The following is a 56506-nucleotide window of genomic DNA, read 5'->3' as shown; positions in this document are numbered from 1 at the left end:
TCGGTCTGCAGGACGGACGCGCCGGCGGTGTCGGAGACGGACTCCACCACGGCCATCGGCAGCACCAGCACGATCAGCACCGCCAGCGACGGCGACAACCCCGCCACCGCCTGAAGCAGCGCCCCCGTGGCCGCCAGCGCGCCCACGAGCCGGACGGACGGCCGGCGCAGCCGGGCGCCGAGCACCGCGCCGAGGATCCCGCCGACGGCGAGCACCGTCGACACCGTGCCGAAGGAAGCGGCGCCTCCCGCGAGCGGCCCGGTGACGAGCACGGCCAGGGTGAGCCCGTAGTTGCGGCCGAACACGGAGCTGATTCCGGTCACACCCGCCAGCGCGACGAGGCGCGGGCGCCGCATGAAGTAGGCCAGCCCCTCGCGCACGGTCAGGTCCGGACCGGTGTCCTTCGGGGCCGTGGCGTCCTGACGCACCGCTCCGGCCGCCGGGCGCAGGAACGGGATGACCGCGGCCACGAACAGGAACGACAGCCCGTTGCCGAAGTAGGCGGCCGACGTGCCGAGGAATCCGACCGCCACACCGGCCAGAGCCGCTCCCACCAGCCGGCCCGCCTGGTGCACCAGCGCCCCGACCCCGATGGCCGAGGGCACGTCCTCCGCGGGCACGAGGTCGTTGCCCAGCAGGGCGCACGCCGGGTTGTCGACGGTCGCGACGACGCCCGTGACGGCGGCCAGCACCATCAGCGAGGTCATGTCGATCCGGTCCAGCGCCACGAGTACGGCCGTGGTGAAGGCGATCGCGCCGAGCACCGCCTGGCTCACGGCGGCCGTGAGCTTGCGCGGCCACCGGTCGACGGCGGCCCCGCCCAGCACGCTGATCAGCAGCGCCGGAGCGGCCTGCACGGACATGGACAGTCCCGTCGCGGCGGCGGACCCGGTGATCTGCAGGACCAGCAGGTTCTGCACCGTGAGCTGCATCCACGTACCGGCGTTCGACACGAAGTTCGCGACGGACCACCAGCGCATGCTGCGGTACCGCAGCGACCGCCACGGCGAGCGGGAGGCGGGCAGGGCAGGGGAGGGGAAGGAGGAGGCAGGCACAGTGCGGTACTCGGAGACGAGTCGGAGGACTCAGCAGAAGGAGGACGGGGGAGCGATGGGCACCGGCGGCGCTGCGCGGTGGACTCCCTCGACGGGTACGGCGCGGACCATCGTGGCAGAGAGGACCGCGGAAGCGGTGCCACCGCACCTTGATCCGCCGTCCCGCGCCTCCCAAACGCCCTGCCCGGCAAAGGCCTTGAGGTCACAGTGGGGTTGATCACACGCGCACGGAAAGCGGGGCCCGTCGCCTCGGCGACGGGCCCCGCTTTCCGTGGTGAGTGCCTACTCGGACTTGCCGCGGCCGCTCAGCGCGTCGCGCAGCCGGTCCACCATGCCGGTGCCCGGAGCCAGCAGCTTGTTCGCCGGAGGCTTGTCGGGTGCGGCCGGGTGCGGCCGGGTCGGGGCGGTCTTCTTCGCCTTGCGCACCTTGTCGCCCAGCTCGTTGAGCGCGTCCATCGGACAGGCCTGCCGCAGCCGCGGGAAGAGGTTGCCCTCCTCGTCGGCGATGTGCGAGCGGATCTCGCTCATCAGCATGCCCATCAGCCGGTCGAAGTCGGCGTCGCCCGCGTCACAGCCTTCCAGATCCTTCATGATCTGCTCGGCCGTGGCGTGGTCCTCGAGTTCCCGGTCGGCGAGGGCGTCCCCGCCGGCCACATGCTCGCGTACGGCCGGGTAGAGGTAGGCCTCCTCGGCCACCGAGTGCCGTACGAGCTCCATCGTGACCTGGTCGGCGTACATCTTGCGGTCCTGGTGGCCGGACGGCAGCGCCTCGATCCTGCCGAACATTTCCTCGACCTCGCGGTGATCGGTCACCAGCTCGTCGATGACGTTTCCTCCGTGTCCCATGTCCTTCACCTCCAGAGCTCGGGTCCCCCGGCCTCAGGGGGATAACGCGTGGTCCCGCCGCGGCCGTGCCGGCGGCTCAGGCGGGCAGCTTGCCCCGGACGCGTCCGGCCGCCGCGGCCGGGCGGGCGGTGGCGCGCACGGAGCGGCGCACCAGACCCGCGTCGCGCCGCAGACCGCGGGCGGCGTGGGTGCCGCGCCACACCACGGAGGGGCGGGCGCCGGTGTCATCGGCGGCGATCAGCAGTCCGCCCAGCATGGACAGGTTCTTGAGGAAGTGGATGCGCTGCTGTGCCCGCTCCTCGGGGTCATCCGCCTCCCAGAAACGGTGCCCGGCCAGCGTGGTGGGCACCAGGGTGGCCGCGATGGCCAGGGCGGCCGGACGCGGCATGCGCCCGGTGGCCAGCATCAGCCCCGCGGCGACCTGCACGGCGCCGCTCAGCCGCACGACCTGCTCGGTGCGGTCCGGCAGCTGGGGGATGCGCTCGGTGACCGGTTGGACGACAGGCTCGGCGGCGTCGGCGACCTGTTTCGGGTCGCGGACGGAGTTCATGCCGCCCGCGAGGAACATCGAGGCCAGCATGGGGCGGCCGAGCACACGCAACAGACTCATGGCCCTCTCCAGGGAGTAGGTGGGTACAGCGCTCACCGGGTTCCCCAGCCGGAGCAGAACCACTCACCCGCCCGATGCCGCGCCGACGCGATCCTTCGTGCCTGAGATGTTGAAGATGTTATTTAAGTGATTTCTGAGGAAGTTGGCACGCTTTGTCCGATTCCGGTGATCCGGAAGGTGAAGGTACTTCGCTTCAGCTCAGGGAGATGGTGCTATGCCTTCCAAGGAAAAGGTCATCGAAGAACTGAGCGGTGTGCCGAGCGTCGACATCGAGGCGGCACTCGACCCGGCGGAACTCGACGGCGTCTACCGCGACAGCCGTGAGTGCGCGGCACTGGCTCTGTCCTCCGGGGCGACCAAGCTGCTGCTGTCGCCGCCGACCCCGCGCCCGAAGAAGGGCTAGTGATCGACGGGAGTAGTCAATGGAGCAGTCTGGCACTTCGACCCTCTTGCAGGGCGCGGTGCAGGACCTCGCCTCCAGCGTGGTCTCCGCCCTTCGGGGCGGAGACCACGCGCGAGCGTCCGCCACCGGGCCGGTCGACGCGGAGGAGGGAAGTCTCGCACTCGCGGCCGTCCGCGCGCTGGGAGCCGACGCGCTGCTGCCGGCCGTTCTGCTGGGCACCCCGCCCGACCCGGACGAACTCCCCGTGTTCCCCAAGTCCGTGGAGACCTATCCGCCGCGCGCCGACTCCGCCCCCACCGTGCTGTGGAGCCACTGGGCCATGGCACGCATCCTGCGCCGGCTCGACCCGCCGTCCGCAGCCGGGACCGCCGACGCCACCGAACCCGGTACGTGGTGGGTCAGAACCTGCCAGCTCGCGTCGGCGAGCCACTCGGTACCACGCTTCCGCGCCCACGACCCGTTCGTCGCCACCGCGTACGCGCTGCTGGCGGGGGAGTAGCCGGGCCCGCCCGGCGCCGACGGCACGTGCCGCGCCGGCGCCGGACAGCCCTGACCCTTCGTCACACCCGCTGCCAGAGGGCAGGGGTGCCGGTGGGCGCCCAGGGGCCCTGGGCCTGGTGCGTCTGCAGACACTGGTAGCGCACACCGGCGTGCGTCACCGTGACCCCGGCCTCGTAGACGCGACCCGCGGCCCACGTCTGCGCGGCATCGCCCTGGGGTGCCGGGGACTCCGCCTCGGCGGTGGCGAGGGTGAGGCCGAAGTCGCTGAGCAGCGCGTTGATCGGCTGGTAGAACGTGGTGCCGCCGGTCGCGCAGTCACCGGAGCCGCCGGACGTCACGCCCTGTGCCTGGACGCCCGAGACGTACGGCCCGCCGGAGTCGCCCGGCTCGGCGCACACCGTCGTCTGCGTCAGGCCGTCCACCTTGCCCTCGGCGTAGCTGACACTCGTGTCGTGCTGCTCGACCGTGCCGCAGTGCCACCCCGTGGTGGAGCCCGAGCGGCAGACCGCCGCCCCGACCAGCGCCTGGACCGAGCCGGTGATCTGCACCGCCTGCCCGCCCTCGCCCTTCACGTTCGGCGTGACCTTCCACGCGTCGTTGACGGCCACCCACGACATGTCCTTGCCGGGAAAGGTGGAGGCCTGGAACGTGCCCTGCTCCGCATTGTTGTGCCCGGTCGTCTTGGCACCCGGCTTGCCGCAGTGGCCCGCCGAGGCGAAGCCCTCCTGCTCGCCCTTGGTGACGGAGAAACCGATGGAGCAGCGGGCCGTGCCGTCGATGTGGTAGGCGGCGGCGCCGACGATGTCCTCCAAGAGCCGCGGCCGGTTCGCCGTGACCTTCACGCCCACGCTGCTGGCGTCGAGACCGGCGGCCTTGACGAACGCGGCCGCCGCGGCCTTGGTCCCGGCCTCCACCACGACCCGGTTGGCCGGGATGTCGACGTACCACAGGGGCGTCTGGCGGGTGCTGACCCGGGCGGACGCCGCGTCGAGCTTCTGCTTGACGGCCCGCAGGTCGCGCAGCGGCTTCTTCACGACGGTCGCCTTCGCGCCCTGCGCCTTGATGGCGGCCACGTCCGCGGCGTCCGTCGTGGCCACCACGAGCTCCTGCGACGTCGTACCGCGCAGCCAGGCCCCCGCGAAGCGCTCACCCAGGGCGATGCGCAGCCGCCCCGCCCGCGCGCCCGCCTCCGCCTCGTTGACCAAACGCCGGGACGCCTGGGCCGGCGTCAGTCCGAGGTCGCGCTCCATGGCGCGCAGCACCGGGGTGGAGGGCCGGTCGGCGCCGAGGGTCTGGGCGGCCGAGGGCAGGGGGCCGGCCGCGGGCGTCGGCTCGGCCGCCACGGCGGTGGGGAGCCCGGTCGCGACGAGCGCGCCGAGCGCGGTCAGCGCCACCCGGCGACCGGTCACGGCATGTCTGTGGACCATGCGATGCGTCTCCTTCGATCACAGCATCGGTGCCTGGTGCGGTCGGTGTGGCGGTGTGGTGTTCGATGCGCTTTCCGGTGCAGGCCTTGCCGGAACGGCCCGGTCTGATGTCCCGGGCCGCCCCGTTTCGCGCTTGGGTGCGGGGAACGGCGCCATGTGCAGTACGGCGGACGCCTCACGCGGACTTCAGGCCGGGCGAACCCGCCTCCGTGACGAAGGACGCGGTCGTCGAGATGCCGCCCCCGGGCGTCGTGATGGCCGGGACGGTCCGGAAGTCGACCTGCGAGAGCTCGCGGTCCATGTCGACGCGGATGTATCCGCGCCGGCCGTCGAAGTACTTCATGTGGGGATTGGCCTTCATGTAGGTGTCCCACTCGGCGGGCTTGGCGACGCCGTTCCCGCCGCTGGCGACGGAGGTGCAGGTGAACTCCGTGCCGACCGTCCTGGAGGCCGGGTCGTCGAAGTCCTCCTTGATGTCGAAGGCGTACGCCACGTGGACGTCGCCGGTGAGGACCATGAGGTTGGAGACGCCCGCGGCCTTCGCGCCCGCCATGACGCGGTCGCGGGAGGCCCGGTAACCGTCCCAGGCGTCCATGGAGACCCGGGCCGGTGCGGTCAGGTCGAACTTGCGCTGGGAGAAGCACACCTGCTGGGGCATCACGTGCCACAGCGCGTCGGAGTCCCGCCAGCCGTTCAGCAGCCACTGCTCCTGAGCGGCACCCGTGAGGGTACGGGCCGGATCGTCCGACTCCGGCCCCGGCGCGTGCGGTCGGTCGCCGTAGGCCTGGTCGGAGCGGTACTGGCGGGTGTCGAGGATGTCGAACTGGGCGAGCGAACCCCAGGCCAGCCGGCGGTACAACCGGGTGTCGGGCCCGTTCGGCAGCTGCTCGGCGCGCAGCGGCTGGTTCTCCCAGTACGCCCGGTAGGCGGCGGCCCGACGGACCAGGAACTCCTCCGGGGGGCCGCCCTTCTCGTCGTAGGCGCCCGCGTAGTTGTTCTCCGTCTCGTGGTCGTCCCAGGTGACGACGAACGGGTGCTGGGCGTGCGCGGCCTGCAGGTCCGGGTCGCTCTTGTAGAGCGAGTAGCGCAGCCGGTAGTCCGCGAGCGTCATCGTCTCGCGGTTGAACACGTCGGGCAGCTTGCGGTCGGTGTAGCGGCGGGCCCCACCGGCGGAGTCCACGGCGTACTCGTACAGGTAGTCGCCGAGGAAGAAGACGACGTCGACGTCCTCCTGCGCCAGATGCCGGTGGACGGTGTAGTACCCGTCCTGGTAGGCCTGGCAGGCGACGGCGGCGAGCCGCAGGCGGTCGGCGTCACTGCCCTGGGCCGGGGCGGTGCGGGTGCGGCCCACGGGACTGATCCACGAGCCCACCCGGAACCGGTAGTAGTACTCGCTGTCCGACCTCAGGCCCTTGACGTCGACGTGCACGCTGTGGGCGTACTCGGGGTGGGCCGTGGCCGTACCCTCCTGCTCGACGATGACGAACCACTCGTCCATGGCCATTTCCCAGGAGACGGCGACCCGCTCCTGACCGAGGCCGCCGTCCTCCGCGAACGGCTGGGGCGCGAGCCGTGTCCAGAGCAGCACCGAGTCCGGCAGCGGGTCCCCGGAGGCCACGCCGAGGGTGAACGGGTCGTCGGTGATCCGTGCCGCGTCGAGCTCGCGAGCGGCGGTGGCGCCGCGCGCCGGCCGGTTGGTGCCGAAGGCGAGCATCACGGCGGCCGCGGTGACGGTCAGGAAGCGACGGCGGGCGATGTGCGGCGCCGCACCGCGCAGTACGGCGTCGTGCGGGGAGAAGGCATGCTCGAGGGGTGGTTTTTGACGGCCCGTCAGCGCCATCTGATGTCCTCTCGTACGGGGCACGTGCGCCCCGGGCGGACGCGTGGGGACATCGCCGATGTGCGGAGCGCGGAGCTCGCATGCTAAGCAGACAAAATGCCTGAAACGGGCACTACGTGCGGGGGGTTCACACCACAGGCGGTATACGAGCGGCTCGGCGCGCCCGGGGGAGGACAACGCGAAGCGCCGCCGGCGTTCGCCGGCGGCGCGAGGGGAAAGGGGTGGCTCAGCGGGCCTGTTGTGCGGCGACTCCGGTCGTGGCGCGCTCGCGGACCGGAAGGTGGTAGACGTGGAAGGCCCGTCCGATGACCGGCTGGGCGACGTTGCGCACCCGCACGCCGCCGCTCGTCATGCCGTGTTCCGTGCCGGCGTGCGCGTGCCCGTGCACCGCGAGGTCGGCACCGGCGGTGTCGATCGCCTCGGCCAGCAGATAGCTGCCCAGGAACGGGTGGATCTCCAGCGGCTCGCCCGCCAGCGTGTCCGCGACGGGGGAGTAGTGGGTCAGGGCGATCCGGGCGTCGCAGTCCTCTTCGCCCAGTTGCTCCAGGGCGGTCCGCAGCCCGTCGGCGCACCGGCGCGAGTGCCGCACGAACTCCTTCATGGCCGGTTCGCCGAACTCGCCCGCGCAGCGGCCCACGAAGCCACCGCCGAACCCCTTGGTCCCGGCGACGCCGATCCGCGCCCCGCCGCTCTCGACGACCGTGCCCTGTCCTTCCAGGACGTGGACACCCGCATCCCGGAGGATGGCCGTGACCTCGTCCGGGCGGTCGTCGTGGTGGTCGTGGTTGCCCAGGACGGCGACGACCGGAACGGCCAGGCCCTCGACCTCCCGGGCCACCGCCCGCATCTCCTCGGGCGTGCCGTGCCGGGTGAGGTCCCCGGCCAGGAGCAGCAGGTCGGCGCAGTCGGGCAGGGTCTCGAAGGCGGGGCGGAGGACGCCCTGGCTGTCGGGGCCCATGTGGATGTCTCCGACGGCCGCGATGCGGATCATGAGAGTTCCTCCGCGTGGTCGGGGGAGGACGCCTCGGTGACCACGAGGTCGCTGTGCACGGGGAATCCGGCGAGCTCCTCGTGGACGGTGCGCACGATGTCGTCGCGGCAGGGCGTCGAGGGCACGGTGCCGGTCAGCAGGACCGTCCGGCCGCGGGCCTCGATGCGGACGCCCAGTTCACCGAGTTCACCGGAGGCGAGGCGGTCCTGGAGATGGGCGATGCGGTAGTCCAGGTTCTCGGCCGGCGGCCCGCCGCCCGTGTCCTGTGAACCGTGGGTGCTCATGGGTGCTCCTTTTAAATGACGTTCAGACGCTCCAGGAGGAAGAAGAAGGCCGCGGGCATGGGCTCGTCCCCGCACTCACGCCGTACCTTCTCCCAGTCGACCTTCTCCCGCAGGGCGCGCGCGATGGGCAGGGCCGCCCCGAAGTCGCAGTGGTGCTCGGAGAACGCGGCGGTCAGGCTCCACAGCAGATCGGTCGGGGCCAGCACGGGCATGCGCACCGAGTCGACCGACAGCTCCTGCGCCCGCTCCAGCATGTCCGCGCCGACCGGCCGGTGCGCCAGCTCGAAGATGATGTCCACCGGCTGGCCGAAGCACGTCGCCTTGATCAGCCAGTCCTCCGGCGGGGTGTACACCGTCAGCCCGGCTTCGTGGAGCGTGGCCGCCACCGCTTCCGCGTCCTCGGGGCGGATCGCGAAGTCGACGTCGTGCTGGAGGTTCTTCTCACCGCCGTGGGCGTACGCGGCCACACTGCCCGCCAGCGCGAACAGGTGCCCCTTGCGCTTCAGCAGGGCGCCGACCTGCTTGGCCGCCTCCAGCAGCGCCTGGTTGCGGTCCTGCGGGAGTTCCTGCAGCGGCTGGTCCGCCTGCGGGTCCTGTGGTGGCGCGGGCTCGTCCCCGTCCGGTGCCGTGCGGAGATCCGGGATCCCCGGTCGCCGGACGAGCGTCGCGTCATCACCGTTCTGCGTCATGACCACTCCTTCGCCGAACCGGACACGTCGCTCCCGTGCGGTGTCCGGACCCGAGACGGCTGTTTGCCTGCACTGAGTACCCGGCGCTCCCGCCCCGACACGGACGGCTTCCGAAGAGCGGCACGCCTGCCCCTCACCGGCCCGGGCGGCGCGCCCACCACGGGAGTTCCCCCGGAGACGTCCCGCAGGGCGTTCGTCGCACAGCGCACCTCACCGCCCGCCGCGCCGCCCTCTCGTTCCCGGCGAGGCGCTGCGTGGGCGGGGTCCACGACGGCGAAACCGTCATCTGACCTCACCGCCCCACCGGACCCGGCCGAACAAGACAAGCGCATACCCCAACAAAAGCGGAATATGAGTCGAAGAGGTGGGAAACCGGATGAAGCCGCCGGACCATGCGCTTGTGGAGGTCGACATGAACCAGGAGACATCACGTTCGTCGGATCTTCCGCAGCCGTTGCGGGCCGTGGCCTCTGGCCTCAGGCACCTCCCGGGTGCGGAGCAGGTCGGCAAGGTGGCCACCGACGCGCTCGACAGGATCGGCGCGGTCTCGCCGCGCGGTCGCCGCATGGCCGTCTACGCCGGTGCCGGCGTGCTCGGCGTGGCCGGAGTCGTGGAATGGCCGGTGGCCGTGACCGGCGCGGCGGTCGCCTGGCTGACCCAGCCGCGCCCGGGCACACGGCCCGACGGCGCGTCACCGAACGGCGCAACACCCACCGGCACGACCGGTGATCTCGACTCCGCCCAGGAGGAGCCGGACGATCAGGACACCTCCTCCTACGGCCCCGGCGCCAGACTCGCCGCGTCCCACTACCGTCGCGAGCGGCCGGACGAGCACGTCCACGAACAACCCGCGAAGGTCGGCGACACCGCCACGGCCTCCGCCCTGAAGCAGGTCGCGGAGGCCACCGCTCACCACCCGCACGGCGAGGAGCCGGACCAGGCCCCCCGACCCGGACACGACAGCCGCTCCACCGGCTGAGTCGGGACGGCAGCAGATGCTCACACGCTTCGACGCCGCCCCGCTCGTCGGGGCCGTGGCCGGCGCGGCCGCAGGCGCCGCCCGCAGCACCGCCCAGTCGGTGACGTCCGTCTACGACACCACGCGCCGCGTCCGCAACGTCGCGCGCAACGCCCTGACCGGCGGCCGGCACTGGCAGGCCGGGCAGCGCCTCCATCTCGCCCTGCGGCACCCCGACGGCGATACCCCGGCGCTCGCCCGCAAAGTCGCCGGGGAACTGGTCGAGCACCCGGACGTGCTCACGGCGTACTGGGACGGGGGACTGGCCCGCCTGGTCGTCACCGTGGCCGAGGGCGCCGCCACCGACCGGATCACCGAACACGCCACCGCGCTCGCCGCCCGCTTCGGCCTCGAGGAGGGCGTCGACCCCAACCTCCGGGACACCTCCCACCCGGGCGACCCCGCAGAGGTGCGCGTCAGCGCGGCGGCGATCCTGCTGGACGCCGCCGGCGCGGCCGGTGCCCTGGCCGGCCGGTCCCTGCGGCTGCCGCCCGGCTCACGCATCGTCACCGCCGCCGTCACGCTGCTGCGCGAGAACCCCCGCTTCCGGGCCGTGCTCCGGCAGCGGTTCGGCCCGTCCGGCATGGAACTCGTCCTCGCCGGAGTGAACGCCGCCGCCCACGGCATCGGCCAGACCCCGCTGGCCCTCGTGCTCGACGGCATCCTGCGCGGCAACCAGCTCACCGAAGCCGTGGCCAGGGCCGCGGCCTTCGAGGCGCTCCACGACGACATCTGCCACCACCGGCGCACCAGCCTGGCCTGCCCCACGGACACCCGGCCGCCGCTCAAGGTGACCCCCGCGGCGGAGTACGCCGCCCATGCCAGCACCGGCAGCCTCGCCGGCGCCGCCGCCACCCTCCTCGTCACGCACAACGCGACGGACGCGGCCGAAGCGCTCCTCGCCGGATCCCCCAAGGCGGCCCGCTACGGACCGGCCGCCTTCGGCGCGACCCTCGGCACCCATCTCGCCCACGCCGGAATCCTCCTGCGCAACGGCGAACGCCTGCGGCAGCTGGAGATCGCCGACGCCCTCGTCCTGCACGCCGACGCGCTGCGCGGCCTGCGGCAGGACGACACCGGCGACGGCCTGCCCGACGACCCGGTCCACCCCTTCGCCGAGGCCGTCCTGGACGCCGCCCGCCGAGCGGGACTGCACGTCGTGATCGCGGGCGGCTCCGACCTGAAGGACATCACCCGGCTCGCCGACGAGGTCGCCCCCAGCGCCAAGCCGTTCGGAGACGTCGTACGGGCCTTGCAGGACGAGGGGCGCGTGGTGGTCACCGTCGCCCGCCCGGACGAGTCCGGCGACGGGCACGTCGCGGCCGGACTGCCCGCCGGTGACGTGGCCATCGCCCTCATCGACGGGCGGGCGGCCGTCTCCTGGGGAGTCGACGTGCTGGCCCCGGGCGGGCTCACCGACGTCTGGCGACTGCTGACCGCCATCCCGGCGGCCCGGCGCGTCGGACGCCGCTCCCAGACCCTGGCCCGCGCGGGCGCGGCCCTCTCCGGACTCCTCGTCGCCCGGGGCGGGCAGCCCCCCGGCCGGCAGCTCCTGTGGCCCCTCTCCCGGCACGCCCCCGTCAACATCGCCGCGGCCAACGCCCTGATCACCGGCTGGCTCGAAGCCACGCGTGTCGCCCGGGCCACCCCGCCGCCGCCCCGGCTGCACATCCCCTGGCACGCACTCGAACCGCACGAGGCCCGCGACCGGCTCAGGCGTGCCGACGGCGACGGCGAGCCCAGCGGACTCGCCCTGCTCGTGGACCGCTCACGGCAGCGGACCGCGCGCCTGACCCGCCACCCCGCCGCGGCACCCGCCCGCTGGACGTGGCAGGCGGCCGGAGCCGTCCGCCGCGAACTCGACGACCCGCTCACACCCGTCCTCGCCACCGGGGCCGTCGCCTCCGCGCTGCTCGGCTCGGTCGTCGACGCGCTGCTCGTCGTCGGCGCCATGGACCTCAACGCCGTGACCGGAGGACTCCAGCGGCTGCGGGCCGAGCAGGCCCTGGCCCGGCTCGCCGCCCGGCAGCAGCCGAAGGCCCGCAAGCAGGACAGCCGCCGGCGCACGGTCACCGTCGACGCCGCCCGGCTGCGGCCCGGCGACGAGATCAGCCTCGGCGCCGGAGATGTCGTACCCGCCGACGCACGGCTCTTGGAGGTCGACGGACTGGAGGTCGACGAGTCGGCGCTCACCGGCGAATCCCTGCCGGTGACCAAGTCCGTCGACGCCACGCCCGGCCTGCCGGTGGCCCAGCGCACCTGCATGGTCTTCGAGGGCACCACCGTCGTGGCCGGAGGGGCCACCGCCCTCGTCGTGGACACCGGCGACCAGACCGAGGCCGGCCGGGCCGTCACCCTCGCCGCCCGTACCCCGCCGCCCGCCGGAGTGCAGGCCCGGCTCCAGGAGCTCACCCGTAAGGCCCTGCCGGTCACCTTCACCGGCGGCGCGGCCGTGACCGGGCTGTCCCTGCTGCGCGGCAGCCCCGTCCGGCGCGCCGTCAGCGGCGGTGTCGCGGTCGCCGTCGCCGCCGTCCCCGAAGGCCTTCCGCTCGTCGCCACCGTCGCGCAGATGGCGGCGGCACGCCGGCTGTCCCGCCGGGGCGTCCTGGTCCGCACCCCGCGCACCCTGGAGGCGCTCGGCCGCGTCGACACCGTCTGCTTCGACAAGACCGGCACCCTCACCGAGAACAAGCTGCGGCTGGTCCGGGTCGCCACCGCCGACGGCACCGTCCTCGCCACCGACACCGACGAGGCCGCCCCCATCGTGCGGCTGGCCGCCCGCGCCTGCCCCCAGGAGGAGACGGGCCAGGGCCGCCGCATCGCGCACGCCACCGACGAGGCCGTCCTCGACGTCGCCCCGCCCGACCAGGACTGGGCGCCGACCGGGGAACTGCCCTTCGAGACCCGCCGCGGCTACGCCGCGGCGGTCGGCCGCGACGGCGACCCGGACATGGGGGAGCTGCTCGTCGTCAAGGGCGCGCCCGAGACGATCCTGCCCGCCTGCCGGGACCTGCCCGGCCACGCCTGGGACACCGCCCACGAACTGGCCGGACAGGGACTGCGTGTTCTCGCCGTCGCCCGCCGCTCGTGCAGGGCCGACAACGCCGAACACGAACTCGACACCGCGCTCGGCGATTTGGAGTTCAGCGGTTTCATCGCGCTCGCCGACGTCCCGCGCGACACCTCGCACGCCCTGCTCGCGGAACTGCGCCGCTCCGGCATCCTGCCCGTCATGCTCACCGGAGACCACCCGGAGACCGCCCGCGCCATCGCCCTGCAACTGGGCTGGCCGGAGGAGACCGAGGCGGTGACCGGTGACGAACTCGTCGCCATGGAGCGCCGCGAGCGCGTCCGGGTCCTGCGCGGCGCGGGCGTCATCGCCCGGGTCGCACCCGAGCAGAAACTGCACGTCGTCGAGGCCCTGCAACAGGCCGGGCGGGTCGTCGCGATGGCCGGCGACGGCGCCAACGACGCCGCCGCCATCCGCGCCGCCGACGTCGGAGTGGGCGTCGAGTCCCGCGGCTCCGCGGCCGCCCGCAACGCCGCCGACCTCGTGCTCACCACCGGCGACCTGTCCGTCCTGGTGGACGCGGTCGCCGAGGGCCGCGCCCTGTGGCGCAGCGTCGCCGACGCGGTGAGCATCCTCATCGGAGGCAACGCCGGCGAGGTCGGCTTCAGCGTCCTCGGCACCCTGCTCGCCGGTGCCTCGCCCCTGTCGACCCGTCAGCTGCTGCTGGTCAACCTGCTCACCGACATGTTCCCTGCCATGGCCGTCGCGGTCACCCCCAGCGGCGACCCCTCGACCGCGCAACACGCCGAGACCGGCCCGATGGGCCTCGACGTCCTGGGCGCGCCCCTGCTGCGCTCCATCCGCCGCCGCGGCATCACCACCTGCCTCGGCGCGGTCACGGCCTACCTCATCGGCCGCCTCACCCCCGGCACCGAACGCCGGTCCACCACCATGGCCCTGTGCGGGGTCGTCGGCGCCCAGCTCGTGCAGACCCTCTCCGGGCGCCGTCACAGCACCCTCGTGTGGGTCACCGCCCTCGGTTCGGCCGCCGTCCTCGCCGCCCTCGTCCAGACCCCCGGGGTCAGTCACTTCTTCGGCTGCACCCCGCTCGGCCCCGTCGCCTGGGCCGGCGTCGCCCTGGCCATCGCCCTGTCGGCCCTGGCCCCCCGCCTGGAACGCCTCCGGGCCGTGCACGCCCTCTACGACGCGGCGGCCCGACTCGCCCTGCGCCTGGGCGACCTGAGCCGGCAGGCCGGGCAGTTCCTGCAGAGCGGCATCGCCGGACCGGTGGCGGCATGACGGGCGGGCACAGCAGAAGGCCGCCACCACGTGCGGTGGTGGCGGCCTTCTCGTGCCGGGTCAGACCTGGCCGCGCCAGGCGCCCGTCTCCGCTCCACGGGCCTCCATGAACTCCTTGAACCGCTTGAGATCCCCGGAGACCTGCCGCTGCACGAACCCGAGCTTGTCGCCCACCGTCTCGGCCACACCACTGGGGTCGAAGTCCATCTGCAGCATGACCTTGGTCGTGTCGTCCTGGATGCGGTGGAAGGTCACCACACCGGCCTGCCGCGCCTCGCCGTCCACGGTGGTCCACGCGACGCGCTCGTCGGGGACCTGCTCGGTGATCTCCGCGTCGAACTCCCGCTCCTGTCCGCCGACCTTCGTCACCCAGTGCGTGAGGGTGTCGGTGCGCTGCTCGATGCGCTCGACACCGTCCATGAACTCGGGGAAGGACTCGAACTGCGTCCACTGGTTGTACGCGGTGTGCACCGGCACGCGGACCTCGATGGATTCCTCTACCTGCGACAAGGCGATACCTCCCTCTCTCGTACGTGAGCGACCGACGGGTACCGGATTTCGCGCCGCTCACTCATCGTCAGCAAAACTCGTCCGACCAGGTGTTCTTTCCGCCCTCGCTGGTACCCGTCCGTCAACTACGGACCGGGAGGTGATCGCCATGACGGACACGCACCGCACGGCCCCCGCCGCTCCCCGCACGGGAAGCGCGCAGACGGCCGGGGAAGAACCGGTGGGCGAGCTGGTGCAACGGGCCACCGAGCAGCTGACCGAGCTCGTGCGCGGCGAAATGCGCCTCGCGCAGGCGGAGATGACGGAGAAGGGCAAACGCTACGGCAAGGGTGGCGGCCTGTTCGGCGGAGCCGGCGTACTCGGTTTCGTCACCCTGCAGGCCCTGGTCGCCACGGTGATCGCCGCCTTGGCCGTACCGCTGCCGGTGTGGGCCGCGGCGCTGATCGTCACGGGCGTCCTGGCCCTCGCCACGGGCCTGACGGCGCTGGCCGGACGCAAGCAGGTGCGCAGCGCCGCCCCGCCCACCCCGCAGCGGACCATCGACAGCGTGAAGGCCGATGTGGCCGAGATCAAGGAGAGTGCACAGCGATGACCCAGCCCCCGCACGACGAGCCGACCGCCCGCAGCCAGGAGGAGTTGCGCGAGCAGGTCGAGCACACCCGGCACGAACTCGGCGACACCGTCCAGGCACTCGCCGACCGTGCCGACGTCAAGACCCGCGCCCGCGAGAAGGCCGTCGCGGTCAAGGAGCAGGCCGGGGCCAAGGCGCAGGAATGGAGCGGGCAGGCCAGGGCCAAGGCCGCACACGTCGCCCACACCGTGGAGGAGAAGCTGCCCGAGCCGGTGAAGCAGAAGGGCGCAGCCGCCGCTCAGGGCGCCAAGGAGAAGGCCGCGCAGGCCGAGCAGGTCTGGCAGGACAAGGCCCCGCGGCAGATGCGCGACCACCGGGCCGCCCTGCTGGCGGGCGCCGGTGCCGTCCTGGTGGCGGCTCTGCTGATCCGCCGTCGCGGCAACCGCTGAGCCACGGCACACCGGCATCCGGCCCCCGTCACCGCTTGCGGTGGCGGGGGCCGGACGGCAAGGTCAGGTGCCGTGGCCACTTTGCTGATCGTCCATCACACGCCCTCGCCCCACTGCCAGGCGATGTTCGAAGCCGTCCTGTCCGGTGCGACGGACCCCGAGATCGAGGACGTGAGGGTCGTCCGGGTGCCCGCCCTGTCGGCCACGGCCTCCGACGTCCTCGCCGCCGACGGCTTCCTCCTCGGCACCCCCGCGAACCTCGGCTACATGTCCGGGGCCCTCAAGCACTTCTTCGACCAGGTCTACTACCCGTGTCTGGACGCCACCCGCGGACGCCCCTTCGGCTACTGGGTGCACGGCGGCAACGACGTCACCGGCGCCGTGCGCGGGATCGAGTCGGTCACGACGGGCCTTGGGTGGCGCCGCACCGCCGAGGCCGTCACCGTGACCGGCGAGCCGGACAAGGGCGACCTCGGGCGGTGCTGGGAACTGGGCGCGACGGTCGCCGCCGGACTCACGGGCTGAACCGTCGGGCCCCGTCAGGTCTCGTCCAGCCGGCGCCGGTCCTGCTCGTCCCACGTCCGGGTGTCACGCGGCTGCGTGTACGGCTCGGCCTCCGGCGGGTGACCACCGGCGATGGCCCGCTGCCGCGCCGTCTCCGCGTCGAACTCCAGGCCCAGCAGGATCGCCAGGTTGGTGATCCACAGCCACACCAGGAAGACGATGACACCGGCCATCGTGCCGTAGGTCTTGTTGTACGAGGCGAAGTTGGCCACGTAGAACGCGAAACCGCCGGACGCGAGCATCCAGATCAGCAGGGCGAGCAGACTGCCGGGCGTGAGCCAGCGGAAGCCCTTCACCTTGGCGTTCGGGGTCGCCCAGTACAGGAGCGCGATCATGGTCGTGACCAGCAGGACCAGGACGGGCCACTTCGCGATCGACCAGACCGTCAGCGCGGTGTCGCCGACCCCCAGGGTCGTCCCGACCTGCTGGGCCAGCCCGCCGGTGAAGACCACGATCAGCGCGCTGATCACGGCCATCACCATCAGCACCACCGTCACGGCCACCCGCACCGGCAGCAGCTTCCACACCGGCCGGCCCTCGGGCATGTCGTAGACGGCGTTGGCCGAGCGGATGAACGCGGCCACATAGCCGGACGCCGACCAGACCGCCAGGACGAGACCGACGATCGCCATCAGCGAGCCGATGCCGGCGTTGCCCTGCAACTGCTCGACGGCACGGGTGATGATGTCGCGGGCCGAGGCGGGAGTCAGCTGCTGTACGTTCTCCAGCACCTTGTCCGTGGCCGACTTCCCGGCGAGGCCCAGCATGGACACCAGTACCAGCAGCGCGGGGAACAGCGACAGCACGCCGTAATAGGTCAGCGCCGCCGCCCGGTCGGTCAGCTCGTCGTCCTTGAACTCCCGCAGGCTTCCCTTCAGTACCGCGCCCCACGACTTCGGGGGCAGATCCGTCGGCTTGTCGGGCGCCGCGCCCTCCACTTCGGGGCTCGGCCCGGGGTCCTCGGACACGGGGGCGGAACCCTCGCGGCGTTCGGCCTCGGCAGGTCCTCGGCGTTCCGCGTCGACCCGCTCTCGGCTTTCGGCGTCGGTCGGCTCTCGGCCTTCCTGCTCGGGTCCCGGTCGCGGGTCCTGAGGCGGCGCCTCGCCTTTGTGGTGTTCTTTTCGTCCTGGAATATGCAGCTTCACCATGTGAGCCGGGTAACCCCTGACGGGGCCCTTAAGCCGCGCTCGCACAAGCCGGGCCCTCGGCGTGTCCCAAGAGGGTCGCGGGAGCGCTCCCATAGCGTGCACGATGCCGTCATGACAACGACGCACATCATCCGGCCGTACCGCCCCGAGGATCGCCCCGCCCTCGACGACATCTGCATCCGCACCGCCCATCACGGCGAGGACAGCCGCCCCCACTACGCGGACCCGAACATCTTTCCGGCGGCCTTCGCGGCGCCGTACGTCCATCTGGAGCCGGACCTGGCCTTCGTGCTGGACGACGGGCGGGGGCGGGCGGTCGGGTACGTCCTCGGCACGGCCGACACCCCTCGTTTCGCCGAGGCCTTCCGCACCACGTGGCTGCCCCTGGTGGCCGACCGTCACCCGGAGCCACCCCGGCCGCCGCGCACCCCGGACGAGGTGATGGCGGGCCTGCTGCACGACCCCGAACGGATGGTGCTGCCCGGGCTGGCCGCCCACCCCGCGCATCTGCACATCGACCTGCTGCCCGGCCGGCAGGGCCGCGGTCACGGCCGCCGCCTGATGCGGACGTTCCTGCAGGCCCTCCAGGACAGGGGAGTGCCGGCCGTCCATCTGGCCATGTCGACCGCCAACACCCGGGCAAGGGCCTTCTACGACCGCTTGGGCTTCGAGGAGATCGACATCCCCGCGCCGGACGGGGTCGGCTACCTCGGACGCACCACGAAGGAACTCGACCGGCTCTGACGGTCCTGCCCATCGAACGCATCGAACGAGTGGAATGCGCCAGGAGGCGCGGAAGTGGCGCAATCGGGCGTTGCCGAGCCGTGTCATCGGGCGCAGCCTGTGCGATGTGGGAGCGCTCCCACGCTCTCCGCACTCCCCGCATGTCGAAACATGATCGAAAACGGAAACGAGCACGGTCGAAGGTACGAAAACCCCCACACCCGAAAGAAGGAGATCATGAATTGTCATGGTCATGACTTGCGCTTTCCCGGGCTCAGGTCCCGTCTGACGCTCGCCCTGAGCGTGCTGGTCGCCGCACTGCTCAGCCTGATCCCCTGGAGCGGCACCGCCGTCGCCCACGGGTCGGTCGTGGACCCGGCCTCCCGCAACTACGGCTGCTGGCTGCGCTGGGGGAGCGACTTCCAGAACCCCGAGATGGCCCGTCTCGACCCCATGTGCTGGCAGGCGTGGCAGGACAATCCCAACGCCATGTGGAACTGGAACGGCCTGTACCGCAACGGCTCCGGCGGGAACTTCCAGGCCGTCGTCCCCAATGGCCAGCTCTGCAGCGGCGGACGGACCGAGGGCGGCCGGTACAACTCCCTCGACGCCGTCGGCGCCTGGAAGACCACCGACATCACCGGCGACTTCACGGTGAAGCTCTACGACCAGGCCAGTCACGGCGCCGACTACTTCCTGGTGTACGTCACGCGGCAGGGCTTCGACCCCACCACCCGCCCGCTGACCTGGAACGACCTCCAGCTCGTCAAGCGCACCGGCAGGTACGCGCCCAGCCAGAACTACGAGATTCCGGTGAGTACTTCGGGGCTGAGCGGCCGGCACGTCGTGTACACGATCTGGCAGGCCTCGCACATGGACCAGACCTACTTCCTGTGCAGTGACGTGAACTTCCGCTGACCTGCGCCGCCCCGCCGGACGGTGCGTCCGGCGGGGCTCGGGCCGGGCCGTGCTCCATGAGAGTTCTCCGAAAGTTTTCGGGGTGAGTGAACACACCGGTGCTTCCGTACGTATGGGGCGAGGGGATTTTCATGCCCGGTACGCCACAAGCGCAGGAGAGCACCCTTGGGACGCAACACGCGAAGACGCCCTACCGGCCCACGACGCGCGACCTTCGCCGCATTCGCACTGATTCTGGGCGGCGGTGGCCTGATGGCCGCGAACGTCTACGCCTCGGCCACGGACGGGGATTCGGGCGGTGACTCCGCCCAGACGCGGTCCGGCGCGGGGGTTCGGACGGCGGGCGCCACGATCGACTGCCCGGACGTCGGCAGCAAGCTGACCTCGGTCCCCGAGCAGGCGCGCGGGGAGGTCGACAAGGAACTCGCCCTCCTGGACGAGCAGATCGCCAAGGCCTATCAGCGGCTGAGCGAATCGGCGCAGCAGATGCGCCAGGATCCCGGCTTCGCCGACAACGCGGTCGTGAACCCGCTGAAGGAGAAGCGGACCGCGACCCTGGAGCGCATCGCGATCGCCATCGACCGGGTAGGGGACCGCCCCGAGGGGCTGGAGGCCTTCGCCGCCTGCACCGTGGAGGAAGGCAACCAGGCTCCCGCGCAGGGCGAAGGCCAGGACGGCGCTGAGGCCGGGCAGCCCGGCCAGGAGCAGGGCGGGACCGGCCAGGAACAGGGGAACGGCCAGGGCCAGGGCGCCAATGGCGGGCAGGCGGGCAACGGCCCCGTCGCCGCCGACTTCGCGGACATCAAGAGCGTCCAGCCCAACGTGAACAACCCCAGCCCGCAGGGCGACGCCTCCCGCGGCTCCTTCGCCACCGACTGCGGGGTGAACGAGAACGGGCTGTTCAACTCCGACAACATCATCGCCGCCCCGGGTGTGAGCAACGGCGCCCACCACTTCCACGACTACGTCGGCAACCAGTCCAACAACGCCTTCGCCAGCGACCAGGACCTGGCCAAGGCGGAGACCAGCTGCGACGACCAGGGCGACAAGTCGTCCTACTACTGGCCCGTCGTGCGTCTGCAGAACGGCGCCCAGGAGCAGGACGCCGACAAGCCCGGCGGCGGCATCGAGGGCAACGCCGGCGAGATCGTCACGCCGAAGCAGGTCACGCTGACCTTCGTCGGCAACCCGCGCGAGAAGGTCACGGCCATGCCGCGGCTGCTGCGCATCATCACCGGCGACGCCAAGTCGTTCGTCAACGGCCCCGCCAACGCCAACGCCTCCTGGAGCTGCACCGGCTTCGAGGACCGGCAGTTGAAGGACAAGTACCCGCTGTGTCCCCAGGGCAGCGACGTCGTACGGACCTTCAAGTTCCAGAGCTGCTGGGACGGGCGCAACATCGACAGCGCCAACCACCGCACCCACGTGGCGTTCACGGACGCCGCAGGCACCTGCCCGTCCGGCTTCCGCCCCATCCCGCAGCTGGTCCAGCGCATCGTCTACGACATCGACGCGCCGAGCCTGCAGGACGGCGGCCGTACGACACCGCTGTTCGCGGTCGACTCCTTCCCGGAGCAGTTGCACAAGCCGGTCACGGACCACGGCGACTTCATCAACATCTTCGACGAGGATCTGATGGAGGAGATGGTCGACTGCATCAACGACGGCCGTGAGTGCGGAGCCGGAGCGGACGGCGGGCAGAACCCGCCGGCCGAGCAGCCCCAGGAGGAGCCGACCAAGTCGCCGGAAGCCCCGCAGGAGGAGCCGACGAAGACTCCCGAGGCCCCGCAGGAGGAGCCCACCAAGGCTCCCGAGGCCCCGCAGGAGGAGCCCACCCGCACGCCCGGCGCTCCGCAGGGCGGGAACGGCGCCGGGAAGCCCGGTGACAAGGGCGACGGCGGTGACGCCGGCAAGGGTGAGGCCGCGAAGCCCCCGGCGAACAAGCCGGCGCCCGAACCGGACTCCGATGACGCGTCCACGGCTCCCGGCCGGGCCGAGCCCGAGGTGAAGGCGACCTCCACGACCGGTGGCGGTGACGCCGCCGAGCAGGGCGGCGGTGCGAAGGAGGCCTCCGGTGAGGAATCGGACGGACTCGGCGACTCCCAGGCCGTCGGCGCGGCGACCAGTGCGGCGCCGACCCCGTCGGCTCCCTCGCAGACGGAGCCGCAGGCGGTCGGCGGGGGCGGCCTGGCCGACACCGGCGCCCAGCTGTGGCCGGCCGCGGCGGGCGCAGTCCTGGTCATCGCGGGCTTCGTCGTCCTGCGCCGGGTGAGGCGCGGCCAGGCGTAGTGCCCGGGCACGACCCACGAACGGCGGCGGGATCCCACCGGATCCCGCCGCCGTTCCGTGCGCCCGGCCGAGGTCAGGACCGGCACCCTTCGATCCCGGCCGAAGGATGCGCCCTCTAGCGTGGCCACATGAACCTCACGCGCAACGGCATACGTGGTGGAGCGGCAGCGTGACGCCGTGGGAGATGGCCGCCGTGCTCGCCGCCGGCACCGGTGCCGGGGCCGTCAACGCCGTCGTCGGCTCGGGAACGCTGATCACCTTTCCGGTCCTGCTGGCCGCCGGACTGCCTCCGGTCACCGCCACGGTGTCCAACGGGCTGGGCCTGGTTCCCGGCTCCATCACCGCGGCCGTGGGCTACCGCGAGGAACTGCGCGGCCAGGGTCGGCGCGTCCTCCTGCTGGGTATCGGAGCGGTGCTGGGCGGCCTCGCGGGTGCCGTGTTGTTGCTGACCCTTCCCGCGTCGGCGTTCGAGCGGATCGTGCCGGTCCTGGTGGGGCTCGCCCTCGTCCTGGTCGCCTGCCAGCCCTGGATCGCGAAGCGGGTGCGCCGCCGACGCGAGTCCGGCGGGCCCGTCCGCCGTGACGGCGGCCCGCTGCTCTTCACCGGCCTGACGCTGGCCAGCGTCTACGGCGGCTACTTCTCCGCCGCGCAGGGCATCATCTACGTCTCCCTGATGGGCATGCTGCTCGACGAGACGCTGCAGCGGCTCAACGCGGTCAAGAACGTGCTGGCGGCCGTCGTCAACACCGTCGCCGCCCTGCTGTTCGTGTTCTTCGCCGACTTCGACTGGACGGCGGTCGTGCTCATCGCCGCCGGCTCAGCGCTGGGCGGCCTGGTCGGGGCCAGAACGGGCCGCCGCTTCAGTCCCGCCGTCCTGCGCACCCTGATCGTGTCGGTCGGCACCGTCGCCCTCGTCCACCTGGTCCTGCGCTGACATCCCTAGGGCGCCGGGTGCGCTCGAGCCCGCGTCGTGCCCTCGGCGTCGATGTGCGGCAGCACCCGGTCCAGCCAGCGCGGCGTCCACCAGGCGTGCCGCCCGAGCAGCGTCATCACCGCCGGCACCATGAGCAGCCGTACGACGGTCGCGTCGATGAGCACGCTGACGGCCAGCCCCAGCCCGAGCATCTTCACCACGATGTTGTCGCTGACGATGAACGCCGCGAACACGCTCACCATGATCAGTGCGGCACAGGTGATGACGCGGGCCGTGATCTCCAGGGCGTGGGCCACGGAGGCCTTCGCGTCCCCGGTGCGCTGCCACGCCTCGTGGACGCGGGAGAGCAGGAAGATCTCGTAGTCCATGCTGAGGCCGAAGATGATGGCGAACATCATCATCGGCACATAGCTCTCGATGGGCACGGTGCCGTTGACGCCGAGTGCGGGGCCGCCCCAGCCCCACTGGAACACGGCCACGACCACGCCGTACGAGGCGGCGATCGACAGGACGTTCAGGACGGCCGCCTTGACGGCGACGAGCAGTCCCCGGAACACGGCCAGGATGATCAGGAAGGCCAGTGCGACCACGACGAGGATGATCAGGGGCAGCCGGGAGGCGACGATGTCGCGGAAGTCGACCTGGGCCGCCGTCGTACCGGTGACGTAGCCCTTGGCATCGGTGCCCTGGACCGCGGCCGGCAGCGTGTCGTCGACCAACCGGTTGGCCAGGTCGGTGGTGGTGGCGCTCTGCGGCGACCGGGTCGAGTAGACGGTGCCGACGAGGACGTCACCGTCCTGCGTGGGCGTCAGGGGGGTGACGACGGCGGCGCCCGGGACCGAGCCGAGGGTCTGCTGGGCCTTCGAGGCCAGGCCGGAGCGCTGCGAGGCGGGCACGTCCGTCTGGTCGATGACGACGGTGAGGGGTCCGTTGGAGCCGGGCCCGAACGCGTCGGTCATCAGGTCGTAGGCCCGCCGGTCGGTGAACGAGGTCGGGTCGGCGCCGTCGCCGATGTGGCCGAGCTGGAGGGAGAACACGGGGATCGCGAGCACCACGACCACGGCGACACCCGCCGTCAGGAACCACAGGGGTCTGCGCTCCACCCGCTGCGCGTACCGGTGCCAGGTGCCCTGCGGCGTCTCGCCCTCCTCGGTGCCGGTCTCGGCGACGGGACGTCGCACCGTGTAGCGGTCGATGTGCCGCCCGAGAAGACCGAGCAGCGCGGGCACGAGGGTGAGCGCGCCGACGACGGCCGAGACGACGGTGACGGCGGCGGCGAGCCCGAGCAGGGCGATGAAGGAGACCCCGGACGCGGACAGGCCCGCGAGCGCGATGATCACCGTGCAGCCGGAGACGAGGACGGCGTGGCCGCTGCTACCGGCGGCCTGGCCGGCGGCGCGCACCGGATCCATGCCGTCGATGAGGTTCTGCCGGTGACGGGTGATCAGAAACAGGGCGTAGTCGATGCCGACTCCGAGCCCGATCATCGTGGCGAGGGTGGGTGAGACCGTCGCGAAGGTGAACGCGACGGCCAGCAGCCCGAGGAGGGCGAGACCGCCCACGACGCTGATCAGCGCGGTGAGAAGGGGGACACCGGCGGCGATGACGCTCCCGAACCCGACCAGCAGCACCACGACGGCCACGCTGAAACCGATCAGTTCGCTGATCCGGTCGTCGGCCTCCGGCCGGGCGAGTTCGCCGAGCGGTCCGCCGTACTCGACCTGCGCCCCGGCCGACCGCAGTGGCTGCACGGCGTCGTCGACCCCGTCGAGGTAGCCGTCGCCGAGTGTCGAGGGCTGCTGGTCGAAGCGGACGGTGATGTAGGCCGTCTTCTTGTCGTCCGACAGCGGTCCGACGTTCTGCTGCTGAGACTGTCCCGAGGACGACCCTTGAGCGGACAGCGGGTTCTGCGCCGACAGGACGTGCGGCAGCTTCTCCAGGTCGGCGACCGTGGTGGACATCTGGGAGCTCAGCGCGGTCAGGGCCTGCTGGTCGTCGTGCAGCACGATCTGGCTGCTGTAGCCCCCGGCCTGAGGGTCGTGCCGCTTCAGCACGTCCAGGCCCTTCTGTGACTGGGCCTGGGGCAGGGAGAAGTCGTCGGAGTACGTCCCGCCGGCGACGTGGTTGACGACCTGGAGCGCCAGCAGCGCCACGAGCCAGGCGCCGATGACGATCCCGAAGTGACGCGCACACCACTCGCCCAGCCGCCGCAGCACACTCCCGCGCGCGGTCTTCCGGGCCCCTTCACCGGTGCGGGTGTGCGACATGGGCGTCGTCTCCTGGGTCGGCCGGGGCGTACGGTGCCGTCCATTAGATGCGCGCGGGATCACTCCGGCGTTCCAGGCACGCGGACTGCCCGGGGTTCCCGGCGGCCGTTCCCCCGAAAGGCCCGACCACGTGACCGGTGCTCACGCCCCACCCGGCGCAACGCTCCCGACCCGAGCGCCACTCCGAGCCCCACCAGCGCGCTGCCCACCGCCTGCGCGAGACCGTAGGAACCCGTGCCGACGAGCGGTGCGGTGCCGGCCGCCGCGACCGGGATGAGGCCGGAGAACAGGGTGGCGCGTTCCGCGCCGATCCGCTGCATGCCCATGTACCAGCACACGAAGCCGACCACGGTGACCACCACCGCCTGCCACAGCAGCGCGGCCGTCTCGACACCGTCCGGCCGCCGCAGCCAGGAGCCCCCGTCGACCCACAGCCCTGTCGCCGCCGACTCCACCGCGGCGACCGCGCACACCGTGGCGGACAGCAGCCGGGGCCCGAGCGGCCGCAGCACGGGCACGGCGAGCACGGCGAACCCGACCTCCCCCGCAAGGGCGCACACGGAGAAGGCGATACCCGCCCCGTCCGTGCGCCCCCACCCCTGGACCGTGAAGGCGCCGACGGCCACGAGCGACGCCCCGTACAGCACCGTCCGCCTGGGCCTGCGCCCGTCCAGGAGGGGCACGAGCACGGCGACCGCCACCGGCGCGCAGCCCACGAACACGCCGGGAACCGCCGGTTCCGCCGTGCGCTCCGCGGCGATGACGGCCAGGTTGAAACCGACCATGCCGACCGCCGCGAGCAGGGCGAGACGCCCCCACTGGCGCGGTGTGAGTGCGCGCAGCCGGCCGACGGCGCCCTTCCCCGCCACCGGGACCAGCAGCAGGCAGGCCAGTCCGTAACGCAGGAACTGGCCGCCCGCGTACGGGTAGTCGCCCAGCACGCTGTTGGCGGTGAAGGATCCTCCGACGAGGACGCAGGCGAGCGCGGCGAGCAGGGCGCCGCGCGTGGTCGTGGCGTTCATGCGGATGACGCTAGGCAGCCGGGCGGCCCGGGAAGGAGTCCAATGTCCTGGCTGCTCGGTGGACCAATTCCCGCCCGCGCCGCGGTCGTCGGCCGATGTGGTGGTTGTCGCCGTGGACGTTCCAGTCCAGTGGCGGGTTCAGGTCGCCGCCGTCGCCGTGCATGACGATGGCGTCGCAGGAGGCGAACCGGCCCAGCACCCCCAGCCCGTCCGCTTTCCCCTGCCGGACCGCCGGGTCGAGGTACACCCGGTCACGTTCGTCGTCCTGTGGAGCGGCATGCGCGGTGTCCGCGACATCGAGCGCCACACCGCCCTGGGCGACGGCCGTCCGCTCACTGGGACCGGCCGGCCGCCCTCGCCCGGCACCGGTGGCGGCGCCACTTCTCCGGCTGAGCGCCGCCACGGGAACCATGAACCCTTCTCACACGTCAACTCTTTGCCCAGCAAGGGCCGAAGGGTCGATCCGACCAGCCGGAGAAGGGAACCGCCGTGGACGAGGCGACGTCGCAGCAGGGGAGCGAGGCGGAGACAGCCGTCCGCCGGGCCCGTTTCGGGGCACTCCCGGAACCGGTGCGCGTGGAGGACATGGTGGAGGAGCGGGCGTCCAGTGTGCCCGACCCGGCGCGCACCGCGTACAACCAGGACGAATGGCTCGTGCGCTACTGCCTGTGAGCCGCCCCGCCCGGCTCTAGGCCCCGCCCGTCCAGGGTGTGCAGCCACCGCACGACGTCGTCGGCGTCCTGGGCGCGGGCGATGTCGAGCGGGGTCATGCCGTCGTAGCCGCGCCAGTGGGGGTCGGCGCCGCGTTCGTGGAGGTATCGCGCGGTGGGCAGGTGCCCGCCGTGGCAGGCGCCCCAGAACGCGCCGGTGATCTCTTCCGCCGAGGGCGGCTCGTCCGCCTCGACGTACGCCCGCACCCGGTCGAGCAGGCCGAGCGTGGCGGCGTCCTGGAGGGTGACGTGGGCACCGTGCTCGACGAGCCGGTGCGCCGCGCGCCACTGGCCGAACCCCCGGGCGTCGGCGAGCGGGGTGCCACCGCCGATGACCGCCCCGGGCGCTTCGATGTCGGCCCCGGCCGCGACGAGCGCGTCCAGGGCGGGCACGTCGTTGCTGCTCGCGGCCCAGTGCAGGGGCGTCTCCGCGTGCGCTCCGCCGAAGCGGGCGTCGGGATCGGCCCCGGCGGCGACCAGGATCGCGATCACTTCGGGACCGTGGGGGAAGTGACCGGGCCAGTCGGTCGCGATGTGCAGCAGACTGCGCGTGCCGGTGCCGTCCTCACCGTGCTCGGTGACGCGTGCGGCGGCGAGACCGGGGTGGCCGGCGAGCAGCCGCCTCAGCCCGGGCAGGTCCCCCGTCCGGATCGCCTCCGTGACGGCCACGGCCGGTGGGTCCTGCGATGTCAACGTCAGCAAGTCGGCCTCCCGATGCCGTCCAGGGCTCCCGATTCTCGCAGCGGCCGCCCGCACGCACAGCCGCCCGTGCGAAACGACCGGATCACTGTCCCCGGCAGCGCCCCCGGCCCGCACCTCCTCGGTGTCGAAGGCGGGCACCCGTGCCGACGACGTGCCCGCGGGCCTCGCCAGGCGTAGCGTCCGGGTAGGAGCGGGAGGACACCATGCCCGGGAGCGACGAGCAAGCCGGAGGCGCCGGATCGCTGGACGACGCACTGGGAGCGGCCCTGGCCGACACCGTGCGCGGTACCGGCGCCTCGTTCGGCGGCCTCTATCTGATCGAGGAGGCGGAGCCGGTGCTGCGCCTGGTGGCCCAGTGCGGTCTCCCGGAGGCCTTCACCGTCCCGTGGCAGCGGCTGCCCCTGACCGCACCCGTCCCGGTCACCGACGCCATCCATGACGACGCCGTGGTCAGCGTCACCGGCCAGGAGGAGATGGCCCGCCGCTATCCCCGGGCCGCCGCCGTCCTGCCCTACCCGTTCGCCCTGGCCGCCGTCCCGCTGACCGGGGTTCGGCGTTCCTGGGGCGGCCTGGTGCTGATGTGGCCCGCCGGGCGTCCCCGCAGGATCACACCCCGCGAACACGGACACCTCACCTCCAGCGCCCGCCGCATCGCCCGCCTGCTGGACGACGCCACCCGGTCGCCGCACCTGCCCGAGGTGCCGCGCGTCGTCCCCGTCGAGGCCTCACGCCACCCCGCGCAGACCGGCCTGGCCGCCGCCGACTACCTCGAACGCCTCCCCGAAGGCGCTCTGGCCCTCGACCTGGAGGGCCGCATCACCTTCGTCACCGCCACCGCGGCCCGTCTGCTCGGCCGCGGCGCCGACCGGCTCCTCGGAACCCGGCCCTGGCACTCCCTGCCCTGGCTCGACGACCCCGTCTACGAGGACCACTACCGCACGGCGCTCGTCAGCCGCGCCCCCGTGTCCTTCACCGCGCTGCGACCGCCGGACCAGCCGCTGACCTTCCAGCTCTACCCCGACACCAGCGGCATCAGTGTGCGCGTGGTCGCGAGCACCCGGCAGAGCCAGGACTCCCCGCCGGCCCCGGCGCGCCCGGCCGTCGCGGCGCCGACGGGACGCCTCTACCAACTCGTGCACCTCGCGGCCGCGCTCACCGAGACGGTGACCGTGAGCGACCTCGTCGCGCTGATCGCCCACCAGATCCTGCCCGCCTTCGGCGCCCAGGGTCTCGTCCTGTCCGGCGTCGAGGCCGGCCGGCTGAAGATCACCGGCTACCACGGCTACCCGGCCGACGTCATGGAGCGGCTCGACGCCCTGGCCCTGGACACCGACCTCACCCCCGCCGGCCAGGTCCTCGCCGACGGCACCCCGGCCTTCTTCGCCCACCCCGCCGAACTGGCCGCCAGCTACCCCCGAGCACCCCAGATCAGCGGCAAGGAGGCCTGGGCGTTCCTCCCCCTGATCATCTCCGGCCGGCCGGTCGGCTGCTGCATCCTGTCCTACACCCGGCCGCACACCTTCACCGCCGACGAACGCGCCGTCCTCACCTCGCTGTCCGGCCTCATCGCCCAGGCCCTCGACCGCGCCCGCCTCTACGACACCAAACACCGGCTCGTGCACGAACTGCAGCGCGCCCTGCTGCCTCGGGCCCTGCCCCGCCTGCCCGGCCTCGACGTGGCCGCCCGCTACCTGCCCGCCGGCCACGGCACCGAGGTCGGCGGGGACTTCTTCGACGTCCTGCGCCTGAACGACACGACCGCGGCCGCCGTCATCGGCGACGTGGAAGGCCACAGCGTCGCCGCCGCCGCCCTCATGGGCCAGGTCCGCACCGCCATCCACGCCCACGCCACCGCCGGCGCCGCACCCGGCGACGTCCTCGCCCGGACCAACCGGCTCCTGGCCGACCTGGACTCGGAACTGCTCGTCTCCTGCCTCTACGTCCACCTCGACCTGGCGGGCCGACAGGCCTCCTTCGTCAGCGCGGGGCACGTGCCGCCGCTGCTGCGCCACGCCCGGCACCCGGCGAGCGTCCTCGACGTCGAGCCCGGCCCCCTCCTGGGCATCGTCACCGGCGCCCACTACCCGGTCACGACCGTGCCGCTGCTGCCCGGCACCACCCTCGCCCTCTACACCGACGGCCTGGTCGAACTCCCCGGCACCGACGCCACCCGCACCACGGCCGACCTCGCCGGGCACCTGGACGGCGCCGACGGCCACGATCTGGAACGGCTCATCGACCGGCTCGTCCGCCACACCACACCCACCGGACGGCACACCGACGACATCGCCGTGCTCCTCCTGCGCGTCTCCCGCCTCCGGGACGGAGCGCAGTGAGGCCGCCGGCCCGCCCGACCCGTCAGGCCGGATCGGGGTGGCCGTCCCGGACCCTCCGCGCCACGTCGCGCAACTTGAGGTTGTGCTGCTGGGAGACGCGCCGCAGCACGCCGAAGGCCTCGTCCTCGCCCAGCTGATGCCGCTCCATCAGGATTCCCATGGCCTCGCCTATGGAGTGCCGGGTCTCCATGGCGTTCTCCAGCTGGTCGACGGTGCGCGCCGTGGCCAGCGCCACCGCTGCGTGTGAGGCCAGCAGCCACCCCGCCGCCTCGGTGTCCTCCCCGAACGCCCCGGGGCGGAAGGAATAGAGGTTCAGCGCGCCGAAGTCCTGCCGGTCGGTGTACAGCAGGACACCGGTCATGCTGCCGATACCGAGGTCGCGGGCCGCCAGGCTGTACCGCGGCCAGGACGGCTGCGGCCGGGTCATGTCGGCGATCCGGAACAGCCGCTCGCCGTCCACGCGGCGCGCGGCGTCGAAGCACGGCCCCTCGCCCAGCTCGCCCTGGAGCCGGTCCGACTCCTCGACCCCGTCACCGCACACGGCCAGCGTCACGGACCGGCCCTTCGAAACGGTCAGGATCCCCGCCGCGTCACACCCCTCGACCAGTCTCACCGCCGCTGTCACGATCACGTCCAGCGTTGCCTGAACCGAATCCGCCGCGACCAGATCACGGGCGAGCAGCGCCATCTGCTCGGCGTACCGCTGCCAGTCCACCGTCACCACCGCCTCGCTCACCGGTCCCGCCCACGCTACTCCCCGCCCTTCTCGCGCGGCCGTTCACCCACTCGGCCGGGCGTCCGGAGCATGCCCGGCGTCGAGCGCCGCGATCACCGGTACGCCGTCAGCAGCAGCGCCACGTCGTCCGGCCGCTCCGGGGCCTGCCGGGCGGTCCCCACCAGCCGGTCGGCGAGATGTTCCACCGAATCCGCCGGGGTCTCGGACAGACGCCGGCGGACCGCGTCGATGCCCGTCTCGATGTCGCTGCCGGGCCGCTCCACCAGCCCGTCGGTGTACAGAGCGAGAACGCTGCCGGGGGCGAGCGTCAGCGCGGTGACGGGATAGACCGAGTCGGGCTGCACGCCCAGCATGACGCCGCCCACGAGGTCCAGTGTCTCGGCCCGCCCGTCGGGATGGCGCAGCAGTGGCGGGGGATGGCCGGCCCGCACGGCGAGGGCGCGCCCGGTGGCCGGGTCGAGTTCGATGTAGCAGCAGGTGGCGAAGACGTCCGACTCCAGCTCGGTCAGCAGCCGGTTGGTGTGCGTGATGACCTCCTGCGGCGGGCGCTCGCTCGCGGCGAAGGCGTGCACGGCGCTGCGCAACTGTCCCATCACCGCGGCGGCCCCCACGCTGTGGCCCTCGACGTCCCCGATGACCAGCGCCACGCCACGGCCGGTGGTGATCACGTCGTACCAGTCGCCGCCGATCGCCATGCCCTGTGTGCCGGGCAGATAGCGGCCGGTGGTGCGCAGGCCCTCGACGGCGGGCAGCCGGTGCGGCAGCAGCCCCTCCTGGAGGCCGCGGGCGACGGCGGACTCCGAGTCGTAGAGCCGCGCCCGTTCCATCGCCTGGGCGGCCAGGCCGCTGAGCGCGGTGAGGGCCGAGCGCTCGTCGGGGGTGAACCGGTGCGGGGTGTCCCAGCCGAGGATGCACGAGCCGACCGCATGTCCGGAGGCGATCAGCGGCAGGAACGACCAGGCGTTCATCCGGTCCAGGACGATGCCCGGATACGCGAGGGAGAGGTCCTCGGGCGACTCGAAGAACAGGGGGAGCCGCGTGGTCAGCGCGTGGACGCCGGGCAGCTGCGTGTCGAGGGTGACCCCTTCGAACGGAGTGAGGAACCCCTCCGGGTAACCCGACTCCCACAGCAGGTACATCCGGCCCTCGCGGACGGTGTACAGGGCCAGCTCCCGGGCGCCGAAGGCGGGCAGCAGCTGCTCCGACACCGCCCGGCAGACGTCCCGCACGGTGACCGCCTCGGTGAGCACGCTCGCCATCTGCACCACGTGGTACAGCGCCCCGGCCCGCGCGGCCGCGACCGGCCCGGGCGGCGGGGCGACGGCGCTGATGCCGGGACCGGCGCCGGAACCGGCTTCCGCTCCCGCCTCGGCCCCCGTGGGCGGCCCGGCCGCAAAGACCCGTCCGGTCAGCCCGTGCACGTCCGGATACAGCACGAAGCTCAGCCAGTTCCCCTCGGGGTGCCGCACGAGGAAGGACACCTGCTCCTGCGACAGCATCGCCGCCCGGTAGCGGTCCTCGTAGGCGGGATCACGGAGCCAGGCGACCACCTCCCACGGGTAACGCCCGAAGAGCTCTTCCCGGCCTGATCCCAGCAGTTCCTCGCAGCGGCGGTTGGCGTACGTCAGACGGCCGTCCTGGTCCAGGGAGAACAGCCCGTCGGGCAGCCGCTCGGCCGCCTCGGCCGCGGTGACCCCGCCGGCCGCGTCGACGAGCGCGCCCACCAGGATCCGCCCGGAGCCGGCACCGCCGTGCACGAGGTGGCCCCACAGCTCGACCGGCCGGTAGCTGGACCTCCCCTCACCCCGGGACTCGTCCCGCAGCCGGAAGTGCCGGGACCGGACCCGGCCGCTGGACAGCGCGTCGTGCCGGCTCTCCCGCAGCTCGTGCAGGTCGTCGGGGCTGACCCGGGCCTCGACGTCCGCGATGGTGCCGCCGTAGTCCGCGCGGTCGACGCCCAGCAGTTCGAGGGCCTCGTCGTCCGCCGCGCACCGGTCGCTGTCCAGGTCCCAGTCGATGAGCCCGACCCGGACCGGACGGGCGGCGGCGGTGGGCAGTCGCACGCTGACCGGGTCGTCGTCGTACTCGACCCGGTACCCGGCCGAGCCCGGACCGGGCCGGCCCGCGGCGAGACGGTCGAGGCGCTCCTCCATGGCCCGCTCGGCGGGTCGCAGCGCGAGATCCACCGCCTCCACGTCGATGGGCGTCCGGGCCGCCGAGCGCAGCACGACGAGGACGCCCACGGTCTCGCCGCCGGCCCGCACGGGCTGGTAGGCGGAGCCGAAGGAGTAGGGCAGCCCGGCGGTGAAGTGGGGGAAGCGCACCATGCTGGCCCGCTCGTCCGGCAGCCACAGCGTCTCGTCGCGCCGGTAGGCCTCCGCCATGGGCAGGGCACCGCCCACCGGCACCCGCCACCAGCTCTTGAGCAGGGACCGGGGCACGCCGGTGACCATCGCGAGGACCAGCGAGCGCCGGTCGCGGGAGCGCAGGTAGACCAGCCCGCCGTAGCCGTCGAAATCCCGCACGGCCTGCACCAGCGGGGCCGTCAGGGCGTCGTCGATCCGGCCCGTGTTCCCGCTTCTGACCCGGCCGTCAGCCCCGTCCCGGCTCCGGCCACCGGCTGACCGAGGCCTGTCCGGTACGGCGGCTGCCTCATCCATGTCGCGTCCTCCCGGTACGGACGCACCGGACACCTATCGCTCCCCACCAGGATGTGCCATCGTCGGCGGTCCGGCGCGGCAAGTGCAACCTTTCGGTCCCCCCGGTCGTCTCACCCGGCATCAACCACATGCAAGCCTCGGGGGCGGCAATGGTAAGAATCAGAAGAGCATGCGCGACTCTCGCACTCGTGGGGGCCACGGTGGCCGTGGCGACGGTTCCGGCCGGCGCCGCACCGGCCGCCGCCCAGCGGTCCACCGCACAGGCCACGTGCCCGACCGGCTGGGGAAGCCTCGCCAAGACCGACGCCGACGTCACGCTCGGATCGGTGACGAACGTCAGGACCGGCCGCCACACCTGCTTCGACCGGATGGTCATCGACGTGCCGGGCGGCGGCAGCGGCGTCGGCTACACCGTGCAGTACGTCGACCGGCTCTACCAGGACGGCTCGGGCCGGCACATCCCGGTGGCCGGCGGCGCCGTCCTCGAGGTGCGCGTGGCCGCTCCCGCGTATGACCCGGAGACCGGGGCGGCCACGTATCCCGGCCGCCCGGCGCGTCCGCTGCCGGGCGTCGACCTCACCGGCTACCGAACCTTCCGGGACACCCGCTTCGCGGGCAGCTTCGAGGGGGACACCCAGATCGGCCTCGGCGTCCGCGCCCGGCTGCCCTTCCGGGTGCAGCAACTGGACGACCGCGTCGTCGTGGACGTCGCCCACAGCTGGACCGCCACGGGATGAACGCGCGGTGCCCGGCCCTGAGGGGTCCTTTCACTATGCCCGTCCGGGTCGCGCGGCCTGGCACCGCACCTCGCCGCGTTGTCGGAAGGCCCTCGTAGCTCCTCCCCCACTCTCGGCTTCGCTCGAGCGGGGGGACCGTCATCGAGGGCCTTCCGGCGCCTTGCGATGCACGGCACCAGACCACGCGACCTGATCGGACGCTCATAGTGAAAGGACCCCTCAGGCCGGGCACCCGGGTCCCTGTCAGCCGGTCCGGGACCGGACGGCCCGGCCTCAGCCGCCCCGCAACCGGCTCAGTTCCTCAAGAGTCCGTGCCGCCGCGCCGGCCAGGCGGGGCCGGTTGCGGACGAAGCGACGGGCGGCCCGTGCGGGCTCCCGGCCCAACCGGTGGGCGGCCCCGCCCGGCACCGGCCGTACCACCGCCCCTTCGTACACCCGCAGATCGCGGGTCTTGAGCGAATCCTTGTAGCGGGCCGGACCGCTCCCCAGGTCCACCGTCTCGACCCCGTCGGCCGCCGCGGCCTCCAGCATCCTCAACTGCAGTACGAGGCCGGGGGAGTACGCGGCGTACGCGCGGTCGTACGCGGGGAACCACCAGGACAGCACCGAGCGCGAGCGCAGGCCGAAGTGCGCCGCCACGGGACGGTCCCCGGCGTACAGCACGGACAGCACCCCACGGCACTCAGGGTCCTCGCTCGCCCCGAGCAACCCCACCAGGCGGGTGATCCACTCCTGCGCGAACCGGTCCCTGCGGCCGGTCCGCCGGTACTGTGCCGACTTCCACCGCATCAGCGCCCGCAGCGCCCCGGGGTCCACGGTGTCGTACACGAACCGCACCGTCCCGATCTGCCGCGCCAGCTTGCGCTCCTTCGCCAGCGTCTGTCTGAGGAATCCCGGCGACTTCGCCCGCAGCCGCTCCCTGTACGCCTCGAACCCCCTGCCGATGTCGACGACCGGGGAGGCGAGCTCCTCGACCGCGTGCGGCACGAACACCCCCTGACCGGCCTCCAGGTTGTCGAACTCCCAGGACGACAGCCCGCAGACCCGTAACAACCGGCGAGCGTCCAGGCGGATCCCGGGACGCATCACGGCCCCCTGACTGTCGGACACCCCCAGCCCGATGGCCCGGCCCCGCCCCAACGTCCCCGCCTCGTACGGGAAGAACCCCACCGGGGAACCGTCGTCCTGCAACACCGCCACCCTGGCGCCCGGCCTGACCCGCCCCACCGCCAGGGTGAACCCCGGGTCGAGGAAGGGATTGGCCGGGGCGCCGGACTCCGTCCGTATCTCGCGCCACATCTTCCGGTCGTTCGGGCTCAGTTCGTCCGGCCTCAGAACGAGAACGCGCTTACCAGGCAACTCCGCCTCCTGTGTCATCGGCGTGGGGACAACGAAGGCCTGCGCATCACCGCCTACCGGCACCAGGCAGTACTCGGGCCGCACGGCGCAGGCCAGTTCGGTACTGCCGTCACTCAGCAGCGAAACGTCTGCAACCGGGCGACGCTCGGGGCGAGTCCGACCGCTCCGGGACACGAGCCCGTTCGCACCGCGTGGACGTCCGTACCGTCCCGGTCCGTGTCCACCACGGCCGCCCCCGTCGCCGCCGGGCTCACACCGGCCGCTCCCGTGGCCCGCGGCGTCCGCGCGGCGAGCTGCCGCCCGGACGCCTCGTCCGCACCGGGACACGGTTCTCCGGCCTCTCCGGGTTGTTCGACTTCTCCGGGTTCTTCGGCCTGTCCAAGGCCTTGGGCCCCGGCACGTGGAGCCGCACCCGGCTCCCATGCGTCCGCGGCGACCGCCACTGCCATGTGCCCTTCGGCCGCGAGCCCCGGAACGACGAGATGCAGCAGCAACAGGCAGGCCACCAGACCCGCCGCTGCCCATCGTCGCCGCACCATCAGACCCCTGACCTGCGTCTCGGCGGGGGAGTACGGAAGCCTCGACCCTCTGGGCCGGCACCGGGCCGGACCCCCGCCCCGGCCGGCTGCGCCTTCCAGTAGGCCGACCCCCGTCCCGCCCCGTCAAGCCCCGGTGAGCCGGTTCGCCCCACTCGACCGGTTGCCACCGGAGATCCAACGGAAAGCGCTACCGGGAAACGAGCTCCTCGCGGCGACGTCCCGACCGGTTCAGCCGACGTCGCCCGCGCTCAGCACCTCACCGGGCTTCCGCGCCCGCACGTCGAGCGGTTCGCCGAAGCCGCGGCCCGCACGGAGCCCCCTGCTGTTCCTGTCGGCCGATGACCGGCAGGGGAGCTCACCCGGCCGTGTCAGGGCTGGGTTTCGTGCACCAGCTCGATCGCCCGGCCGAGCGTGTCGAGGCGGTCGGCGAGGGTTTCTCCGGCCGGATAGAGGCGGACCGTGTCCACACCGGCGTCACGCCAGACGCGCAGGCGCCGCCGCACCATCTCCTCCGTGCCGATGAGCGTGGTGGCCAGCACCATCTCGTCGGTGACGAGACCGGCCGCACCGTCCCGGTCGCCCGCCTGCCAGCGCTCGCGGACCTCCGCCGCCACCTCGGCCCAGCCCTGACGGCTGTACGCCCGGTTGTAGAAGTTGGTCGACGCGGAGCCCATCCCGCCCAGGCTGAAGGCCAGTTCCTTCTTCCGGCCCGCGACCATGGCGGCCAGTGCCTCCTCGTCGCGGGCGAAAGCGACCTCGGCGCCCTGGCAGACGTCGAACCCGGCGCGCTCGCGGCCGGCGGCGGCCAGACCCTCCTCCAGAGGCGCGAAGTAGGCCTCCGCGGCGCCCTCGGGGACGAAGCTGGTGCCGAGCCAGCCGTCCGCCACCTGGCCGGTCAGCCGCAGCATGGCGGGCGACAGGGCGGCCAGATAGACGGGGACGGGGTGCTCGGCCCGCATGGACAGGCGCATCGGCACCGCCTCCCCGCCGGGCAGCGGGATGCCGAACTCCGAGCCCGTGTAGGAGATTTTGCCGCCCGCGACCACCTGCCGCACGATCTCCACCGTCTCGCGCACCCGTGCCAGGGGGCGCGCGAACGGCACCCCGTGCAGGCCCTCCATCACCTGCGGGCCGGACGGTCCGAGCCCCAGCAGGAACCGTCCGCCGGACAGGTTGGACAGGGTGATCGCCGTCTGTGCGAGGGCGACCGGTGTGCGCGTGCCGACCTGCATGACCCCGGAGCCGAGCAGCATCCGCTCCGTACGGGCCGCGTAGAAACCAAGAGCGGACGGGGCGTCGGAACCCCACGCCTCGGCCACCCAGCAGAGGTCGAGCCCGAGCTTCTCGGCCTCCACGACGAAGTCGGCCTGCCGGGACCAGGAGCCGAGAGCCGCCGCCTCGACGGTCGTCGCCGCGCGCATCAGGCCTCCGCCCGCTGCCGGATGTGCTCCAGCGTGGCGGTCATGCCCCGCTCGAACTCCCGCAGCCTCACGAACACGATCTTCTGCTCCTTCTCCGGCACGGCGTCGATCGCGAACGACAGGCCGGAGCGCCCGGGACCCATCCGCATCCACTGCGACAGACCGGTTCCACCGTCCTTCGGCTCCAGCTCGAACCGCCATACGGCACTGGGCTGCGCCGGATCCCCCACCGCCCACGCGAACACCCGCTCCGGATCGCACGCCACGACGGTCGAGGTCGTCTCCCACTCCCCGAACCGCTCGTGCCTGCTCCGGCCGACGAACCGGACTCCGACGGACGGCCCGGTGGTGCCCTCCGTCCATCGCGCCGACAGCAGTTCCCCGCTCATCTCCGGCATCCGCGTCACGTCCGACACCAGCGCCCACACCCTTCCCGGCGGGGCGGCGACCCACGTCGTCACCTCGACCGTCGGTTGATCCGCGTACCGTGCGCCCGTCCACTCCATCGTGTCGGCCTCCTCGTCGGACTGGGACTGAGGGCACAGAGTTGCGTAATAAGACTCACTAGGTCAAGGGTGTGAAGTAGAAGAGGGAGTGAGTCTGCGTGCCGATGTGCACCGCTGCGCGGAACAGCGCCAGGAGAGCCGCGTACGCTACCGATGGCTCCGTCCCCGGGGATCTTCGCGTCTGACGCGTCCGGCGGAGGGGGAGCCATCCATGGACGGCAGTGGCAGAGCCGAGGCGTCGGCGGGCACGATGGCCACGGCCGGGCGCGGTCGTGAGAGTGCGCCCGCGCCTGCCTTCGAGCGGAGGGACGAGATGGGATCGGCGATGAACGAGCGGTTTCACCGCCGGCAGAGATGGGCCGCCAGGGGTGCCCTGGCCGCGGCCGCTCTCGCGGTCCTGCTGCCCCTCGTCTCCGGCGGGCTGCGAGGGCTGCTGCTGCTCGTGACGGCCCTCGCGGGCCTCGCCCTGACCGCGGCCGCGCTGTGGTGGGTCCTGTCCCGGCGGGGGGTGGCCCGCGTCGCCGCGGCCGCGCTGGTCGTCGTCGCGCCCGTCGGCCTCATCACCCTCTTCGCCACCGCGAATCTCCTCTGGGTGGTCTTCCTCTCCCTGCTCCTGTGGTGCGGGGCGGTCTGGAGCGGCCGTTACGCCCTGCGCAGCACGGGCCTGCGTTCCGTACGGGCCAAGGAGTACCGCACACCGCCGCCGCTGCGCCCCTTCCTGCTGCTCAACCCGCGTTCCGGCGGCGGCAAGGTGGAGAAGTTCAACCTGCGGGAGAAGGCCGAGTCGCTGGGCGCCCAGGTCGTCCTGCTCGACCCGGAACAGCACCAGGACGTCACGGCCCTGGCCAAGGCCGCCGTGGCCGACGGAGCCGACCTGCTGGGCGTGGCGGGCGGCGACGGCACCCAGGCCCTGGTGGCCGCCGTCGCCGCGGAGCACGGCCTGCCGTTCCTCGTCATCGCCGCCGGCACCCGCAACCACTTCGCCATGGACCTGGGCCTGGACCGGGACGACCCCGCCGCCTGCCTCGACGCCCTCACCGACGGCGTCGAACTGCGGGTCGACCTCGGGTTCGCCGGCGACCACCCGTTCGTCAACAACGCGTCGTTCGGCGTGTACGGGGCGGTCGTCCAGAGCCCCGGCTATCGGGAGGACAAGGTGGGCGCGGCCCTGGAGCGTCTGCCCGACCTGCTCACCCGGCAGAGCGGTCCGCGTCTGACGGCCACCGCCGACGGCACCACCGTCGCCGACCCGCAGGCGATCCTGGTGAGCAACAACGCGTACCGCATGGACGACCCCTTCGGTTTCGGCCGGCGTGAGCGGCTCAACTCCGGGCGTCTGGGGGTGCTGGCCGTCCGTGTGGACAGCGCCGTGGAAGCGGCCGAACTCCTGCTGTCACCGCGCCCGGAGGGGCTCACCGTGCTCACCGCGCGGCATGTCGTCGTCGAGGCCGACGAACCGCGACTGGAGGTCGGGCTGGACGGCGAGGCGCTCACGATGTCCGCCCCCGTCCACTGCCGCATCGCACGCCGCGCCCTGCGCGTCCGGGTGCCCCGCAACCGCCCGGGCGTCCCGGAGGCGCCTCCGCGCCTCGACTGGCGCCGGTTGCGCAAGCTGGCCGCCGCGGTCGGCCGCACCGCCGCGCCCACACGCTCCCGCCGCACCTGAACACCGGTCGAGAGGCCACGCACGAGGTCCCCCATGCCGCAGCGCATGGGGGACCTCGTGCGAGCGCCGCCGGTCAGGCCTCCTTGGGTCCGGCCTGCTGCACCACCTCGAAGGACCACAGCGTCGAGCCGCTCGCCGCGGGCTTCGGCCGCTCGCCGCCCTCACCGCCACCTTGGTGCGCGGTTTTCATCGGCCCCTCCATCCAGGCCTGGAACGACTCCTCGTCGCGCCACCGCGTGTAGACGAGGTAGGTGTCGGTGCCCTCCACCGGGCGGAGGAGCTCGAACCACTCGAATCCGTCGGAGTTCTCCACGGCGTGCGCCCGGGAGGCGAACCGCTTCTCCAGTGTCTCCCGCTGCTCGGCCGGCACGGTCAGCACGTTGATCTTGACTACGCTCATGGGCCCCATCTTGCCCGATACGCGTCCGCGCAGGTCGAGCGCTACACACCCCAGGGGTTGTGAACACGTTCGAGGCGGCGTCGTCGACATCCTGCCGCGACTGGCCCGGCTCGGGCTCGGCGGCCCCGTCGCCGGTGGCGGAGATCGGCGCCTTCGTCCTGCGTTCGGACACCGAACTGCTGCTGAAGAGCCGCCGCGTCACCCCGGCCGCCTGCTCGAAGCGGGTTTTGCCTTCGGCCACCCGGCATGGCCGACGGCCGCGGGAGGACCTCGTGGGACGCCTCCGCGGCCGGGCGGCGAGGTGACCGGGGGTCAGCTCTGCCGCTTGCCCTGCTCCAGGGCCTTGCCCGTCATGTCGGTGACCTGCCCGGCCGGGGGCGCGTCCGTCTCCATCTCGGTGCCGAAGTCGGTGAAGTCCATGACCGTGCGCACCGTGACCTTCCCGGGCGCCGACGAGGCATCGGTGGAGGACCGCTGCGTCCCCGCCGGGGACGTGACGGTCATGTCGATCTGCTGGCGGCGCATCCGGCCCTCGTCGTCCAGCCAGACGTCCATCGGCAGGGTCGGGCCGACCTGCTCGCGCAGGGTGTCGCCGTTGGGCAGTTCGGCGACGTCGACGGAGACGCGGTAGTGCGTGGTCCTCACACCGTCGATCGTGGCCGTGCCCTTCTCGGTCACGTCCTTGTCGGTGATCGCCTTGGCATACGCGGCGGACTGCGCCGGGTCACTCATGGACTGGCCGCCCGCGCCCTGCTGTGCGGCGACCTTCCCGAGGTCGATCTTGATCCAGGGCTTGTCGCCGGGTGCCTGCCCCTTGGGCATCTTCTGGTAGAGGACCTGGTCGATCACCCGTTGCTCGATCTGCTGCCCCCGCACCGTGAGCGTCATGACGCTGTCGCCGTCGTCCAGGTCCACCACGCCCTGCCCCCTCGCGGTGTGCGAGGTGCCCTGGGCGGAGGTCCGCACCTTCAGCCTCACTTTGGCGGTGTCCTCCTCGGCCGTCCTGTCGTAGGCCGACCGCACCGCCCGCGTGCCCTGCTCCCGGGCGCCGGCGCTGGTCTTCGCCGGCGATCCCTGCGCGTCACCGCCCGAGTCGCCGCCGTCGCCGCAGCCGACCAGCACCGTCCCCGCCAGGACTCCGGCGACGCCTAAGGCGCAGACCCGCGTACCGTTACCCGCCCTGCCCATCGGACCATCCCCTCTCAGGTGTGTGGTGCCACCCAAGTGCCCCCGTCGGACATGAACACACGTGCGTGGTCAAGGAGTTGGATACCGGGAGGAACCGGCGTCCCGGTCAGTGGCGGCGGCCCTTGAGCTTGCCGAGCAGACGCTGGGCCTGGGCCCGCTTGCGGGGGTCGGCCGCCGCCCGCCGGGCCTGCTCCGCGGCCCGCCGTCCCTGCGGGCTCCTGGCGAACTCCTTGATGCGATTCAGCATTCCGGCCATGACGCACCTTCCTTCCTGATCCGGTGTCGGTTGCCTGTAGGTCGTCTACCCCTCGGGTGAGGGGTACAGGCACCCTCCTGCCCGGACGGTCCGCGACCGAACGTGTTTGCCGCCGGAGTCAGAGGCAAGTCGGTGTCCATGACTGAAGAGAACAAGCGCACGAATCAGAAGCCGACCACCGTACGGACCGCCGAGTCCAAGACCCGCCGCACGGCGGACAAGGCCACCGCGCCGGCCTCCCAGGCGGCGAAGGGCGCGGCGGACAAGGCCGGTGAGGCGGCGTCAGCGGCCAAGTCCGGCGCGGAGCGCTCCGCCGAGACGGCGAAGTCGGCCGCGCAGACCGCGGCCAAGGGCGTCGAGGCGGGTCGCCAGGCGGTCGTCACGGCCTCGGGCCACGTCGCCACCACGGCGAAGACGGCCTGGACGGTCATCGCCCACCGCAAGCTCGTGGCCGCGGGCGTCGGAGCGGGGCTGACCGCTCTGAGCGCCGCGTCCTACGCCGTCGGACGCCGCGCGGAACGCGGCGCGCACGGCCCCCTCACCCGGCTCACCGGCGGACGCATCTGAGGACGGCCGGCGCGATGGACGTGCCGGCCCGAGGGAAGCAGGCGGCGCGACGCACCACCCGGTCTCCTGGTGGTCCGTGGCGCCGCCTCCTCGTGCGCCGTGCCGTCTTCCGCGTGGTGTGGCGCACATCCGGCCCCCACCGGGGTGCCCCCCTCGCGCGGCGCCGCTGTGACGAGGAAGGATGAGAGCGCAAGCGAAGGATCAACCCATGCGGAGGAGCGGGCCCATGCAGCACGAGCGAGCGGGAAGTCCGGCCGGACCCGAAGATCTCGTCGATGTCGCTCGGCTGGTCACCGCGTACTACGCGCTCCGCCCCGACCTGGACGACCCGGGGCAGCGCGTCACGTTCGGGACCTCCGGACACCGCGGATCGTCACTGGCGAGCGCGTTCAACGACGACCACATCGCGGCGACCAGCCAGGCCATCTGCGAGTACCGCGCCGGCCAGGGCACCGACGGCCCCCTTTTCCTGGGCGCCGACACCCACGCCCTGTCGGAGCCCGCGCGCGTGACCGCCCTGGAGGTCTTCGCCGCCAACGAGGTGACCGTGCTGATCGACGAGGCGGACGGCTACACGCCGACCCCCGCGGTCTCGCACGCCATCCTCACCCACAACCGGGGCCGCACCACCGGCCTCGCGGACGGCGTCGTCGTCACGCCCTCCCACAACCCGCCCGCCGACGGCGGGTTCAAGTACAACCCGCCCAGCGGGGGCCCCGCCGCCTCCGACGCGACCTCCTGGATCCAGGACCGGGCCAACGAGATCATCCGGAGCGGCCTGAAGGACGTACGGCGCGTCTCCTACCCCCGCGCCCTCGCCGCCCCCACCACCGGCCGGTACGACTTCCTGGGCACCTACGTCGCCGACCTGCCCGGCGTGCTCGACCTGGAGGCGATCCGCTCGGCCGGCGTCCGCATCGGAGCCGACCCGCTCGGCGGGGCGTCGGTCGCCTACTGGGGCCGCATCGCCGAACAGCACGGTCTGGACCTGACCGTCGTCAACCCGCACACCGACCCCACCTGGCGGTTCATGACGCTGGACTGGGACGGCAAGATCCGCATGGACTGCTCGTCGCCGTACGCGATGGCCTCGCTCATCGAGCAGCGCGACCGTTTCCAGATCTCCACCGGCAACGACGCCGACGCCGACCGGCACGGCATCGTCACCCCGGACGCGGGCCTGATGAACCCCAATCACTACCTGGCCGTCGCCATCTCCTACCTCTACGCCCACCGCGAGCGCTGGCCGGCCACCACCGGCATCGGCAAGACCCTGGTCTCCTCCGCCATGATCGACCGGGTCGCCGCCGACCTGAGCCGCGAGCTGGTCGAGGTGCCCGTCGGCTTCAAGTGGTTCGTGGACGGACTGGCGGGCGGCACCATCGGATTCGGCGGGGAGGAGTCCGCCGGTGCGTCCTTCCTGCGCCGGGACGGCTCCGTGTGGACCACCGACAAGGACGGCATCCTCCTCGCGCTGCTCGCCTCCGAGATCACGGCGGTCACCGGCAAGACCCCCTCCGAGCACTACGCGGCGCTGACCGCCCGCTTCGGTGAACCGGCCTACGCGCGCATCGACGCTCCCGCGACCCGCGAGGAGAAGGCCCTGCTCGCCAAGCTCTCTCCGGCCCAGGTCAGCGCGGACACGCTGGCCGGGGACGCGGTCACCGCGGTGCTCACCGAGGCCCCCGGGAACGGAGCTGCCATCGGCGGCATCAAGGTGACCACGGACAACGCCTGGTTCGCGGCCCGCCCCTCGGGCACCGAGGACGTCTACAAGATCTACGCCGAGTCGTTCCTCGGACCCGACCACCTCGGCCGGGTCCAGGAGGAGGCCAAGTCCGTGGTGCTCTCGGCCCTGTCCGCCTGACACGAGCACGGCCCGGCCCTGTCCGCCTGACACGAGCACGGCCCGGCCCGGGCCACCGCACGTGGCCCGGGCCGTGCCGCCGGTCAGCCGCGCAGGCTGCGCGCGGGCAGGACGACATGCGCCGCCGAAGCCATCGCGTCCTCGTCGGAGGTGAAGGCGGCGAGCGTCTCGACGTCACCGGGCTCGGCGCCCTGCGGCCACGGCCGGGTGGTGAAGATGAGGTAGGCGAAGCCGAGTTCGCCCACCGCCTCCAGCCAGGTCTCCGGCGGGACGAACTGGGACTTGAGGTGCTGCACGGTGAGAACGGCCGACCCGGGTACGACGAGCAGGCTCACCGGCAGACTGGGCCGCTGGACCGCGTGGACGAGTCCCTCGCCCAGGGGGAGCCCGGCGCTCAGCAGCAGCTGCTCGATGGCCTTCGAGGTGCCCTCCGGACCTTCGGACCGTCTCCGAGGGAACAGGCCAGGAGGTAGGGGACGTTCCCGTCAGGGTTGTGCCCCGCCAGGACTGGACAACGAGAGAACCCAGGTCGTCGGCGGGCACGGATTGCGTTTCGGGTGAGATCGTGGTCGCCGCGGAACCGTATCGGCGCCCCGGGAGGCACCCGGCCCGCCGTCACCCGAGTGGACCAGCCCCCGCCGGGCTCTCCACACGAACGAGGGGCTCACGCCCCCGGCATGCCCGCGATACAGGACACTGGGTGGAGATCCGACCCGGGAAGGACCGACACGTGATCATCTTCGGCACCAAGGGATACCTGTACCAGTTGGCGATACTGACGCTGGTGTGCGGCCAGTGCGGAAATCCCGCCGCCCACACCCTTCGCAAGCGCGTCACCAAGTTCAGCCTGTTCTTCGTCCCGCTGTTCCCGATCTCCACGAAGTACCTGACGCAGTGCACCTTCTGCGGCGCGGAACAGAAGGTGACCAAGGAACAGGCGGAGCAGTTGCAGATCCAGGGCGCGGACGGCCCGAGCGGTCAGGCGCACGGGCAGCCGCAGCAGCACGACCGGTTCTGATCCGGGGCCGGACCGCTGCGGTGCGCGCCCGCGGACCGGTCTCCGGCCCCTCCTCACCGGCCGGTACTTCGACGGGGCAGGGAAGTGTTCCGACCCGCCCCGGCCGCTGCCGCCGCCCTGGTCCGCGCCTGAACCCCGAGCCCGGCCACGGCTTGTGCTCTCAGACACCGAGGACCACCGCCCCCGCGACCTGATCCGCTGATCGCATCCGATGTGGCAACCGAGGCATCCCGGGTACTCGGCCTCCGCGGGCCCGGACCTGAGTGGGCCGATGGGCCTCCTGCAATCGATCAGTGAATACGGAGGCATACAGATGAGCACCGTCAAGGAAACCGTCGAGGTCGACGTCCCCGTCCATACCGCCTACAACCAGTGGACGCAGTTCGAGGAGTTCCCGAACTTCATGGAGGGCGTCGAAGAGGTCAGGCAACTGGACGACCGCCACAACCACTGGACCACCAAGATCGGCGGGGTACGGCGCGAGTTCGACACCGAGATCGTCGACCAGCTGGTCGACGAGCGGGTCACGTGGCGCACGACCAGCGGAGACACGCACCAGAGGGGCTCGGTCCGCTTCGAGCGTCTCGACGACAACCACACCAAGGTGGAGCTCGTGATGGATGTCGAGCCCAGCGGAGCCGTGGAGAAGGCCGCGGACGTGATGGGCACGATCGACCGCCGGGTCAAGGGCGACATGAAGCGCTTCAAGCAGTACATCGAGGAGCGCGGAGTCGAATCCGGCGCCTGGCGCGGCCGCGTCGAGCCGGGCGGCCCCAGCGGCTCCGGCCCCGTCCTCTGACACCAGCCGCGCACTCCTCGAACCCGGCCTCCACGCGAGGCCGGGCTTTTTTCTGTGCCCGCATGTCCCGTCCGTGCGGGGAGAGCGTGGAGTTTTGGCCATCGTCATGTCATGCACCTGTCCATCTCGGTCTCCGGGTGGCACGCTGCCTCCTGACTGTCCGCAGTGACACCCCTGCCTGACCGGGTGACGGGCTCCCCGTCGCCCGGCCCCCACAGCAGAAGGAGACCGCGTGATGGGCGAACCCCGCAGACTTCCCTCCACCGGCGGCACCACCCGCGTCCGCCGCTCCGTCCTCGGCGCGCTCGCCGGCGTCGCCGCGCTCCTCGCCACCGGCGTCACCGCCGCACCGGCGAGCGCCGCACCCGACCCCGGCGTGATGACCCCCTCGGCGCAGGAACGCGCCCTGGCCTTCTGGACCCCGCAGCGGATGCGCGAGGCCACCCCGCTCGACGTCCTGACCGTCGACCGCTCCGACGTGCGGTCACCGGCACTCCGCAAGGGCAAGACCACCATCGTGGCCCCCAGTGCTCCCGCCTCCGCCGCGGGCCCGCTGGCCTTCCCGCACCGGGGCGGACCCTGGTCCGGCGGGGGAGCGGTGACCAAAACCGCCGGGCGGGTGTTCTTCACCTACCAGGGACGCACCGCGTCCTGCTCCGGCAACGCGGTCACCAGCGCCAACAAGAGCACCGTGATGACCGCGGGCCACTGCGTGAAGATGGAGGGAGCCTGGCACACCAACTGGGTGTTCGTTCCCGGCTACCACGACGGGCAGCGCCCGTACGGTACCTGGACCGCGTCCAAGACCCTGTCCACCCCGCAGTGGACGGCAAGCGAGGACATCAACTACGACGTCGGCGCGGCCGTGGTCGCCCCGCTGGACGGGAAGAAGCTGACCGATGTCGTCGGAGGTCAGGGCCTGGCCTTCAACACCGGCTACAACAAGGCCATGTACTCCTTCGGCTACCCGGCCGCCGCGCCGTACGACGGCGAGAAGTTCATCTACTGCAGCGGCACCACCACCCGGGACTTCCTGCTGTCCGACGACCACGGCCTGACCTGCAACATGACCGGCGGCTCCAGCGGTGGACCGTGGTTCACCCAGTTCGACGAGGCCACCGGAACCGGCCTGCAGTCCTCGGTGAACAGCTTCAAGTACAACTTCTTCCCGAACTCCATGTACGGCCCGTACTTCGGCGCGGACGCCCAGAACCTCTACCAGAGCGCCCAGTCGTCCTGATCCGATCCCCCATCGGGAGCCGGGTCCTCCGCCGCACCAGGGCGAAGGACCCGGCTCCCGGTCTCGGTGCGACCACGTTCCCGGCCCCTCGGCGGCAGGCCCGCGCCGGTCGGGTGTGACACAGAGAGCACGGACGGCCGGAATCGCGCGGGGATGCGTTGGGCATGCATCGATCGTTTGTCGACGCCCCCGCAAGGAGTGAAACCGGCCATGAACGCTCCCACGACGTCGCCCACCCCGACCGCCCCCGGCGGGCTCCCCCTGATCGGCCACGGCCTCCGGCTCGCCCGCGATCCCCTGCCCTTCATCACCTCCCTGCGCGACCACGGCCCGGTCGTCCGCATACGCATCGGCCCCACGCCCGCCTACGTCGTCACCGACCCCGCACTGACCCGCAAGGTCCTCGTGACCGATGCCGCGCACTACGCCAAGGGCGGCAGGATCATCGACGCCCTGCGCGTGTTCTTCGGAGACGGCCTCGCCACCATCGCCGACGGCGACGCCCACCTGCGCAACCGCCGCCTGATGCAGCCCATGTTCAACAAGGCGCACATCGCCGACCGTGGTGACGCCATGATCGAACAGGTCACCGCGACGGTCGGCGCGTGGCCCGAGGCACAGCCGCGCGCGGTGTACGAGGACATGAACGAGGTCACGCTCGCGGCCTTCCTCGTGGCCCTGTTCGGCGCGGACCTGCCCGGGCATCTGGCGGGCGAATTCACCGCGTTGATGCCGGAGATCATGAAAGGAACGATTCGGCAGACGATTCTCCCGCCCTGGGCGACCCGGCTGCCGCTCCCCGCCAACCGGGCGCACGCGCGGCGCGTCGCCCGCCTGCGTGCCCTGATCGACCAGGCCGTCGACCACCGCGCGAGCCGGCCGGCCGGACCTCCCGCCGAGGCCGGGGCCGCGGCGGCCGAAGCGGGATGCCCGCACGCGGCGGCCGCCCGGGAGCAGCGGACCGGCCTCTTCGACACACTGCTGACCGCCGAGGAGCCGCTGTCCCGCCAGCAGCTCCAGGACGAGGCCATCACCCTGCTGACCGGCGCCATCGAGACCACCGGCACCACCCTGGCCTGGACCCTCTACGAGATCACCCGACACCCGAAGGTCGAGCGGCGGCTGCGCGAGGAACTCGCCACGGTCTGCGCGGACCGCCCCTTGACCTACGACGACCTCGATCATCTGCCGTACACACGCCGGGTGTTGCAGGAGGCCATCCGCAAGTACGGCCCGGCCTGGCTGGTGACCCGGACCGCCACCCGCGACCTCGACCTCGGCGGGCATCTCGTCCCCGAGGGGGCCGACGTGGTGTGGAGCCCCTACCTGCACCAGCACGACCCCGATGTGTTCGCCGACCCCGACACCTTCGACCCGGACCGCTGGACACCCGAGAACGTGTCGGCCACCCGCGGTTCGTTCCTCGCCTTCGGCGACGGCCGCCGCAAGTGCATCGGCGAGAACTTCGCCTGGGCCGAACTCCAGATCATCCTGGCGACCATCCTGCGAACCTGGCCGGCCTTCCGGCTCACGTCCCGGGCGCCACGGCCGCAGGCCGTGGTCACGGTCAAGCCGGACCGCATGACCATGGAATTCCACCGGCAGGCGTCCCCGGCCCGGCATGCGAGTGACGCCCCGGCCCGCACCGCGACGGCCCGTGATCCCGGCACGAGGCCCTCGCCGTCCGCCGGTTGATCCCCCAGCCGGTCGGGGCGGCCCCGCGGGCAACCTTCGCGTCCCCCGACGGTCTGTCTCTTCGGGGGGTGGCCATGGAGGCGGACCATCAGATCGCTCTCTTCCTGCGGGAGTCGGCGCGGCCGGAGCCGGAGCGGCGGGCTGCGGCGCTGAAGGGGCTGGGAAGGATCGGCCGGGCCGAGCACGTTCGCGTGCTCACCGGCGCGGCCGACGATCCCGCCCCCTGCGTGCGCGCGGCCGCCGCCCTGGCGCTGGGCCGGCTCGGCGTCCCGGAGGCCGGCCGAGAGATGCTGCCCGCGCTGATGGGGGACACGGATCCACAGGTGCGGCGCAGGGCTTCGGCCGCCGCCGTCCGACTGCGGCTCGACACACCCAAGCTCACCCGGGCCTTCGCCCGGCTGCTGTCCGACCCGGACCACCACGTGCGGATCAACGCCCTGGACGGACTGACCGCCCTGGGCGTGCCCGGTGACGTCACGGCCCTGGCCGCCCTGCTCGGTGACCCCCACTACGCCGTGTGGGGGCGGGCCTGGACGCTGCTGTCCACGTGCGGGCAGGACCCGGCCGTGCGGGCGGAGTTGATCCGTACCGCTCGGGAGGGCACGGGCGCCGCCCGTGCGCGGGCCCTGGAATGGCTGCCGGCGCGCTGCACCGAGCAACTCCTCGACTCACTGCTCTCCGGCCTGCGCGATCCGTCCCCCGCCGTACGGATCGAGGCTGCCCGCCGCCTGTTCCCCGTGGAACAACGGCAGGTACAGGACACCTTGACCGCGGCGTTGCACACCGAGGAGCACCCCGAGGTCGCCGCGAGGCTGCTGAGCGGTCTTGCCGGACCGGGCGAGGACCGGGTGAGCGGACCGGCCGTGCGGTGGCTGCGCGATCCCGTCGCCGGCCCCTCGGCCGCACGTGCCCTGGGCACCGCCGACCCGGGCACGGCCGCCCCGCACCTCCGCACGGCCCTGACCGACGCGACGCTGCCCGCCCGTATCCGGGCCGCCGTCGCGGCGGCCATCGGGACAGCGGGACGCTGGGACGCGGTGTGGCTGCTGCTGCCCCTCCTGGACGACCCGGACGACGACCTGCGCGCGGGCGCGCTCGACGGCCTGGAGACTCTCGTCGAGAACGGCCTCCGCCCCTGGGAACGCCACCCCGTCGCCTGGGCCCTGGCCGCCCACCTGGCCACCGACGAAAGGCACGTCTGGCGCACACGCAACGCCCTCGACGGCCTCGCGCAGGCACTGCCCGACGTCCGGCGTCTCGCGGACAACGCCCCGTCCGGTGAGGTCCTGGCCGCCGCCCTGTCCCTCCTCGACGGCGACGACCCGGCCGACGAGCAGACCCACCACGACGTACGGCGCTTCCTGCGCGGCCTCGACGACTCCCACGAACCGGTCCGCTACGAAGCCGTCCTGGGGCTCGAACGCTGGGCGGGCGCCACCGGTTCGCTCCCGCCGGACAGCGACAAGGCCCACGGCCGGCTGACCGCGCTCACCGAGGACGAGTCCCCGCGACTGCGTCAGGCCGCCACCCGCCTCCTCGACACACTCGACAGCGGCCCGCCGTAAGCGGACTCGGCTGAACTGACAGCCGCACCGGCGATTTTCGTCCACGTGCGGCCATGCACCGCGTGTCGCCCGCGGGGCCGGTCCACACTGGGACCCATGCGCGTGGTGATCATGACTGCGGGATCGCGTGGCGACGTCGCGCCGTACACCGGGCTGGGCGCGGGACTGGCACGGAGCGGGCACGAGGTCACGCTCGCCACCCACGCCCTGTTCGAGCCCCTGACCGCCGGCTCGGGGGTGCGCTTCCACCCGACGCCGGTCGACCCGCACGCCGTGTCCCACTCCGACCGGGGCCGCGACCTGCACGCCAGCACCACAGGCGTCGGCAAACTGCTCCGCGCGGCGTCGATGGCCCGGTCCGCGGCCGAGGAGATGACCGACGCCCTGGTCCAGGCGGCCCGCGGCGCCGACATCGTCCTGGCCGCCGGAGCCGTGGCACCACTGGGCCGTGCCATCGCCGAAGGGCTGAAACTGCCCAGCCTGGGCCTGTTCCTCCAACCCCAGCATCCGACCCGCGAGTTCGGCGCACCCATGCTCGGTGGCCGCTCCCTCGGCACGGTGGGCAACCGTCTGGGCGGACGGGCCGTCCTCTGCGCGGTCGACGGGGTCTTCACCCGCGCCATGCACCGGCTGCGCACCCGGCACGGCATGCCCCTGCGCGGCGCCTCCGCGAGCCGCCGGGCCCACGAGCGGGCCCACTGGCCCGTCCTGCACGGCTTCAGCGAACGGGTCGTGCCCCGCCCCGAGGACTGGCGCCCGGGGCTGGAGATCGCCGGGTACTGGTGGCCGGACGACCCTCGCGCACTGCCCGCCGAAGTGGAGGAGTTCCTGGCCGCCGGGCCCCCGCCGGTGTTCGTCGGGCTGGGCAGCGCGACGGTGCCGGACCCCGGCCACCTCAGCGGTGAGATCGTGCGGGCGCTGCGTTCGGCGGGGCTGCGCGGCATCATCCAGCAGGGCTGGGCGGGCCTCGCCGCCTCCACCGGCGACGACATGATCACCGTGGGAGACGTGCCGCACACCCAACTGTTCCCCCGTACCGCCGCCGTGGTCCACCACGCCGGAGCCGGTACCACCGCCGCCGTCCTGCGGGCGGGTGTCCCCACGATCGGGGTGCCGGTGCAGTTCGACGGCTTCTTCTGGGCGGCGCGCCTGGTCGCCCTGGGGACGGCCCCGGACACCGTCCCTCTGCGACGCCTCACCGCCCACACCCTCGCCCCCGCCCTGCGCCGCGTCACGGACGACCCTCACCATCGAGATCGCGCCCGGGAGTTGGCCCGGTGCCTCGCGGAGGAGGACGGCGTGGCACCGGTCCTGGCGGCGCTGCACCGGCTCTCGTCCTGACCGGTCCGGCGCGGCCAGGTCCGGGCGGCCGTCGCCGACCGCGTCAGCGGGGGCCTGCCCGCGGGAACCGGTGGCGCAACCGGATCGCGACGGGGGCGGCGGTGAACACCGAGGAACGGGTCCCGACGGCGAGGCGGATGACCACCGCGTCATCCAGCACCACCACCTCGCGGCAGGGGAGACCGCCCGGGCCCGGACAGCCCCTGGCCGGACGACATCCCCTCAGGCGGCGTGCCTGATCATCGGTGTGGGGGAAGTCTCGTCCGTCCGGAGATCTCCAGGTCAGGATCGGTGGTGCGGGGCCCGCCCCACCTCCGGACGGCCGATCCGGGTGGCGTGGCGAAGCGCCCAAACCTAGCGTCGTACTAAGATTTCCGGCTTGTTACCGAGCTGGAGCCGGACAACCCCAGGCACACCTGCGGGCCCGCCAGCGCCCCGGAGGCATCCGGGCTCTCAACGCGAGGACCGGATGGCAGCCATACAGGAGAGCGACGCTCTCGGCCTGCTCGGCGAAGCGCTCGACGCGGAGCTCCAGCAGGAGTTCGGGAACGCGGCCCGCTTCCCGGGGCGCTCGGCCCCCTCACCGCGCACGCTCGTCGACGTCTTCGACGCGACCGTACGGTCGTATCCGGACGAGCCCGCCCTGGACGACGGCACGCGCAGCCTCACCTACCGCGCGCTGGCCGCGGAGGTGGAGCGCCTGCGGTGTCGGCTCGGCTCCGCCGGGGTGGGGCTCGGGGACCGGGTGGGTGTCCGGGTTCCGTCCGGCACCAACGAGCTGTACATCGCGATCCTCGCCGTGCTCGCGGCCGGTGCCGCGTACGTCCCCGTCGACGCCGAGGACCCGGACGAGCGGGCCGGGCTGGTGTTCGGGGAGGCGGACGTCCGGGCCGTCATCGGGGCCGGGCACGAGATCACCGTGCACGGTGCCGGAACGGCTCCCGCGGCGCGCCCCGGCATCGCGCACGACGCGTGGATCATCTTCACCTCCGGCTCCACCGGGAAGCCCAAGGGTGTCGCCGTCTCGCACCGCAGCGCCGCCGCCTTCGTGGACGCCGAGGCCGCACTGTTCCTCACCGACGAGCCGATCGGCCCCGGCGACCGGGTCATGGCGGGGCTGTCCGTGGCGTTCGACGCCTCCTGCGAGGAGATGTGGCTGGCGTGGCGGTACGGCGCCTGTCTGGTGCCGGTGCCGCGCTCGCAGGTCAGAAGCGGTGCCGATCTCGGGCCCTGGCTGGTCGAGCAGGAGATCACCGTCGTGTCGACGGTGCCCACACTCGCCGCGCTATGGGAGCCGGAGACCCTCAGCGACGTACGGCTGCTGATCTTCGGCGGTGAGGCCTGCCCTCCCGAACTGGCTCAACGGCTGGTGACCGAGGGACGCGAAGTCTGGAACACCTACGGGCCCACCGAGGCGACCGTGGTGGCCTGCGCCTCGCTGATGAGCGGTCAGGAGCCGATCCGGATCGGGCTGCCGCTGGACGGCTGGGAACTGGCCGTCGTCGACGAGGCCGGCGAGCCCGTGCCGATGGGCGGCAGCGGGCAACTGGTGATCGGCGGCGTCGGACTGGCCCGGTATCTCGACACCGAGAAGGACGCGGAGAAGTACGCGCCCCTGGAGTCCCTGGGATGGGAGCGGGCGTACCGCAGTGGCGATCTCGTCAGGGCGGACCCCGAGGGGCTGGTCTTCCTCGGGCGCGCGGACGAGCAGATCAAGCTCGGCGGACGGCGCGTCGAGCTCGGTGAGGTCGACGCCGCGCTGCAGGGCCTGCCCGGGGTCGCCGGCGCGGCGGCCGCCGTACGGACTGCCCGCGGCGGCAATCAGCTCCTCGTCGGATACGTCGTCACCCAGGACGGGTGGGACCACACCGTCGCCGTCGAAAGGCTCCGCGCCGAACTGCCCGCCGCGCTCGTGCCGTTGCTCGCGCCGGTCGGGGAGCTGCCGACGCGCACGTCGGGCAAGGTGGACCGCGACGCGCTGCCCTGGCCGCTGGAGGAGCTGGAGACGCGCGGCCCGGCGGAGCAGCTCTACGGCACCGAGGCCTGGCTCGCCGAACAGTGGACCGAGGTGCTCGGCATCCCGGTCACCAGTGCCTTCGACGACTTCTTCGCGATCGGCGGCGGCAGCCTGTCCGCGGCCCGGCTGACCACCCGGCTGCGCGTCCGCTACCCGCGCGCCGCCGTCCTGGACATCTACCAGCAGCCGGTGCTGCGCAAGCTGGCCCGGCGGCTGGAGAAGTCGGTGCGGGACGACGAGGCCCGGCGCACGATCGCCCCGGTGCCCAGGCGCGCCCAGGCCGTCCAGCTGCTGCTCCTGGGCCCGTTGTTCACCCTGCGCGGTCTGCGCTGGGTGGTGGCACTGGCCGCGCTCGGCAATCTGCTGCCCGCCCGCACCTGGCTTCCGACGGCCCCTTGGTGGCTCCTCGCCGTCGGGGCCGCCGTCCTGTTCAGCCCGCCGGGGCGACTCGCCCTGGCCGCCGGTGGCGCGCGGTTGCTGCTGCGCGGGGTGCAGCCCGGCAGGTACGCGCGGGGAGGCGGCGTCCATCTGCGGCTGTGGACCGCCGAGCGGCTGGCCGAGTTCAGCGGCGCGACCTCACTGACCGGGTCCTGGCTGGAGCGGTACGCGCGGGCGCTGGGCGCCAAGGTCGGGCCGGACGTCGATCTGCACTCGCTGCCCCCGGTCACCGGGATGCTCAAGCTGGGGCGGGGCGCGGCCGTGGAGTCCGAGGTGGATCTGTCGGGATACTGGCTGGACGGGGACCGGCTGGAGATCGGCGCGCTGAAGGTGGGCGCGCACGCCGTCGTCGGTACCCGCAGCGTGCTCTTCCCCGGCGCCCGGGTGGGCAAGCGGGCCGAGGTGGCGCCCGGTTCGGCCGTCACCGGTCAGGTTCCCACCGGTCAGCGGTGGGCGGGGGCACCCGCGGTCAAGCTGGGCAAGGCCAAACGCAACTGGCCCGCGGAACGGCCCCCGCGCGGGAGGTACTGGAGCGTGATGTACGGCCTCACCGGCTTCGCGCTGACCGCGCTGCCCGTGCCGGCGGGCGGGGCCGCGTTCTTCGTCGCCCGGGTCTTCTTCACGCCGGACTCGCCCCTGACGGGCGCCGCCCTGGCCCTCGTTCCGGCGACGCTCGCCTTCGGGCTGGCGTACGCCGTGCTGATCCTCATCGCCGTACGACTGCTGAGCATCGGCCTGCGCGAGGGCACGCATCCCACGCACAGCCGGGTCGGGTGGCAGGCGTGGACGGTCACGCAGTTGATGGACCGGTCACGGGAGATGCTGTTCCCGCTGTACGCCGGGCTGGTCACGCCGGTGTGGCTGCGGTTGCTCGGGATGCGGATCGGGCGCGGCGCCGAGGTGTCGACCGTCCTGGCACTGCCCAGTCTGACGACGGTCGGTGAGGGTGCGTTCCTGGCCGACGACACCCTGACCGCGCCCTACGAGCTCGGCGGTGGCTGGATGCGGATCGGGCGGGCTCAGATCGGACGGCGGGCCTTCCTCGGGAACTCGGGGATGACGGCTCCGGGACGCAGCGTGCCGGACGGCGGGCTGGTCGGCGTGCTGTCGGCGACGCCGAAGAAGGCCAAGAAGGGCACCTCCTACCTGGGGCTGCCGCCGGTGAAGCTGCCGCGCGCCGCCGCCGACGGCGACCAGAGCCGCACCTACGAACCGCCGGCCCGGCTGCTGTGGGCACGCGCTCTGGTGGAGCTGTGCCGGATCGTGCCGGTGTTCTGCTCGGCCGGGCTGGCGGTGCTGACGATCGCCGCGTTGTGCGCGCTGGGGGCGTGGGCGCCGCTGCTGTCGGGGCTGGTGCTGCTCGCGGCGGGAGGGGGCGCGGCCCTCGTCTCGATCGTCGCCAAGTGGGCGCTCGTGGGGCGGCATCACAGCGGGGAGCACCCGCTGTGGTCGTCCTTCGTGTGGCGCAACGAGCTCGCGGACACCTTCGTCGAGGTGCTGGCCGTGCCGTGGCTGGCCGGCGCGGTGCCGGGCACGCCGGTGATGACGGCCTGGCTGCGGGGCCTGGGCGCACGGATCGGCCGGGGCGTGTGGGTGGAGAGCTACTGGCTGCCGGAGACCGATCTGGTGACGCTTCAGGACGCGTCCACCGTGAACCGGGGGTGTGTGCTGCAGACGCACCTCTTCCACGACCGGATCTTGCGGACGGATACTGTGGTCCTCCGGGAGGGCGCGACGCTGGGCCCTGGCGGGATCGTCCTGCCCGGCAGCACGATCGGGGCCCGCACCACGCTGGGTCCCGCGTCGCTCGTCATGGCCGCGGAGTCCGTCCCCGACGACACCCGCTGGCTCGGCAACCCGATCGAGGCATGGCGCTCCTGAGCGCGGGCCACCCGGAGCCGGAGGGCGACGGACCGGCAGGCAGTGGCAGCGGCGCAGCGCAGGGAGAACAGACGGCAGTGGCAGTCCAGCAGGCGGCGGGCGCGGACCCGTACTTCCCGGAGCACGGCGACCCCCGCTACCGGGTGCACCGGTACGAGCTGGCGCTGGACTACCGTCCGGGCCCGAACCGGCTGTCCGGGACGGCCCGCGTCAACGCCATAGCGGGGCGGGCGCCGCTCACCGAGTTCGTGCTGAACCTGGCCGACTACAAGATCGGTCGGGTGCGGGTCGACGGACGGCAGCCCCACTACACGCACCGCGGCGGCAGGCTGCGCGTCCGCCCGGCCAAGCCGGTCCGCGCCGGGGCGCCGTTCACGGTCGAGGTGCACTGGTCGGGCAACCCCGAGCCGGTGAGCAGCCCCTGGGGCGGCCTCGGCTGGGAGGAGCTGGAGGACGGGGCGCTGGTGGCCAGCCAGCCGATCGGGGCCCCCTCGTGGTACCCGTGCAACGACCGGCCCGCCGACAAGGCGTCGTACCAGCTCTCGATCACCACGCCGTCGGCGTACGCGGTGGTGGCGGGCGGGCGCCTGCTGACCCGGACGACGAAGGCGAGCACCACCACCTGGGTGTACGAACAGCCGGCGCCGACGTCCAGCTATCTGGTGGGCCTCGCGATCGGCAAGTACCAGACGGTGCTGCTGGGCGACCCCGGGCCGGGCGGAGTCCCGCAGCACGGGCACATCCCCGCGCAGCTGCTGGGTGACTTCTCGCGGGACTTCGCACGTCAGCCGCAGATGATGGAGGTGTTCCAGGAACTGTTCGGGCCGTACCCGTTCGAGGAGTACGCCGTCGTGGTGACCGAGGAGGAGCTGGACGTGCCCGTCGAGGCACAGGGACTGTCCCTGTTCGGCGCCAACCACGTGGACGGGGCGCGTGGTTCGGAGCGACTGGTGGCGCACGAGCTGGCGCACCAGTGGTTCGGCAACAGCGTGTCCATCGCCGACTGGCGGCACATCTGGCTGAACGAGGGGTTCGCGAAGTACGCGGAGTGGCTGTGGTCGGAACGGTCGGGCGGACGTACGGCGGACCAACTGGCGTCGGCGGCGCACCGGTTGCTGTCGTCGCTGCCACAGGACCTGCGGCTGGCGGACCCGGGGCGCAAGTCGATGTTCGACGACCGGCTGTACGAACGCGGAGGGCTCGTGCTGCACGCGGTGCGCTGTGCGCTGGGCGACATCGCCTTCTTCCGCATGCTGCGCGCCTGGGGGCAGTCGCACCGGGGCGGCACGGTCACGACCGCGGCCTTCACCTCACACGTGGCCCGCTTCGCGCCCGAGCCGGTGGACGAACTGCTCCAGGCGTGGGTGCGGGGAACGGCACTGCCACCGCTGCCGGAGGCCGGGAGGCAGGCGGGTCTAGGCCGTTTCTGACGGATCTCCGCGGCGTCGCGACGCCCGGCACGCTCCCCCGTTCTCGGCTTCGCTCGAACGGGAG

The 56506-nt window shown here is 72.7% G+C and carries 47 protein-coding genes and 2 pseudogenes (1 of these 49 cut by a window edge); 26 read left to right on the top strand and 23 right to left on the bottom strand.

Annotated elements, in window-relative coordinates; translation table 11 throughout:
* The 3 genes from QNO09_RS32225 to QNO09_RS32215 form a co-directional block, all read right to left on the bottom strand.
* Positions 1 to 980, bottom strand: the 5' portion of a protein-coding gene (locus tag QNO09_RS32225; RefSeq protein WP_502962374.1) for an MFS transporter. The gene continues 262 nt to the left of window position 1, outside the view; only the first 980 of its 1242 coding nucleotides appear in the window; the start codon lies at positions 978 to 980; the stop codon falls past the left edge of the window.
* Between the two features lie 357 nt (positions 981 to 1337).
* Positions 1338 to 1901: a hemerythrin domain-containing protein gene (locus tag QNO09_RS32220; protein ID WP_283973786.1), complete on the bottom strand. Its 564-nt coding sequence runs from the start codon at positions 1899 to 1901 to the stop codon at positions 1338 to 1340.
* Positions 1902 to 1977: 76 nt separating this feature from the next.
* Positions 1978 to 2511, bottom strand: a complete 534-nt coding sequence (locus tag QNO09_RS32215) for a DoxX family protein (protein WP_283973785.1) — start codon at positions 2509 to 2511, stop codon at positions 1978 to 1980.
* A gap of 214 nt (positions 2512 to 2725) precedes the next feature.
* Here QNO09_RS32215 and QNO09_RS32210 point away from each other — a divergent pair, with 214 nt between their 5' ends.
* Together QNO09_RS32210 and QNO09_RS32205 are read left to right on the top strand one after the other, a co-directional pair.
* Entirely contained in the window at positions 2726 to 2914 is a 189-nt protein-coding gene (locus tag QNO09_RS32210) for a hypothetical protein (protein WP_283973784.1), read from the top strand.
* A gap of 19 nt (positions 2915 to 2933) precedes the next feature.
* Entirely contained in the window at positions 2934 to 3413 is a 480-nt protein-coding gene (locus tag QNO09_RS32205) for a hypothetical protein (RefSeq protein WP_502962373.1), read from the top strand.
* A gap of 61 nt (positions 3414 to 3474) precedes the next feature.
* Here the strand turns inward: QNO09_RS32205 and QNO09_RS32200 are convergent, their stop codons facing one another.
* The 5 genes from QNO09_RS32200 to QNO09_RS32180 all read right to left on the bottom strand — a co-directional run bounded on the left by QNO09_RS32200 (position 3475) and on the right by QNO09_RS32180 (position 8646).
* Positions 3475 to 4842: an alpha-lytic protease prodomain-containing protein gene (locus QNO09_RS32200; RefSeq protein WP_283973783.1), complete on the bottom strand. Its 1368-nt coding sequence runs from the start codon at positions 4840 to 4842 to the stop codon at positions 3475 to 3477.
* 175 nt (positions 4843 to 5017) lie between these two features.
* Complete coding sequence (locus QNO09_RS32195) at positions 5018 to 6682, bottom strand: alkaline phosphatase D family protein (protein ID WP_283973782.1); 1665 nt, start codon at positions 6680 to 6682, stop codon at positions 5018 to 5020.
* 226 nt (positions 6683 to 6908) lie between these two features.
* Positions 6909 to 7673 carry a metallophosphoesterase family protein gene (locus tag QNO09_RS32190; protein WP_283973781.1) on the bottom strand — a complete coding sequence of 255 codons (765 nt, stop codon included), beginning with the start codon at positions 7671 to 7673 and terminating at the stop codon, positions 6909 to 6911.
* Positions 7670 to 7957 carry a hypothetical protein gene (locus QNO09_RS32185; protein WP_283973780.1) on the bottom strand — a complete coding sequence of 96 codons (288 nt, stop codon included), beginning with the start codon at positions 7955 to 7957 and terminating at the stop codon, positions 7670 to 7672. The genes QNO09_RS32190 and QNO09_RS32185 overlap by 4 nt, the downstream gene beginning before the upstream one ends.
* Positions 7958 to 7968: 11 nt before the next feature.
* The gene (locus QNO09_RS32180; protein WP_283973779.1) at positions 7969 to 8646 is read right to left on the bottom strand and encodes a nucleotidyltransferase family protein; all 678 of its coding nucleotides are present in this window, start codon (positions 8644 to 8646) and stop codon (positions 7969 to 7971) included.
* Positions 8647 to 9058: 412 nt separating this feature from the next.
* On the opposite strand from QNO09_RS32180, the gene QNO09_RS32175 reads away from it, so the two are divergent.
* Entirely contained in the window at positions 9059 to 9625 is a 567-nt protein-coding gene (locus QNO09_RS32175) for a hypothetical protein (protein WP_283973778.1), read from the top strand.
* 16 nt (positions 9626 to 9641) lie between these two features.
* Positions 9642 to 13973, top strand: a complete 4332-nt coding sequence (locus QNO09_RS32170) for a cation-translocating P-type ATPase (RefSeq protein WP_283973777.1) — start codon at positions 9642 to 9644, stop codon at positions 13971 to 13973.
* Between the two features lie 60 nt (positions 13974 to 14033).
* Here the strand turns inward: QNO09_RS32170 and QNO09_RS32165 are convergent, their stop codons facing one another.
* Complete coding sequence (locus QNO09_RS32165) at positions 14034 to 14483, bottom strand: SRPBCC family protein (protein ID WP_283973776.1); 450 nt, start codon at positions 14481 to 14483, stop codon at positions 14034 to 14036.
* Between the two features lie 148 nt (positions 14484 to 14631).
* Between QNO09_RS32165 and QNO09_RS32160 the strand changes: the two genes are divergently transcribed.
* The 3 genes from QNO09_RS32160 (at position 14632) to QNO09_RS32150 (ending at position 16028) form a co-directional block, all read left to right on the top strand.
* Positions 14632 to 15075 carry a phage holin family protein gene (locus QNO09_RS32160; RefSeq protein WP_451523381.1) on the top strand — a complete coding sequence of 148 codons (444 nt, stop codon included), beginning with the start codon at positions 14632 to 14634 and terminating at the stop codon, positions 15073 to 15075.
* On the top strand, positions 15072 to 15503 hold the full coding sequence (locus tag QNO09_RS32155) for a DUF3618 domain-containing protein (RefSeq protein WP_283973775.1): 432 nt from the start codon (positions 15072 to 15074) through the stop codon (positions 15501 to 15503). The genes QNO09_RS32160 and QNO09_RS32155 overlap by 4 nt, the downstream gene beginning before the upstream one ends.
* Positions 15504 to 15575: 72 nt before the next feature.
* Positions 15576 to 16028 (top strand): flavodoxin family protein, encoded by a 453-nt coding sequence (locus QNO09_RS32150; protein WP_283973774.1) that lies wholly within the window; start codon positions 15576 to 15578, stop codon positions 16026 to 16028.
* A gap of 14 nt (positions 16029 to 16042) precedes the next feature.
* Here the strand turns inward: QNO09_RS32150 and QNO09_RS32145 are convergent, their stop codons facing one another.
* A complete protein-coding gene (locus tag QNO09_RS32145) occupies positions 16043 to 17215 on the bottom strand; it encodes a YihY/virulence factor BrkB family protein (RefSeq protein WP_502962372.1) in 1173 nt (390 codons plus the stop codon).
* A 111-nt stretch (positions 17216 to 17326) separates the two neighbouring features.
* On the opposite strand from QNO09_RS32145, the gene QNO09_RS32140 reads away from it, so the two are divergent.
* The 4 genes from QNO09_RS32140 (at position 17327) to QNO09_RS32125 (ending at position 22079) form a co-directional block, all read left to right on the top strand.
* Positions 17327 to 17959 (top strand): GNAT family N-acetyltransferase, encoded by a 633-nt coding sequence (locus tag QNO09_RS32140; RefSeq protein ID WP_283973772.1) that lies wholly within the window; start codon positions 17327 to 17329, stop codon positions 17957 to 17959.
* 216 nt (positions 17960 to 18175) lie between these two features.
* Positions 18176 to 18856: a lytic polysaccharide monooxygenase auxiliary activity family 9 protein gene (locus tag QNO09_RS32135; protein ID WP_283973771.1), complete on the top strand. Its 681-nt coding sequence runs from the start codon at positions 18176 to 18178 to the stop codon at positions 18854 to 18856.
* A 252-nt stretch (positions 18857 to 19108) separates the two neighbouring features.
* Complete coding sequence (locus tag QNO09_RS32130) at positions 19109 to 21145, top strand: DUF1996 domain-containing protein (RefSeq protein WP_283973770.1); 2037 nt, start codon at positions 19109 to 19111, stop codon at positions 21143 to 21145.
* 169 nt (positions 21146 to 21314) lie between these two features.
* Positions 21315 to 22079 (top strand): sulfite exporter TauE/SafE family protein, encoded by a 765-nt coding sequence (locus QNO09_RS32125; RefSeq protein ID WP_283973769.1) that lies wholly within the window; start codon positions 21315 to 21317, stop codon positions 22077 to 22079.
* 5 nt (positions 22080 to 22084) lie between these two features.
* Here QNO09_RS32125 and QNO09_RS32120 read toward each other — a convergent pair whose 3' ends face one another.
* From QNO09_RS32120 to QNO09_RS32110, 3 genes and pseudogenes are all read right to left on the bottom strand, one after another.
* Positions 22085 to 24346: an MMPL family transporter gene (locus tag QNO09_RS32120; protein ID WP_283973768.1), complete on the bottom strand. Its 2262-nt coding sequence runs from the start codon at positions 24344 to 24346 to the stop codon at positions 22085 to 22087.
* A gap of 59 nt (positions 24347 to 24405) precedes the next feature.
* Positions 24406 to 25368: a DMT family transporter gene (locus QNO09_RS32115; RefSeq protein ID WP_283973767.1), complete on the bottom strand. Its 963-nt coding sequence runs from the start codon at positions 25366 to 25368 to the stop codon at positions 24406 to 24408.
* Between the two features lie 10 nt (positions 25369 to 25378).
* Positions 25379 to 25657, bottom strand: a pseudogene (locus QNO09_RS32110) (chitosanase); the annotation flags it as partial.
* Positions 25658 to 25857: 200 nt separating this feature from the next.
* Here QNO09_RS32110 and QNO09_RS32105 point away from each other — a divergent pair.
* On the top strand, positions 25858 to 26040 hold the full coding sequence (locus tag QNO09_RS32105; protein ID WP_283973766.1) for a hypothetical protein: 183 nt from the start codon (positions 25858 to 25860) through the stop codon (positions 26038 to 26040).
* Here the strand turns inward: QNO09_RS32105 and QNO09_RS32100 are convergent.
* The gene (locus QNO09_RS32100; RefSeq protein ID WP_283973765.1) at positions 26028 to 26780 is read right to left on the bottom strand and encodes an ankyrin repeat domain-containing protein; all 753 of its coding nucleotides are present in this window, start codon (positions 26778 to 26780) and stop codon (positions 26028 to 26030) included. The genes QNO09_RS32105 and QNO09_RS32100 overlap by 13 nt on opposite strands.
* Positions 26781 to 26983: 203 nt before the next feature.
* On the opposite strand from QNO09_RS32100, the gene QNO09_RS32095 reads away from it, so the two are divergent.
* A complete protein-coding gene (locus QNO09_RS32095; protein ID WP_283973764.1) occupies positions 26984 to 29116 on the top strand; it encodes a SpoIIE family protein phosphatase in 2133 nt (710 codons plus the stop codon).
* Positions 29117 to 29138: 22 nt separating this feature from the next.
* Here QNO09_RS32095 and QNO09_RS32090 read toward each other — a convergent pair whose 3' ends face one another.
* Positions 29139 to 29831, bottom strand: a complete 693-nt coding sequence (locus QNO09_RS32090) for a GAF and ANTAR domain-containing protein (protein WP_283973830.1) — start codon at positions 29829 to 29831, stop codon at positions 29139 to 29141.
* Positions 29832 to 29944: 113 nt separating this feature from the next.
* Complete coding sequence (locus tag QNO09_RS32085) at positions 29945 to 32512, bottom strand: SpoIIE family protein phosphatase (RefSeq protein ID WP_283973763.1); 2568 nt, start codon at positions 32510 to 32512, stop codon at positions 29945 to 29947.
* Between the two features lie 149 nt (positions 32513 to 32661).
* Between QNO09_RS32085 and QNO09_RS32080 the strand changes: the two genes are divergently transcribed.
* On the top strand, positions 32662 to 33249 hold the full coding sequence (locus tag QNO09_RS32080; RefSeq protein ID WP_283973762.1) for an AMIN-like domain-containing (lipo)protein: 588 nt from the start codon (positions 32662 to 32664) through the stop codon (positions 33247 to 33249).
* A 273-nt stretch (positions 33250 to 33522) separates the two neighbouring features.
* Here the strand turns inward: QNO09_RS32080 and QNO09_RS32075 are convergent, their stop codons facing one another.
* The 3 genes from QNO09_RS32075 to QNO09_RS32065 form a co-directional block, all read right to left on the bottom strand.
* Positions 33523 to 34626 carry a GNAT family N-acetyltransferase gene (locus tag QNO09_RS32075; protein ID WP_283973761.1) on the bottom strand — a complete coding sequence of 368 codons (1104 nt, stop codon included), beginning with the start codon at positions 34624 to 34626 and terminating at the stop codon, positions 33523 to 33525.
* Positions 34627 to 35515: 889 nt separating this feature from the next.
* Positions 35516 to 36568 (bottom strand): LLM class flavin-dependent oxidoreductase, encoded by a 1053-nt coding sequence (locus QNO09_RS32070; RefSeq protein ID WP_283973760.1) that lies wholly within the window; start codon positions 36566 to 36568, stop codon positions 35516 to 35518.
* Positions 36568 to 37074 carry an SRPBCC family protein gene (locus QNO09_RS32065; RefSeq protein WP_283973759.1) on the bottom strand — a complete coding sequence of 169 codons (507 nt, stop codon included), beginning with the start codon at positions 37072 to 37074 and terminating at the stop codon, positions 36568 to 36570. The genes QNO09_RS32070 and QNO09_RS32065 overlap by 1 nt, the downstream gene beginning before the upstream one ends.
* Positions 37075 to 37387: 313 nt before the next feature.
* Between QNO09_RS32065 and QNO09_RS32060 the strand changes: the two genes are divergently transcribed.
* On the top strand, positions 37388 to 38740 hold the full coding sequence (locus QNO09_RS32060) for a diacylglycerol/lipid kinase family protein (protein ID WP_283973829.1): 1353 nt from the start codon (positions 37388 to 37390) through the stop codon (positions 38738 to 38740).
* A gap of 73 nt (positions 38741 to 38813) precedes the next feature.
* Here QNO09_RS32060 and QNO09_RS32055 read toward each other — a convergent pair whose 3' ends face one another.
* Positions 38814 to 39140 carry an antibiotic biosynthesis monooxygenase family protein gene (locus QNO09_RS32055; protein ID WP_033311730.1) on the bottom strand — a complete coding sequence of 109 codons (327 nt, stop codon included), beginning with the start codon at positions 39138 to 39140 and terminating at the stop codon, positions 38814 to 38816.
* A 137-nt stretch (positions 39141 to 39277) separates the two neighbouring features.
* Here QNO09_RS32055 and QNO09_RS32050 point away from each other — a divergent pair.
* Positions 39278 to 39445 (top strand): annotated as a pseudogene (locus tag QNO09_RS32050) (DUF1731 domain-containing protein); the annotation flags it as partial.
* A gap of 7 nt (positions 39446 to 39452) precedes the next feature.
* Here the strand turns inward: QNO09_RS32050 and QNO09_RS32045 are convergent.
* Positions 39453 to 40328: an SCO4651 family lipoprotein gene (locus tag QNO09_RS32045; protein WP_283973758.1), complete on the bottom strand. Its 876-nt coding sequence runs from the start codon at positions 40326 to 40328 to the stop codon at positions 39453 to 39455.
* Positions 40329 to 40434: 106 nt separating this feature from the next.
* Entirely contained in the window at positions 40435 to 40584 is a 150-nt protein-coding gene (locus tag QNO09_RS32040; protein ID WP_283973757.1) for a hypothetical protein, read from the bottom strand.
* Positions 40585 to 40722: 138 nt separating this feature from the next.
* Between QNO09_RS32040 and QNO09_RS32035 the strand changes: the two genes are divergently transcribed.
* Positions 40723 to 41151 carry a hypothetical protein gene (locus QNO09_RS32035; protein ID WP_283973756.1) on the top strand — a complete coding sequence of 143 codons (429 nt, stop codon included), beginning with the start codon at positions 40723 to 40725 and terminating at the stop codon, positions 41149 to 41151.
* Positions 41152 to 41377: 226 nt separating this feature from the next.
* Entirely contained in the window at positions 41378 to 43018 is a 1641-nt protein-coding gene (gene pgm, locus QNO09_RS32030; protein WP_283973755.1) for a phosphoglucomutase (alpha-D-glucose-1,6-bisphosphate-dependent), read from the top strand.
* An 83-nt stretch (positions 43019 to 43101) separates the two neighbouring features.
* Here pgm and QNO09_RS39780 read toward each other — a convergent pair whose 3' ends face one another.
* On the bottom strand, positions 43102 to 43398 hold the full coding sequence (locus tag QNO09_RS39780) for a DUF5949 family protein (RefSeq protein ID WP_349637003.1): 297 nt from the start codon (positions 43396 to 43398) through the stop codon (positions 43102 to 43104).
* Between the two features lie 350 nt (positions 43399 to 43748).
* Here QNO09_RS39780 and QNO09_RS32020 point away from each other — a divergent pair, with 350 nt between their 5' ends.
* The 8 genes from QNO09_RS32020 to QNO09_RS31985 all read left to right on the top strand — a co-directional run bounded on the left by QNO09_RS32020 (position 43749) and on the right by QNO09_RS31985 (position 56442).
* Positions 43749 to 44036: a zinc-ribbon domain-containing protein gene (locus tag QNO09_RS32020; RefSeq protein ID WP_283973754.1), complete on the top strand. Its 288-nt coding sequence runs from the start codon at positions 43749 to 43751 to the stop codon at positions 44034 to 44036.
* A gap of 313 nt (positions 44037 to 44349) precedes the next feature.
* Positions 44350 to 44835 carry an SRPBCC family protein gene (locus QNO09_RS32015; RefSeq protein WP_283973753.1) on the top strand — a complete coding sequence of 162 codons (486 nt, stop codon included), beginning with the start codon at positions 44350 to 44352 and terminating at the stop codon, positions 44833 to 44835.
* A 235-nt stretch (positions 44836 to 45070) separates the two neighbouring features.
* A complete protein-coding gene (locus QNO09_RS32010) occupies positions 45071 to 46075 on the top strand; it encodes a trypsin-like serine peptidase (protein ID WP_283973752.1) in 1005 nt (334 codons plus the stop codon).
* 210 nt (positions 46076 to 46285) lie between these two features.
* Positions 46286 to 47770: a cytochrome P450 gene (locus QNO09_RS32005; protein ID WP_283973751.1), complete on the top strand. Its 1485-nt coding sequence runs from the start codon at positions 46286 to 46288 to the stop codon at positions 47768 to 47770.
* A gap of 74 nt (positions 47771 to 47844) precedes the next feature.
* Positions 47845 to 49335, top strand: a complete 1491-nt coding sequence (locus tag QNO09_RS32000) for a HEAT repeat domain-containing protein (protein ID WP_283973750.1) — start codon at positions 47845 to 47847, stop codon at positions 49333 to 49335.
* Between the two features lie 96 nt (positions 49336 to 49431).
* Positions 49432 to 50676, top strand: coding sequence for a glycosyltransferase (locus QNO09_RS31995; protein ID WP_283973749.1), 1245 nt, complete (start codon positions 49432 to 49434; stop codon positions 50674 to 50676).
* A 469-nt stretch (positions 50677 to 51145) separates the two neighbouring features.
* A complete protein-coding gene (locus tag QNO09_RS31990) occupies positions 51146 to 55012 on the top strand; it encodes a Pls/PosA family non-ribosomal peptide synthetase (protein ID WP_283973748.1) in 3867 nt (1288 codons plus the stop codon).
* A 77-nt stretch (positions 55013 to 55089) separates the two neighbouring features.
* The gene (locus QNO09_RS31985) at positions 55090 to 56442 is read left to right on the top strand and encodes a M1 family metallopeptidase (RefSeq protein WP_283973747.1); all 1353 of its coding nucleotides are present in this window, start codon (positions 55090 to 55092) and stop codon (positions 56440 to 56442) included.
* The last annotated feature ends 64 nt before the right edge of the window (positions 56443 to 56506 follow it).

It is taken from the genome of Streptomyces sp. 378, from assembly GCF_030124145.1.
Lineage (GTDB): Bacteria > Actinomycetota > Actinomycetes > Streptomycetales > Streptomycetaceae > Streptomyces.
The sequence above is the reverse complement of the archived record's forward strand: the minus strand, read 5'-3'. Positions and strand labels throughout refer to the sequence as shown.

What these genes read in the sequence shown, in the direction of transcription:
- QNO09_RS32220 (WP_283973786.1), bottom strand. Translation starts at nt 1,901, where the DNA reads ATGGGACACGGAGGAAACGTCATCGACGAGCTGGTGACCGATCACCGC.
- QNO09_RS32215 (WP_283973785.1), bottom strand. Translation starts at nt 2,511, where the DNA reads ATGAGTCTGTTGCGTGTGCTCGGCCGCCCCATGCTGGCCTCGATGTTC.
- QNO09_RS32210 (WP_283973784.1), top strand. Translation starts at nt 2,726, where the DNA reads ATGCCTTCCAAGGAAAAGGTCATCGAAGAACTGAGCGGTGTGCCGAGC.
- QNO09_RS32205 (WP_502962373.1), top strand. Translation starts at nt 2,934, where the DNA reads ATGGAGCAGTCTGGCACTTCGACCCTCTTGCAGGGCGCGGTGCAGGAC.
- QNO09_RS32200 (WP_283973783.1), bottom strand. Translation starts at nt 4,842, where the DNA reads ATGGTCCACAGACATGCCGTGACCGGTCGCCGGGTGGCGCTGACCGCG.
- QNO09_RS32195 (WP_283973782.1), bottom strand. Translation starts at nt 6,682, where the DNA reads ATGGCGCTGACGGGCCGTCAAAAACCACCCCTCGAGCATGCCTTCTCC.
- QNO09_RS32190 (WP_283973781.1), bottom strand. Translation starts at nt 7,673, where the DNA reads ATGATCCGCATCGCGGCCGTCGGAGACATCCACATGGGCCCCGACAGC.
- QNO09_RS32185 (WP_283973780.1), bottom strand. Translation starts at nt 7,957, where the DNA reads ATGAGCACCCACGGTTCACAGGACACGGGCGGCGGGCCGCCGGCCGAG.
- QNO09_RS32180 (WP_283973779.1), bottom strand. Translation starts at nt 8,646, where the DNA reads ATGACGCAGAACGGTGATGACGCGACGCTCGTCCGGCGACCGGGGATC.
- QNO09_RS32175 (WP_283973778.1), top strand. Translation starts at nt 9,059, where the DNA reads ATGAACCAGGAGACATCACGTTCGTCGGATCTTCCGCAGCCGTTGCGG.
- QNO09_RS32170 (WP_283973777.1), top strand. Translation starts at nt 9,642, where the DNA reads ATGCTCACACGCTTCGACGCCGCCCCGCTCGTCGGGGCCGTGGCCGGC.
- QNO09_RS32160 (WP_451523381.1), top strand. Translation starts at nt 14,632, where the DNA reads ATGACGGACACGCACCGCACGGCCCCCGCCGCTCCCCGCACGGGAAGC.
- QNO09_RS32155 (WP_283973775.1), top strand. Translation starts at nt 15,072, where the DNA reads ATGACCCAGCCCCCGCACGACGAGCCGACCGCCCGCAGCCAGGAGGAG.
- QNO09_RS32145 (WP_502962372.1), bottom strand. Translation starts at nt 17,215, where the DNA reads ATGGTGAAGCTGCATATTCCAGGACGAAAAGAACACCACAAAGGCGAG.
- QNO09_RS32140 (WP_283973772.1), top strand. Translation starts at nt 17,327, where the DNA reads ATGACAACGACGCACATCATCCGGCCGTACCGCCCCGAGGATCGCCCC.
- QNO09_RS32135 (WP_283973771.1), top strand. Translation starts at nt 18,176, where the DNA reads ATGAATTGTCATGGTCATGACTTGCGCTTTCCCGGGCTCAGGTCCCGT.
- QNO09_RS32130 (WP_283973770.1), top strand. Translation starts at nt 19,109, where the DNA reads ATGGCCGCGAACGTCTACGCCTCGGCCACGGACGGGGATTCGGGCGGT.
- QNO09_RS32120 (WP_283973768.1), bottom strand. Translation starts at nt 24,346, where the DNA reads ATGTCGCACACCCGCACCGGTGAAGGGGCCCGGAAGACCGCGCGCGGG.
- QNO09_RS32115 (WP_283973767.1), bottom strand. Translation starts at nt 25,368, where the DNA reads ATGAACGCCACGACCACGCGCGGCGCCCTGCTCGCCGCGCTCGCCTGC.
- QNO09_RS32095 (WP_283973764.1), top strand. Translation starts at nt 26,984, where the DNA reads ATGCCCGGGAGCGACGAGCAAGCCGGAGGCGCCGGATCGCTGGACGAC.
- QNO09_RS32085 (WP_283973763.1), bottom strand. Translation starts at nt 32,512, where the DNA reads ATGGATGAGGCAGCCGCCGTACCGGACAGGCCTCGGTCAGCCGGTGGC.
- QNO09_RS32080 (WP_283973762.1), top strand. Translation starts at nt 32,662, where the DNA reads ATGGTAAGAATCAGAAGAGCATGCGCGACTCTCGCACTCGTGGGGGCC.
- QNO09_RS32075 (WP_283973761.1), bottom strand. Translation starts at nt 34,626, where the DNA reads ATGACACAGGAGGCGGAGTTGCCTGGTAAGCGCGTTCTCGTTCTGAGG.
- QNO09_RS32070 (WP_283973760.1), bottom strand. Translation starts at nt 36,568, where the DNA reads ATGCGCGCGGCGACGACCGTCGAGGCGGCGGCTCTCGGCTCCTGGTCC.
- QNO09_RS32065 (WP_283973759.1), bottom strand. Translation starts at nt 37,074, where the DNA reads ATGGAGTGGACGGGCGCACGGTACGCGGATCAACCGACGGTCGAGGTG.
- QNO09_RS32060 (WP_283973829.1), top strand. Translation starts at nt 37,388, where the DNA reads ATGGGATCGGCGATGAACGAGCGGTTTCACCGCCGGCAGAGATGGGCC.
- QNO09_RS32055 (WP_033311730.1), bottom strand. Translation starts at nt 39,140, where the DNA reads ATGAGCGTAGTCAAGATCAACGTGCTGACCGTGCCGGCCGAGCAGCGG.
- QNO09_RS32045 (WP_283973758.1), bottom strand. Translation starts at nt 40,328, where the DNA reads ATGGGCAGGGCGGGTAACGGTACGCGGGTCTGCGCCTTAGGCGTCGCC.
- QNO09_RS32040 (WP_283973757.1), bottom strand. Translation starts at nt 40,584, where the DNA reads ATGGCCGGAATGCTGAATCGCATCAAGGAGTTCGCCAGGAGCCCGCAG.
- QNO09_RS32035 (WP_283973756.1), top strand. Translation starts at nt 40,723, where the DNA reads ATGACTGAAGAGAACAAGCGCACGAATCAGAAGCCGACCACCGTACGG.
- pgm (WP_283973755.1), top strand. Translation starts at nt 41,378, where the DNA reads ATGCAGCACGAGCGAGCGGGAAGTCCGGCCGGACCCGAAGATCTCGTC.
- QNO09_RS32015 (WP_283973753.1), top strand. Translation starts at nt 44,350, where the DNA reads ATGAGCACCGTCAAGGAAACCGTCGAGGTCGACGTCCCCGTCCATACC.
- QNO09_RS32010 (WP_283973752.1), top strand. Translation starts at nt 45,071, where the DNA reads ATGGGCGAACCCCGCAGACTTCCCTCCACCGGCGGCACCACCCGCGTC.
- QNO09_RS32005 (WP_283973751.1), top strand. Translation starts at nt 46,286, where the DNA reads ATGAACGCTCCCACGACGTCGCCCACCCCGACCGCCCCCGGCGGGCTC.
- QNO09_RS32000 (WP_283973750.1), top strand. Translation starts at nt 47,845, where the DNA reads ATGGAGGCGGACCATCAGATCGCTCTCTTCCTGCGGGAGTCGGCGCGG.
- QNO09_RS31995 (WP_283973749.1), top strand. Translation starts at nt 49,432, where the DNA reads ATGCGCGTGGTGATCATGACTGCGGGATCGCGTGGCGACGTCGCGCCG.
- QNO09_RS31990 (WP_283973748.1), top strand. Translation starts at nt 51,146, where the DNA reads ATGGCAGCCATACAGGAGAGCGACGCTCTCGGCCTGCTCGGCGAAGCG.